At 70.6% G+C, this 55,277-nt stretch carries 58 protein-coding genes and 1 tRNA gene (2 of these 59 only partly in view); 15 read left to right on the forward strand and 44 right to left on the reverse strand.

Going from position 1 to position 55,277, the window contains the following annotated elements; genetic code table 11:
• The 13 genes from tuf to FY549_RS01240 all read right to left on the reverse strand — a co-directional run.
• Nucleotides 1–157 carry the 5' end (the start) of an elongation factor Tu gene (gene tuf, locus FY549_RS01185; RefSeq protein WP_062632876.1) on the reverse strand. The gene continues 1,037 nt to the left of window position 1, outside the view, so the window shows 157 of its 1,194 coding nt (coding positions 1–157); it begins with the start codon at nt 155–157; its stop codon lies beyond the left edge, outside the window.
• Between the two features lie 164 nt (nt 158–321).
• Nucleotides 322–2,436 (reverse strand): elongation factor G, encoded by a 2,115-nt coding sequence (fusA, locus tag FY549_RS01190; RefSeq protein ID WP_149083459.1) that lies wholly within the window; start codon nt 2,434–2,436, stop codon nt 322–324.
• A 93-nt stretch (nt 2,437–2,529) separates the two neighbouring features.
• On the reverse strand, nt 2,530–3,000 hold the full coding sequence (rpsG, locus tag FY549_RS01195) for a 30S ribosomal protein S7 (RefSeq protein ID WP_017201608.1): 471 nt from the start codon (nt 2,998–3,000) through the stop codon (nt 2,530–2,532).
• Nucleotides 3,001–3,005: 5 nt separating this feature from the next.
• A complete protein-coding gene (gene rpsL, locus FY549_RS01200; RefSeq protein WP_013584051.1) occupies nt 3,006–3,374 on the reverse strand; it encodes a 30S ribosomal protein S12 in 369 nt (122 codons plus the stop codon).
• Nucleotides 3,375–3,599: 225 nt separating this feature from the next.
• On the reverse strand, nt 3,600–4,247 hold the full coding sequence (locus FY549_RS01205) for a spermidine/putrescine ABC transporter substrate-binding protein (protein WP_187614894.1): 648 nt from the start codon (nt 4,245–4,247) through the stop codon (nt 3,600–3,602).
• Nucleotides 4,248–4,296: 49 nt separating this feature from the next.
• Nucleotides 4,297–4,725, reverse strand: a complete 429-nt coding sequence (locus FY549_RS01210; RefSeq protein ID WP_259614187.1) for a hypothetical protein — start codon at nt 4,723–4,725, stop codon at nt 4,297–4,299.
• A 71-nt stretch (nt 4,726–4,796) separates the two neighbouring features.
• The gene (locus FY549_RS01215) at nt 4,797–5,903 is read right to left on the reverse strand and encodes an ABC transporter (RefSeq protein WP_149083461.1); all 1,107 of its coding nucleotides are present in this window, start codon (nt 5,901–5,903) and stop codon (nt 4,797–4,799) included.
• Nucleotides 5,904–6,016: 113 nt separating this feature from the next.
• Nucleotides 6,017–6,169 carry a hypothetical protein gene (locus FY549_RS16395; protein WP_187614895.1) on the reverse strand — a complete coding sequence of 51 codons (153 nt, stop codon included), beginning with the start codon at nt 6,167–6,169 and terminating at the stop codon, nt 6,017–6,019.
• Between the two features lie 79 nt (nt 6,170–6,248).
• On the reverse strand, nt 6,249–6,896 hold the full coding sequence (locus tag FY549_RS01220) for an HAAS signaling domain-containing protein (RefSeq protein WP_149083462.1): 648 nt from the start codon (nt 6,894–6,896) through the stop codon (nt 6,249–6,251).
• A 2-nt stretch (nt 6,897–6,898) separates the two neighbouring features.
• Nucleotides 6,899–7,225, reverse strand: coding sequence for a PadR family transcriptional regulator (locus tag FY549_RS01225; RefSeq protein ID WP_149083463.1), 327 nt, complete (start codon nt 7,223–7,225; stop codon nt 6,899–6,901).
• Nucleotides 7,226–7,272: 47 nt separating this feature from the next.
• On the reverse strand, nt 7,273–8,181 hold the full coding sequence (locus FY549_RS01230; protein WP_149083464.1) for a sugar ABC transporter permease: 909 nt from the start codon (nt 8,179–8,181) through the stop codon (nt 7,273–7,275).
• Between the two features lies 1 nt (nt 8,182).
• Nucleotides 8,183–9,787: an ABC transporter permease subunit gene (locus FY549_RS01235; RefSeq protein WP_149083465.1), complete on the reverse strand. Its 1,605-nt coding sequence runs from the start codon at nt 9,785–9,787 to the stop codon at nt 8,183–8,185.
• Between the two features lie 72 nt (nt 9,788–9,859).
• A complete protein-coding gene (locus tag FY549_RS01240) occupies nt 9,860–11,071 on the reverse strand; it encodes a maltose ABC transporter substrate-binding protein (protein ID WP_149083466.1) in 1,212 nt (403 codons plus the stop codon).
• A 390-nt stretch (nt 11,072–11,461) separates the two neighbouring features.
• On the opposite strand from FY549_RS01240, the gene FY549_RS01245 reads away from it, so the two are divergent.
• Both FY549_RS01245 and FY549_RS01250 read left to right on the forward strand, forming a co-directional pair.
• Complete coding sequence (locus FY549_RS01245; RefSeq protein ID WP_149083467.1) at nt 11,462–11,950, forward strand: YajQ family cyclic di-GMP-binding protein; 489 nt, start codon at nt 11,462–11,464, stop codon at nt 11,948–11,950.
• Between the two features lie 412 nt (nt 11,951–12,362).
• Entirely contained in the window at nt 12,363–12,995 is a 633-nt protein-coding gene (locus tag FY549_RS01250; protein WP_149083468.1) for a GntR family transcriptional regulator, read from the forward strand.
• Here FY549_RS01250 and FY549_RS01255 read toward each other — a convergent pair.
• From FY549_RS01255 to FY549_RS01280, 6 genes are all read right to left on the reverse strand, one after another.
• The gene (locus tag FY549_RS01255) at nt 12,986–13,996 is read right to left on the reverse strand and encodes an alpha/beta hydrolase (RefSeq protein ID WP_149083469.1); all 1,011 of its coding nucleotides are present in this window, start codon (nt 13,994–13,996) and stop codon (nt 12,986–12,988) included. The genes FY549_RS01250 and FY549_RS01255 overlap by 10 nt on opposite strands.
• A 37-nt stretch (nt 13,997–14,033) precedes the next feature.
• Nucleotides 14,034–15,068: a hypothetical protein gene (locus tag FY549_RS01260; protein ID WP_149083470.1), complete on the reverse strand. Its 1,035-nt coding sequence runs from the start codon at nt 15,066–15,068 to the stop codon at nt 14,034–14,036.
• 62 nt (nt 15,069–15,130) lie between these two features.
• Nucleotides 15,131–16,504: an FAD-dependent oxidoreductase gene (locus FY549_RS01265; RefSeq protein WP_149083471.1), complete on the reverse strand. Its 1,374-nt coding sequence runs from the start codon at nt 16,502–16,504 to the stop codon at nt 15,131–15,133.
• A 58-nt stretch (nt 16,505–16,562) separates the two neighbouring features.
• Nucleotides 16,563–17,624 (reverse strand): polyprenyl synthetase family protein, encoded by a 1,062-nt coding sequence (locus FY549_RS01270; RefSeq protein ID WP_149083472.1) that lies wholly within the window; start codon nt 17,622–17,624, stop codon nt 16,563–16,565.
• 43 nt (nt 17,625–17,667) lie between these two features.
• Nucleotides 17,668–18,387, reverse strand: coding sequence for a class I SAM-dependent methyltransferase (locus FY549_RS01275; protein ID WP_149083473.1), 720 nt, complete (start codon nt 18,385–18,387; stop codon nt 17,668–17,670).
• Nucleotides 18,384–18,947: a DUF402 domain-containing protein gene (locus FY549_RS01280; RefSeq protein WP_149083474.1), complete on the reverse strand. Its 564-nt coding sequence runs from the start codon at nt 18,945–18,947 to the stop codon at nt 18,384–18,386. The genes FY549_RS01275 and FY549_RS01280 overlap by 4 nt, the downstream gene beginning before the upstream one ends.
• Nucleotides 18,948–18,982: 35 nt before the next feature.
• Between FY549_RS01280 and FY549_RS01285 the strand changes: the two genes are divergently transcribed.
• On the forward strand, nt 18,983–20,236 hold the full coding sequence (locus FY549_RS01285) for an isochorismate synthase MenF (protein ID WP_149083475.1): 1,254 nt from the start codon (nt 18,983–18,985) through the stop codon (nt 20,234–20,236).
• Nucleotides 20,237–20,245: 9 nt separating this feature from the next.
• Here the strand turns inward: FY549_RS01285 and FY549_RS01290 are convergent, their stop codons facing one another.
• From FY549_RS01290 to FY549_RS01305, 4 genes are all read right to left on the reverse strand, one after another.
• Nucleotides 20,246–21,088 (reverse strand): polyphosphate kinase 2 family protein, encoded by an 843-nt coding sequence (locus FY549_RS01290; RefSeq protein ID WP_149083476.1) that lies wholly within the window; start codon nt 21,086–21,088, stop codon nt 20,246–20,248.
• A gap of 16 nt (nt 21,089–21,104) precedes the next feature.
• Nucleotides 21,105–22,754, reverse strand: coding sequence for a 2-succinyl-5-enolpyruvyl-6-hydroxy-3-cyclohexene-1-carboxylic-acid synthase (gene menD / locus FY549_RS01295; RefSeq protein WP_149085936.1), 1,650 nt, complete (start codon nt 22,752–22,754; stop codon nt 21,105–21,107).
• Nucleotides 22,755–22,768: 14 nt separating this feature from the next.
• The gene (locus FY549_RS01300; protein WP_149083477.1) at nt 22,769–23,119 is read right to left on the reverse strand and encodes a PLD nuclease N-terminal domain-containing protein; all 351 of its coding nucleotides are present in this window, start codon (nt 23,117–23,119) and stop codon (nt 22,769–22,771) included.
• Nucleotides 23,120–23,310: 191 nt separating this feature from the next.
• A complete protein-coding gene (locus FY549_RS01305) occupies nt 23,311–23,595 on the reverse strand; it encodes a hypothetical protein (protein WP_149083478.1) in 285 nt (94 codons plus the stop codon).
• Between the two features lie 87 nt (nt 23,596–23,682).
• Here FY549_RS01305 and FY549_RS01310 point away from each other — a divergent pair, with 87 nt between their 5' ends.
• Nucleotides 23,683–24,336: a DsbA family protein gene (locus FY549_RS01310; protein WP_149083479.1), complete on the forward strand. Its 654-nt coding sequence runs from the start codon at nt 23,683–23,685 to the stop codon at nt 24,334–24,336.
• 49 nt (nt 24,337–24,385) lie between these two features.
• A complete protein-coding gene (locus FY549_RS01315; protein ID WP_149083480.1) occupies nt 24,386–26,458 on the forward strand; it encodes a bifunctional lysylphosphatidylglycerol flippase/synthetase MprF in 2,073 nt (690 codons plus the stop codon).
• An 11-nt stretch (nt 26,459–26,469) separates the two neighbouring features.
• Here FY549_RS01315 and FY549_RS01320 read toward each other — a convergent pair whose 3' ends face one another.
• Nucleotides 26,470–27,741, reverse strand: coding sequence for an MFS transporter (locus tag FY549_RS01320; RefSeq protein ID WP_200839005.1), 1,272 nt, complete (start codon nt 27,739–27,741; stop codon nt 26,470–26,472).
• A 70-nt stretch (nt 27,742–27,811) separates the two neighbouring features.
• On the opposite strand from FY549_RS01320, the gene FY549_RS01325 reads away from it, so the two are divergent.
• Nucleotides 27,812–28,477 (forward strand): TetR/AcrR family transcriptional regulator, encoded by a 666-nt coding sequence (locus FY549_RS01325; protein ID WP_149083481.1) that lies wholly within the window; start codon nt 27,812–27,814, stop codon nt 28,475–28,477.
• Here FY549_RS01325 and arfB read toward each other — a convergent pair.
• Together arfB and FY549_RS01335 are read right to left on the reverse strand one after the other, a co-directional pair.
• Nucleotides 28,443–28,883 (reverse strand): alternative ribosome rescue aminoacyl-tRNA hydrolase ArfB, encoded by a 441-nt coding sequence (gene arfB / locus FY549_RS01330; protein WP_149083482.1) that lies wholly within the window; start codon nt 28,881–28,883, stop codon nt 28,443–28,445. The genes FY549_RS01325 and arfB overlap by 35 nt on opposite strands.
• Nucleotides 28,884–28,921: 38 nt before the next feature.
• Nucleotides 28,922–28,997 (reverse strand) — tRNA-Met (locus tag FY549_RS01335).
• 220 nt (nt 28,998–29,217) lie between these two features.
• Here FY549_RS01335 and FY549_RS01340 point away from each other — a divergent pair.
• On the forward strand, nt 29,218–30,045 hold the full coding sequence (locus FY549_RS01340) for an SDR family oxidoreductase (RefSeq protein ID WP_149085938.1): 828 nt from the start codon (nt 29,218–29,220) through the stop codon (nt 30,043–30,045).
• A 16-nt stretch (nt 30,046–30,061) separates the two neighbouring features.
• Here the strand turns inward: FY549_RS01340 and FY549_RS01345 are convergent, their stop codons facing one another.
• The 5 genes from FY549_RS01345 to FY549_RS01365 form a co-directional block, all read right to left on the reverse strand.
• Nucleotides 30,062–31,462 carry a DUF6716 putative glycosyltransferase gene (locus FY549_RS01345; protein WP_149083483.1) on the reverse strand — a complete coding sequence of 467 codons (1,401 nt, stop codon included), beginning with the start codon at nt 31,460–31,462 and terminating at the stop codon, nt 30,062–30,064.
• Complete coding sequence (locus FY549_RS01350) at nt 31,459–32,331, reverse strand: N-acetylneuraminate synthase family protein (RefSeq protein ID WP_149083484.1); 873 nt, start codon at nt 32,329–32,331, stop codon at nt 31,459–31,461. Before FY549_RS01350 ends, FY549_RS01345 begins: the two co-directional genes overlap by 4 nt.
• A 92-nt stretch (nt 32,332–32,423) precedes the next feature.
• Nucleotides 32,424–33,581 carry an acylneuraminate cytidylyltransferase gene (locus FY549_RS01355; RefSeq protein WP_149083485.1) on the reverse strand — a complete coding sequence of 386 codons (1,158 nt, stop codon included), beginning with the start codon at nt 33,579–33,581 and terminating at the stop codon, nt 32,424–32,426.
• Between the two features lie 14 nt (nt 33,582–33,595).
• A complete protein-coding gene (locus FY549_RS01360; RefSeq protein WP_149083486.1) occupies nt 33,596–34,957 on the reverse strand; it encodes a polysialyltransferase family glycosyltransferase in 1,362 nt (453 codons plus the stop codon).
• On the reverse strand, nt 34,954–35,934 hold the full coding sequence (locus FY549_RS01365) for a glycosyltransferase family 2 protein (protein WP_187614896.1): 981 nt from the start codon (nt 35,932–35,934) through the stop codon (nt 34,954–34,956). The genes FY549_RS01360 and FY549_RS01365 overlap by 4 nt, the downstream gene beginning before the upstream one ends.
• A gap of 369 nt (nt 35,935–36,303) precedes the next feature.
• Here FY549_RS01365 and FY549_RS01370 point away from each other — a divergent pair, with 369 nt between their 5' ends.
• Both FY549_RS01370 and FY549_RS01375 read left to right on the forward strand, forming a co-directional pair.
• Nucleotides 36,304–37,239, forward strand: a complete 936-nt coding sequence (locus tag FY549_RS01370; RefSeq protein ID WP_149083488.1) for a hypothetical protein — start codon at nt 36,304–36,306, stop codon at nt 37,237–37,239.
• 9 nt (nt 37,240–37,248) lie between these two features.
• On the forward strand, nt 37,249–37,539 hold the full coding sequence (locus tag FY549_RS01375) for a DUF4229 domain-containing protein (protein ID WP_149083489.1): 291 nt from the start codon (nt 37,249–37,251) through the stop codon (nt 37,537–37,539).
• Between the two features lie 322 nt (nt 37,540–37,861).
• Here the strand turns inward: FY549_RS01375 and FY549_RS01380 are convergent, their stop codons facing one another.
• Genes FY549_RS01380 through FY549_RS01390 form a run of 3 tightly spaced genes read right to left on the reverse strand, consistent with a single transcriptional unit; the run spans nt 37,862 to nt 39,531 of the window.
• Nucleotides 37,862–38,830 carry a 1,4-dihydroxy-2-naphthoate polyprenyltransferase gene (locus tag FY549_RS01380; protein WP_149083490.1) on the reverse strand — a complete coding sequence of 323 codons (969 nt, stop codon included), beginning with the start codon at nt 38,828–38,830 and terminating at the stop codon, nt 37,862–37,864.
• A 36-nt stretch (nt 38,831–38,866) separates the two neighbouring features.
• The gene (locus FY549_RS01385; protein WP_149083491.1) at nt 38,867–39,157 is read right to left on the reverse strand and encodes a DUF4287 domain-containing protein; all 291 of its coding nucleotides are present in this window, start codon (nt 39,155–39,157) and stop codon (nt 38,867–38,869) included.
• Between the two features lie 14 nt (nt 39,158–39,171).
• On the reverse strand, nt 39,172–39,531 hold the full coding sequence (locus FY549_RS01390) for a cupin domain-containing protein (protein WP_149083492.1): 360 nt from the start codon (nt 39,529–39,531) through the stop codon (nt 39,172–39,174).
• A 46-nt stretch (nt 39,532–39,577) separates the two neighbouring features.
• On the opposite strand from FY549_RS01390, the gene FY549_RS01395 reads away from it, so the two are divergent.
• Entirely contained in the window at nt 39,578–40,603 is a 1,026-nt protein-coding gene (locus FY549_RS01395) for an ArsR/SmtB family transcription factor (RefSeq protein WP_149083493.1), read from the forward strand.
• 9 nt (nt 40,604–40,612) lie between these two features.
• Here FY549_RS01395 and FY549_RS01400 read toward each other — a convergent pair whose 3' ends face one another.
• Nucleotides 40,613–41,071, reverse strand: coding sequence for an Lrp/AsnC family transcriptional regulator (locus tag FY549_RS01400; protein ID WP_149083494.1), 459 nt, complete (start codon nt 41,069–41,071; stop codon nt 40,613–40,615).
• A 72-nt stretch (nt 41,072–41,143) separates the two neighbouring features.
• Here FY549_RS01400 and FY549_RS01405 point away from each other — a divergent pair, with 72 nt between their 5' ends.
• Together FY549_RS01405 and FY549_RS01410 are read left to right on the forward strand one after the other, a co-directional pair.
• Nucleotides 41,144–42,595, forward strand: coding sequence for a DUF6421 family protein (locus FY549_RS01405; protein ID WP_149083495.1), 1,452 nt, complete (start codon nt 41,144–41,146; stop codon nt 42,593–42,595).
• 103 nt (nt 42,596–42,698) lie between these two features.
• Nucleotides 42,699–43,358 (forward strand): SDR family NAD(P)-dependent oxidoreductase, encoded by a 660-nt coding sequence (locus FY549_RS01410; protein WP_149083496.1) that lies wholly within the window; start codon nt 42,699–42,701, stop codon nt 43,356–43,358.
• Between the two features lie 16 nt (nt 43,359–43,374).
• Here the strand turns inward: FY549_RS01410 and FY549_RS01415 are convergent, their stop codons facing one another.
• A complete protein-coding gene (locus tag FY549_RS01415) occupies nt 43,375–44,817 on the reverse strand; it encodes an MFS transporter (protein ID WP_149083497.1) in 1,443 nt (480 codons plus the stop codon).
• Nucleotides 44,818–44,877: 60 nt separating this feature from the next.
• On the opposite strand from FY549_RS01415, the gene FY549_RS01420 reads away from it, so the two are divergent.
• Complete coding sequence (locus FY549_RS01420; RefSeq protein WP_149083498.1) at nt 44,878–45,945, forward strand: threonine aldolase family protein; 1,068 nt, start codon at nt 44,878–44,880, stop codon at nt 45,943–45,945.
• A 130-nt stretch (nt 45,946–46,075) separates the two neighbouring features.
• On the opposite strand, the gene FY549_RS01425 is transcribed toward FY549_RS01420, so the two are convergent.
• The 7 genes from FY549_RS01425 to FY549_RS01455 all read right to left on the reverse strand — a co-directional run bounded on the left by FY549_RS01425 (nt 46,076) and on the right by FY549_RS01455 (nt 53,494).
• The gene (locus FY549_RS01425) at nt 46,076–46,798 is read right to left on the reverse strand and encodes a FadR/GntR family transcriptional regulator (RefSeq protein WP_149083499.1); all 723 of its coding nucleotides are present in this window, start codon (nt 46,796–46,798) and stop codon (nt 46,076–46,078) included.
• A 14-nt stretch (nt 46,799–46,812) separates the two neighbouring features.
• Nucleotides 46,813–48,255: an aldehyde dehydrogenase family protein gene (locus tag FY549_RS01430; protein ID WP_149083500.1), complete on the reverse strand. Its 1,443-nt coding sequence runs from the start codon at nt 48,253–48,255 to the stop codon at nt 46,813–46,815.
• A 1-nt stretch (nt 48,256) separates the two neighbouring features.
• On the reverse strand, nt 48,257–49,630 hold the full coding sequence (locus FY549_RS01435) for a glutamine synthetase family protein (protein WP_187614897.1): 1,374 nt from the start codon (nt 49,628–49,630) through the stop codon (nt 48,257–48,259).
• On the reverse strand, nt 49,627–50,391 hold the full coding sequence (locus tag FY549_RS01440) for an SDR family NAD(P)-dependent oxidoreductase (protein ID WP_149083502.1): 765 nt from the start codon (nt 50,389–50,391) through the stop codon (nt 49,627–49,629). The genes FY549_RS01435 and FY549_RS01440 overlap by 4 nt, the downstream gene beginning before the upstream one ends.
• A 34-nt stretch (nt 50,392–50,425) precedes the next feature.
• A complete protein-coding gene (locus tag FY549_RS01445) occupies nt 50,426–51,208 on the reverse strand; it encodes a gamma-glutamyl-gamma-aminobutyrate hydrolase family protein (protein WP_149083503.1) in 783 nt (260 codons plus the stop codon).
• 14 nt (nt 51,209–51,222) lie between these two features.
• Nucleotides 51,223–52,707, reverse strand: coding sequence for an APC family permease (locus FY549_RS01450; protein ID WP_149083504.1), 1,485 nt, complete (start codon nt 52,705–52,707; stop codon nt 51,223–51,225).
• A 181-nt stretch (nt 52,708–52,888) separates the two neighbouring features.
• Nucleotides 52,889–53,494 (reverse strand): DUF4916 domain-containing protein, encoded by a 606-nt coding sequence (locus FY549_RS01455; protein ID WP_101848384.1) that lies wholly within the window; start codon nt 53,492–53,494, stop codon nt 52,889–52,891.
• Nucleotides 53,495–53,560: 66 nt separating this feature from the next.
• Here FY549_RS01455 and FY549_RS01460 point away from each other — a divergent pair, with 66 nt between their 5' ends.
• Nucleotides 53,561–54,241, forward strand: coding sequence for an alpha/beta hydrolase (locus FY549_RS01460; protein ID WP_149083505.1), 681 nt, complete (start codon nt 53,561–53,563; stop codon nt 54,239–54,241).
• On the opposite strand, the gene FY549_RS01465 is transcribed toward FY549_RS01460, so the two are convergent.
• Nucleotides 54,214–54,489 (reverse strand): hypothetical protein, encoded by a 276-nt coding sequence (locus tag FY549_RS01465; RefSeq protein ID WP_149083506.1) that lies wholly within the window; start codon nt 54,487–54,489, stop codon nt 54,214–54,216. The genes FY549_RS01460 and FY549_RS01465 overlap by 28 nt on opposite strands.
• A 284-nt stretch (nt 54,490–54,773) precedes the next feature.
• Between FY549_RS01465 and FY549_RS01470 the strand changes: the two genes are divergently transcribed.
• Nucleotides 54,774–55,277: the 5' portion of an ABC-F family ATP-binding cassette domain-containing protein gene (locus FY549_RS01470; protein ID WP_149083507.1), read on the forward strand. 1,179 nt of this gene lie beyond the right edge of the window; the window shows 504 of its 1,683 coding nt (coding positions 1–504); the start codon lies at nt 54,774–54,776; its stop codon lies off the right edge, out of view.

The raw sequence follows: 55,277 nt of genomic DNA on the forward strand, positions 1-55,277 counted from the left end.
TGGAAGCGAAGTCACGCTGCACGTTCGTGTCGGACGGGTACTTGTCAGCAAGCACCTTCGAGATCGCTGCGGAGAGCGTGGTCTTGCCGTGGTCGACGTGACCGATCGTTCCGATGTTGACGTGCGGCTTGGTCCGCTCGAACTTGGCCTTAGCCACTGGGTCCTCCTCAGGACGTCGTTGTAGAGGTGCCGGGCACTGGTTTGCGACCGGTTCTCTACTGGTTAGGTTCTCAGTTTAGTAGAGAGGGAATGTGAAGTTGTAGGTGACCTGGGAACCCCGGGTGCCTCGACAGGCTCAGCACCCCGGGGTTCCCAGAAGTGTTACTCGCCCTTGGCCTTCTGGACGATCTCGTCGGCCACCGCGCGCGGGACCTCGGCGTAGCTGTCGAACTCCATCGAGTAGACGGCACGGCCGGAGGTCTTCGAGCGCAGGTCGCCGATGTAGCCGAACATCTCGGACAGCGGCACCGCGGCACGGACCACCTTGACGCCGGCGGCGTCCTCCATCGACTGGATCTGGCCACGACGCGAGTTCAGGTCGCCGATGACGTCACCCATGTACTCCTCCGGAGTACGGACCTCGACGGCCATCAGCGGCTCGAGCAGCACGGGGTTGGCGCGGCGAGCGGCCTCCTTGAAGCCCATGGAGCCCGCGATCTTGAACGCCATCTCCGAGGAGTCGACGTCGTGCGCCGCACCGTCGACGATGGTCGCCTTGACGCCCACCATCGGGTAGCCCGCGAGGACGCCGACATTCATCGCGTCCTGGAAACCGGCATCGATCGATCCGATGTACTCGCGCGGGATACGGCCACCGGTGACCGCGTTCACGAACTCGTACGTCTTCTCGCCGTCGAGCTCGAGCGGCTCGATGTTGAACTGGATCTTGGCGAACTGGCCCGACCCACCGGTCTGCTTCTTGTGCGTGTAGTCGTGCTTCTCGACGGCCTTGCGGATCGTCTCGCGGTACGCCACCTGCGGCTTGCCGACGTTCGCCTCGACGCGGAACTCGCGCTTCATGCGGTCCACGAGGATGTCGAGGTGCAGCTCGCCCATGCCCTTGATGGTCGTCTGACCGGTCTCGGGGTTGAGCTCGGTGCGGAAGGTCGGGTCCTCCTCAGCGAGCTTCTGGATCGCGAGACCCAGCTTCTCCTGGTCGGCCTTGGTCTTCGGCTCGATGGCGACCTCGATCACCGGCTCCGGGAACGTCATCGACTCGAGGACGACCGGCTGCGCGATGTCGGCGAGGGTGTCACCGGTGGTGGTGTCCTTCAGACCGATGACCGCATAGATGTTGCCGGCGGTCAGCTTGTCGACCGGGTTCTCCTTGTTGGCGTGCATCTGGAAGATCTTCCCGATGCGCTCCTTCTTGCCCTTGGTCGAGTTGATGACCTGGGCACCCGACTCGAGCTCGCCCGAGTAGACGCGCACGTACGTCAGACGACCGAAGAACGGGTGCACGGCGACCTTGAAGGCCAGAGCCGCGAACGGGTCCTTCGCGTCGGGGTGACGCTCGATGATCTTCTCCTCGTCCTTCGGGTCGTGCGCCTCGATGGCGGGCACGTCCAGCGGGGACGGCAGGTAGTCGACGACGGCGTCCAGCATGGGCTGCACGCCACGGTTCTTGAACGCGGAGCCACAGAGGACCGGGTAGATCTCGCTGGCGACGACCATCTTGCGGATGGCGCCCTTGATCTCCGCGACGGTGAGCTCCTCGCCGCCGAAGAACTTCTCGAGAAGCTCCTCGTCCGACTCGGCGACCGTCTCGAGCAGCTGCTGGCGGTAGTCCTCGGCCTTGTCCTTGAGGTCGGCCGGGATCTCCTGCACCTCGTAGGAGGCACCCATGGTCACGTCACCCTTGGCATCGCCGGGCCACACCAGAGCGCGCATCTCGACGAGGTCGATGACGCCGACGAAGTCGTTCTCGGCACCGATCGGGAGCTGCAGCACCAGCGGCTTGGCGCCGAGGCGGTTGATGATCGTGTCGACCGTGAAGTAGAAGTCCGCGCCGAGCTTGTCCATCTTGTTGACGAAGCAGATGCGGGGAACGTTGTACTTGTCGGCCTGACGCCACACGGTCTCGGACTGGGGCTCGACGCCCTCCTTGCCGTCGAACACGGCGACCGCGCCGTCGAGGACGCGGAGCGAGCGCTCCACCTCGACCGTGAAGTCGACGTGACCGGGGGTGTCGATGATGTTGATCTGGTTCTTGTTCCAGAAGCAGGTCACGGCGGCAGACGTGATCGTGATGCCGCGCTCCTTCTCCTGCTCCATCCAGTCGGTGGTCGAGGCGCCGTCGTGCGTCTCGCCGAGCTTGTGGTTGACGCCCGTGTAGAACAGGATGCGCTCGGTCGTCGTGGTCTTGCCGGCATCGATGTGCGCCATGATGCCGATGTTGCGGACCTTGCTCAGGTCCGTGAGCACGTCTTGTGCCACAGGAGTGTCCTTATCTTTTGGAGCAGTCGTACTGCGAAGAGGGGGTGCGACGGGCCCAGGAACGCGGAGCGGTCCCTGAGCCCGTCGAAGGGGTTACCAGCGGTAGTGAGCGAACGCGCGGTTCGACTCGGCCATCTTGTGGGTGTCCTCACGGCGCTTGACCGCGGCACCGAGGCCGTTCGACGCGTCCAGGATCTCGTTCTGGAGACGCTCGGTCATCGTCTTCTCACGACGACCCTTCGCGTAGCTCACGAGCCAGCGCAGCGCGAGCGTGTTCGCGCGGTGCGGCTTGACCTCGACCGGAACCTGGTAGGTCGAGCCACCGACGCGGCGGCTGCGGACCTCGAGCGTGGGGCGCACGTTGTCGAGCGCCTTCTTCAGGGTGGCGACGGCGTCCTGGCCGTTCTTCGCCTCGACGCCGCGGAGGGCGCCGTAGACGATCGACTCGGCCAGCGACTTCTTGCCGTCGACGAGGATCTTGTTCACCAGCGAGGTGACGATCGGAGCGCCGTAGACCGGGTCGTTGACGACGGGGCGCTTGGGGGCGGGACCCTTACGAGGCATCTAACTCAACCCTTCTTCGCGCCGTAGCGGGAACGAGCCTGCTTACGGTTCTTGACGGCCTGGGTGTCCAGGGCGCCACGGACGATCTTGTAACGCACACCGGGGAGGTCCTTAACACGACCGCCGCGGACGAGCACGAGGGAGTGCTCCTGCAGGTTGTGGCCCTCACCGGGGATGTACGCGGTGACCTCGGTCCCGTTGCGGAGCTTCACACGAGCGACCTTGCGCATCGCCGAGTTCGGCTTCTTCGGGGTGGTGGTGTAGACGCGGGTGCAGACCCCGGCCTGCTGCGGGTTCGACTTGAGCGCGGGCGCCTTGGTCTTCGAGACCTTGGGCGAGCGACCCTTGCGAACCAACTGCTGAATGGTTGGCACGTTCTCTCCTCATAGTGCTGCACGGTGACAGCGTGATGGGTTTCACATCATGACCCACCGGCACGCCGGAACCGACGAGCTTTTGGTGTGGTGGGTATGCCGTGGGGGCGGACCGGCGAGGTGCCGACGCCCAGCGCACACGTCAGGACGTGCACACACCTGATCAAGTGTAATGCCGCGTAACCTGACGGTCAAATGTCGGCCACGCCGTCGAACCGCGCGGCGTCAGGGGATGTCGGGGTCGAACGGAGAGTCCAGCGACTCCGTGAGTTCGGCGAGGAGGGCTTCGATCTGGGGCTCGACGTGCCGGGACACCGCAGCCTGGATCGCGATGCGGTGCCGCAGCAGCATCCCGCAGATCTCCCGCCCCACGAGGTTCGCGTACTCGTCCGCGAGGGCCACCTCCTGCCGCAGCGCCGTCTTGGCCTCCTCGGACAGCGGCGGCAGGGGCGGGAGCTCGGCCGCCGAGTCGTCGGCGAGGCCGGCGATCGTGAAGAGGAACGGCGCGCCGGGCACGGGCTCCGGGTCCAGCGGCATGCCCTCGAACTCGGGATCGAGGTCCTCCGTCGGACGGTAGCTGCGCGCGCGGTTGCGAGCCGCCTGCTGATCGAGCTCACGCTGGAGCGTCGGCAGGTTCCGTGCCGTGTACTCGGCGACGGCGTGGTCGACGATGGTCTTGATCCGCGTCGAGAGACCGTGCTGCACGCCGTGCGGTGTGGTGCCGGCGATCCCGGCCGCCGCGAGGATGGGCGAGCCGAGACAGCGGCGGCAGGGCGCGGTCCGGCCACGGTGGGTCGCCGGCTCCCAGCGCGGCACCCAGCGCAGCCAGGCCTCGACGGCCTGGTCGACCTGCGTCTCCAACGAGCGCTCCACCCCACCAGCGTACGGCGCGGCGCCGCTCACGGAGCGGATTTCCCGGGTGTCACTCCCCGTCGTCACGCTCCCAGGGCCAACGCGGCCGTGCGGATCGCGTCCTGCGGAGCGCGATACCGCCCCATGCCGCCACCGCCGCAGCGGCCAGGAGCACGAGGCTCGCTCCGCCGCGGACGAGGTCTCCGGCGACGGCCGTGGCCACGACCAGGTCGCCCGTCGCCGTGAGCGTTGCGATCCAGACGATGACCAGGTGCACGAGAGCCGTGAGCAGCGCGATCACCGGCGCGGAGCCGAAGGAGGCGTGGCCACGTCGTACCGTCGCCCACAGGACGAGGGCGAACACGACGACGGCCGCGGCCATGCCGGACACACCGGGCACCTGCCCCAGGCCCGGCACGCCGATGATGTCGCGGTCGGTGGCGACACTCAGCGCCCCGAGACCGAAGACGGCGAGGGCGAAGAAGCCGATGGTGGCCATCACCGCAGCGAGGACAGCCGAAACCCCCGCGGACTCGGGCCCGCGGGGGTTCGGCGTGGTGGTGTTCGTGATTACCTCGAAAGCGTGGGACCGGCCTCGAGGGTGCGCTCGTACTCGCGCTGCGCCTCCTCGTTCAGCTCAGTCTTGCGGGCACCGCTGCGGGCCACCCAGGCGCCGAACCAGATCGTGAGCTCGCGGGCGAAGACGAAGGCGGCGATGGCCAGCGGTGCCAGGAGCTGCTCCCCCGCGAGTTCGAGGCCCTGGGATGCGGTGAGCTTCCAGAACGGCGCCTCGAAGAGCTGTCCCAGGATGTGCCCGGCGTACGCGATCAAGCCCACGATGATGCCGAAGACCACCCACAGCCCCCATCGGCCGCGGTTGATGATCGCGCCGAGGAGCCAGAAGCCGAGGAAGAACACGACAACCGGAGTCCAGAAACCCCAGGTGAGCAGCGGGGCGACAAGCGCCTCGCCGATGTTCTCCCCGTTGACGTCGCCGGCGAGGGCACCGAGGCCGAGCGTGGTGGCGAGATAGAGCAGGGCGAACGCGACGGTCGCGAGCAGACCGATCGCTCCGGCCGTGCCACGGTTTCCGCGTTCGCGGGGCGGCTCCGGCGCCTGGACGAAGATGGGCTGCGGCTGCTGCGGGGCGGCCGAACCGTTCGCGAGCGGCTCGGACGGCACGATGCGGGTCTCGGTGTCGTCGGCGTGCGAGGCGTACGCCGCACCCGCCATGGCCGACTCCTCGTGTGCGGGGGTGGTCGGCGTCGCGTACAGCGACGTCTCCGGCGTCGCGTACAGCGACGTCTCGGGGGTCGCATCGCGACGGTCGGCGTCGCGGAGATCGGCGTCTCGGCGGTCGGCGGTGAACCGGTCGTTCTCGGTACGCGAAGGCGTCGGGACCGTGGACCCGAAGGTGCCGGGGTGCTCCCGCTCGGCGGCCTCGAAGGCGGCGAGGTCGGGATCGACGGCGGGCTCCTGACGCGTGACGGCCGGATCTGCGGCGGCCTCGCCGGACGGGGCGGCGTCGGTGTTCACGCCGTCCGCACGCGTGTCGTCGGCGTGGCCGGGGACATCTCCGCGGGCCGCCGCTGCGGCGTCGAGACCGGCGTTCGCGCTGTCGACGACGTCGTCGACGTCGTTCGGCTTCTCGGGCTGACGAGCCTCGGGATCACTCATGGGATGCGCCTCTCATCGGGGATGTGCAGTGCGAGGTTACCGCTGCGCGTCCCGGCGCTTCCGGAGGCGTGCCGACGTGTCGCCATTCGGGTGCGTCCCGACGCGCGCGCCCTTCACGGGAAGGCGTTGCGGAGGGCGTCGCCGGCGAACTGTGCCAGGACCGGCAGCATCGGCAGAGAGAGCCAGATGAGGGCACCGACGATCGCGGCGCACACGATGCCGGCGACCCAGCTCATCCCGAGGTTGCGTCCCCCCACCCGTGCCATGACTCCACCGTAGGACGGGGTCCCGCCGTGGGACGGGAGCAACGCCGTGCGACGATGCGGTCAGCGCGACGCGACGGCCTCAGCGGAGACCGCGCCCGCGCATCCGCCACAACAGCCACAGGCCGGAAGCCGGCACCAGGAGGAAGCCGAGGAGGATGAGGAGGTGCCATTCGCCGAAGCTCGGCAGGAGCGGGTTCGCGCCCGGAGGCACCTCGCCGCTCGTGGAGCTGCCGGAGGCCGACCCGGTCGTGAAGCCGGTCATGGTCGAGACGACGAGGAAGGACATCCCCGTGACGACGAAGGGCACGAGGATCGCGAGCGCCTTCTCCCAGGTCCGCCACAGCGCGCTGAGACTCACGAGCACCGCGCCCACGAACCAGCCGACGACCGGCACCACGATCCCGCCGAAGCTCAGGGTGAGCGCGGCCGCGATCGCGAAGCCCCGCGTCGCGGTCGTCGGCGTGCGCGGAGCCGAGGGCGCGGGGGCAGGCGCGGGGAACACGGCGGGCGGCGCCGTCGGCACCTCGTCTTCCGCCTCACGGGCGATCCCGCGGGGATCCCCCAGCCGGTCGATCCGCTCCGCGGTCGCCTCCGCATCGAGTCCGTCGAGCTCCTCCGCGATCCCACCGCGGATGTCGGAGGCGACGCCGTGCGGAAGCCCGCGCATCGCCTCGTCGAGCCGGGCCAGGTAGTCGTCTCGCAGTGCGGCTGCGGTCTTGTCGGTCATGGTCATCCTTCCCCCACCATGCCCGTGACGGCACGGGCGAACGGTGCCCACTGCGCCCGGAAGCGCGCGAGCTGGTCGACACCGGCGTCGGTCAGCCGGTAGTACTTCCGCACCGGCCCACTCTCCGACGGCCGGTCGAACGTCGTCACCCAGCCGTTGTCGCGCAGCCGCCCGAGCAGCGGGTAGAGCGTGCCGATGCTGGCGATCAGCCCGGCGTCGGTGAGTGCATCCGACAACTGCCAGCCGTACATCGGCTCGCGGGCGAGCAGGCCGAGCACGCAGTACTCGACCACGCCCTTGCGCATCTGAGCACCGACGTCCGCTGTCATGCGTCACAAGGTAGCATGTGAGGCACGCTAGTGCCAGAGCGGTGGGATCAGCCCTTGGTCGCCCCCGCCGTCAGTCCGCCCACGATGTACTTCTGGAGGAAGAGGAACAGCACCATGACCGGGATCGCCGCCATGACGGCGCCGGCAGAGAAGGCCGACCAGTCGGCGTACCGCGGGTTCGCCACGAGCTTGGTCAGACCGACGACGAGGGTCTGCTGATCCACGTCGACGAGCATGACGCTGGCGATCACGTACTCGTTCACCGTGCCGATGAAGGACAGCAGTCCCACGACGGCGAGGATCGGGGCCACCAAGCGCAGGATGATCGTGAAGAAGATCCGGGCGTGTCCGGCGCCGTCGATGCGGGCGGCCTCGTCGATCTCCTTCGGGATCGTGTTGAAGAACCCGTACATGAGGTACGTGTTCACGCCGAGCGCTCCCCCGAGGTAGACGAGGATCAGGCCGGTGTGCGTGTTGAGGCCGATCGCCGGGAACCAGTCCCCCAGCGTCGACATCAGCAGGAAGATCGCGACCACGGCGAGCAGCTGCGGGAACATCTGCACCACGACGATGGTGACGAGCCCCACGCGGCGGCCCGCGAAACGCATGCGGGAGAAGGCATAGGCGGCACAGGCTCCGATGAAGACGGTGACCGCACCCGTCACGACCGCGATGAGCAGCGTGTTCAGGAACCACGTCCCGTAGGGATTCTGCGGGTCGCTGAGAATGCGCACGTAGCTGTCGATCCCGATGGCCGAGAAGAGCTGGTTCGACCCGGTGAGGGTGCCCTGCGGGTTGAGGGAGGCCGACACGACGTACAGGAGCGGGAAGAGGGCGAACGCGCTCACGACGATTGCGACGAGGTGCCGCCAGCCGGTGTCGGCGAACCAGGCGCCGAAGGAGCGACGGGGCGGAGCCGTGCGGCGGGCGGGGGCGGTGCTGTGGACCGTGCTCATGTCAGTTCAGCTCCTCGAGGGCCTTGGTCTTGCGGAAGCTGATGATCGAGATCGTCGCGACCACGACGAAGATCAGGATCGTGAACGCGGAGGCGAGCCCGTAGTCGCGGGTCTGTCCGGTGAAGGCCACCTTGTAGACCATCGAGATGAGGATGTCGGTGTGGCCGACGGGGATCGACACGTCGCTGAAGCGCGGGCCGCCCTTGGTCAGCATGTAGATGAGGTTGAAGTTGTTGAAGTTGAACGCGAAGGACGAGATCAGCAGCGGCGCCACGGTCACCAGCAGCAGCGGCAGCTTGATCCGGCGGAAGATCTGCCAGGCGTTGGCGCCGTCCATGACGGCGGCCTCGTTCACGTCGTCCGGGATGCCCTGCAGCGCCCCCATGCACACGAGGAACATGTACGGGAAGCCGAGCCAGAGGTTCACGAGCAGCACCGACACCTTCGCCAGCACAGGGTCGGTGAGCCACGGGATCGCCGCACCGCCGAACAGCACCTGGTTGATGAACCCGAAGCTCTCGTTCATCATCCCCGCCCACACGAGCGCCGACAGGAACGCGGGGAAGGCGTACGGGAGGATGAGGATGATCCGGTAACCGTTGCGGAACCGCATCCGCGTGTTGTTGAACACGAGCGCCAGCAGCAGTCCGAGGAAAAACGTCGTCGCGACGGAGACGAGCGCGAAGACGAAGGTCCACACGGTGACGGAGATGAGCGGGCCGCGGATGGACTCGTCGGTCACGGCGCGGACGAAGTTGTCGAGACCGACCGTCGTCTGCCAGCCCGGCAGCAGCTGCTCGCCGTCCTCGGCGGTGAAGGCTCCGTCGCCGGTGTCGCTGTAGACCGTTCCGGTGGCGGTGTCCGTGATGGTGTCGGCATCGGCGTCGTACGCCAGCGTCGAGACGTAGAGGTAGCCATTCTGCCCGTCGGGGGCCCGGAGGCTGCCTTCATTCGGGTCGTCGCTGAAGGGGACGGAGAGCTGCTCCAGCTCTTCCGACAGGGTGAAGACCGTGGCGAGAGGCAGAGTGGTCCAGCCGTCCACCGCGACGGCCTTGCCGCCGTCGAACTCCGCGTCGACCTCGGCGAGCGGCTGCTCCGCCGTGCCGAGGAGCGCATCGCCGTCCTCGGGATCGGTGACGAGGAGCCCGTACGTACCGAACTGCTCGACCACCGTGACCGGGTAGGTCGGCGAGTCCTCGACGCGCTCCTGCGCGGAGGCGAGCAGGGACGAGATCGCCTGCTCCTTGCTCCCGTTGTGGCCCGTGCCGTAGTTCGTGAAGCCGATGTAGCCCGTGTAGAGGAGCGTGAAGACCTGGAAGAGGACGAGGAAGATGATCCCCGGCGTGAGGTACTTCGCGGCGATCCGCTTGCGGGAGAAGTAGATGTAGTTGACGACGACGGTCACGGCGGCGACGAGGCCGAGCACGAGCCATTCGCGCTGGGCGAGGAGCACGAACGCCGCGTACACCGCGATCGCGTCGACGATCGCGAGCAGCAGGATCTTCAGCAGCATCCACCCGATCGGCCGGGAGGCCGCCTCGGCGATCGTGGCCGCCTGTCGCTGGCGAGGCGTGGGGGGCGCGATGCGCTCTTCGGTGTCTGTCATGTCGTCCTCGTCATGGTCCTGCCGGGGGGGGCCAGGCGGCCCCCCCCGGCAGGGTCGTCATCTTGTCGGCCGTTACTTGATCGCGGCGGTCACGTCGTCGACGAGCTTCTGCCACGTCGCCTTCGGGTCCTGGCCGTTGATGATGGCCGCCTCGGCCACGCCCCAGAACTGCCAGACCGCACCCATCGCCGGGATGGCCGGCATGGGGACCGCGTCGGCGCCGACGGCCTGGAAGCCCGCGATGATCGGGTCGGACGCCGCGGTGTCGGCCGCAGCGGTCAGAGCCGGAAGGACGTTACCGGCCTTGAACAGCTCGAGCTGTACGTCCTCCGTGCCGAGGTAGTTGACGAGGAAGTCGTTCGCGGCGACCTTGTTCTTCGACTCGGCGCTCACGAAGAAGCCCTTGACGCCGGCGAACGGCGAGGCCGTCTCGCCCGTCGGGCTCGGGATCGGGTCGATCTCGACGTTGATGCCCGCGTCCGTGGCCGCGCCCACGTTCCACGGCCCGGTCAGCCAGAAGGCGGCGGTGCCGTCGAGGAACTGCTGCTTGGCGATCTCGCCGTCGATGTCGGTGTTCAGCGTGCCCGCCGTGCCCTGGGCGCCCAGCCAGTCGGCGAAGGCGAAGCCGCCCTGGCTGCCGAGCTGCAGGTCGGTCGGGTCGTAGCTGCCGCTGTCGTCGGTGCCGAAGACGGGAGCACCGAAGGCGGTCTGGAACGGGTACAGGTGGTACGGGTTGCCCTCGGCGCCCTGCTCGACGACGAACGTGCCCTTCGACACCATGTCGTCGAAGCTCGTCGCGGGCTCCGGGACGAGGTCGGCGTTGCGCAGGACGGCGATGTTCTCGACCGCGTACGGGAGCATGTAGACGGTGCCCTCGTAGGTCGCCGCCTGGAGCGCGACGGGGAGGTAGTCCTCTGCGCTGTCGCCGAGCTCGATCGGCGCGACGACGCCGTTGGTCGACAGCTCGCCGAGCCAATCGTGAGCGCCCATGACCACGTCCGGGCCCTTCCCGGTCGGCACCTGCTGGATGAAGTCGTCCTTCATGTCGTCGACCGACTTCCCCACGAGCTTGACCGTGACGCCGGTCTTCTCCTGGTACGCGTCCGCGGCGCCCTGCAGCGCATCGACGCGCTCGGCGTCGACCCAGACGGTCAGCGTGCCGCCGCTGTCTCCACCGGAGGAAGAGTCGTCGCCGCCCGATCCGGTCGAGCAGCCGGCGAGCGTCAGAGCCGAAACGATGGCGATGGCGCCCGCGGCGACCATGCCCCTCTTGTTCACCTTCATTGGTGTGTGCCTCTCTCAGAGCTGAGCGCCTGCAAGACTGCAAGCGCTTACAGTATGCATCGTTTCGAAAGGCGATCACAATCGAGAAGCGGCTTGATATCAACCTGTGACCGGCGCAGTTGCTCGGAGACGCCGTGGAAACGCTTCCATAAGAGCCCGTTTCCGGGCATCGCCACCCCGCTCCGCGCGGCCAGCACGGACCGTCGGATAGGTCGACGCTGCGGGAGGCGTCGTGGATCACCCGGTCGATCCACTCGCGGCGCACGAGTGTCGAGATCGCGTCGCGCGAGAACCAGCGGAGTTCGAGGACCTCATAGAGGTCCGGCGACGCTTCGCCGAGCAGTTCGCAGCCCACGGGACTTTCCGGACACGCGCGGATACAGTTGAGGCATGGCTGACAGTTCCTTTGACATCGTCTCGAAAGTGGATCGCCAGGAGGCCGAGAACGCCCTGAACCAGGCACGCAAAGAGGTGGAGCAGCGCTACGACTTCAAGGGGACCGGTGCTTCGATCGCCTGGAGCGGCGAGCAGATCCTCATCACCGCGAACACCGAGGAGCGCGCGAACGCCGTCCTCGACGTGTTCCAGTCCAAGCTCATCAAGCGCGGCATCTCGCTGAAGAGCCTCGACTCGGGCGAGCCCTTCGCCAGCGGCAAGGAGTTCCGCATCGTGTCGAGCCTGAAGGACGGCATCTCGTCGGAGAACGCGAAGAAGATCGGCAAGATCATCCGCGACGAGGGGCCCAAGGGCGTGAAGAGTCAGATCCAGGGCGACGAGCTGCGTGTGCAGTCCAAGAGCCGCGACGACCTCCAGGCCGTGATCGCGCTCCTCAAGGGCAGCGACCTCGACATCGATCTGCAGTTCATCAACTACCGCTGACGTCGCGCGCGTCGGCGAAAGGGCTCGGGACTTATCCCGGGCCCTTTCCTTTTCCCCGGTCAACGAATACCGAGATATCGGTGTTCTTCGCCGAGACTGGAAGCGGTCGCGACTCGTCGCGACTCCGACGCCATCCCCGCTCGACGCCCGATCGTCGCGGCGGATGCGCTTCGAGGATGCCGAGCCGGCTCTGGGGAGGGAACGGCGCCGGCCCCCGAGGCCCGCGTCGGCCCGGACCTGCCGTCGGCAGACGACGATCGGTCCGGGTTCAAGACACGCCTCCCCGCCCGCTGCGCGCCCCCCACGCGGATCGGCCCCCCGGAGGAGGCCTGACGGCAACGATGCGATCGTCTCCCCCTCCGTGCCCGGGAGGGGCGGGCGGTCGCACACAAGAGACGACCGGGGGCTGGCCATGGGGCACGTCGAGACCAAGAGCATCGGAGAGAGCAAGCAACTGCTGGCGGATGAGGTGTTCCACCACATCGCGCGGCTCATCACGGAAGGGGACTTCGCCGAGGGCGACCGCATCCGCGACGTGGACGTGGCGGATGAACTCCACGTCTCGCGGACGCCCGTCCGCGAGGCGCTGCAGCGCCTGGAACGCTTGGGGCTGGTGACGATGTACCCCAGCAGGTACACGGAGGTGACCGTTGTCACGCCACAGGTGGTGTCCGACTCCCTCGAGTTCGCCGGCTACCAGGGCGGTATCACGGCGCGGATGGCGGTCCCGCGACTGACCGCCGTCCAGCGCGAGCGGGTGCAGGAACTCGTCGCGCGGATGCAGGCCTCCCTCGGGGACGGCGCCGTCACCGCGCGCGAACGCTGGGCCGTCTTCGCGTACCTCGGCGAGCACTGTGGAAACCGCCAGCACCGGATGCTCATCCACGACGTCGCCGTCGCGGTGACACGGAATCTGCGCGGGTGGATGGTTCGTCCCGGCGATCGCGAGCGCATGCGGCAGGTCTACGCCGACTTCGCGGAGGCGGTTCGCCTCGGCGACGGCGATGAGGCGGAACGTCTCGCTCGCGCCATGTACTACGTCTGAGCCGCGCTCCAGCCGACGACCCAGCGGTGCAGGCGGCGATAGGCGTCCTCCCTGGCCCCATGTCGCGACAGGAAGACGTCGTGCAACGCGCCCTCGATCCGCTCGACCGTCACGGTGGAGCCCAGGCGCAGCGCGGCCCGGGCGATGTCGTCGACGACGAGGACCGAGTCGGCCGACGTCAGCTCCTCCGACCAGCGGGTCGGCGGCACGAACCGGGCTGACAGCAGCACGCAGACGGGCGCCTCGATGCCCAGTCCGGCGGCCACGGTCTTGTGTCCGGACAGGATCGCGTTGAGCCACCCGGCGTAGACGGCCATCGTCTGCACCGGACGCCACGCGGTGTTGACCTCCATCGGGTCGTCAGGGTCGGCCACCTCCTGCTGCGCGCGCGTGTAGTACCCGAGATCGACCTGCGGCGCGACGTCGAGTGGCCGGATGCGCGCCTGGAATTCGACCATCGGGGCGATGGCGGCGCGCACGGGCGCGAACTGGAACTCGAGCCAGGGACTGTTGAGGATCAGGGCATCGGCCGCACCCGGATGTCGTGCCGCCCACAGGCTCAGGGTCAAGCCGCCGGTCGAGTGCCCGAGCAGGATCAGGCGCCGACCGGCCTCCTCCCCGCCCTCTCCTCGCCCCATCGCGTCGAGGGCAGCCTCGATGTCCTCGTCGTAAGTGGACAGGTCGGTGACGTAACCGGGCGTCTGCCCCTCACGGAGGCTGCGGCCGTACTTGCGGAGGTCGAGAGCGAAGAACCGGGCGCCGCGAGCGGTCCAGAAGCGCGCGAGCCGCTTCTGGAAGAAGTAGTCCGACCAGCCGTGGACGTAGAGCACGTCCACGCCCTCCAGCAGCCGGCGCCGACGACGGGCCCGCTCCCACCACGGGGCGGAGTCCGGCAGCGCCCGGACGAGGGTCGCGACCACCGGACCCTGTTCGTCGCTGCCGAGGTCGAGCGTGAGCTGGGCGAACTCGTCACCGAGCACATCCGGGATCCACTCGGCCATGCGTCCTCCCCCTCGCGCCCAGGCTAGCCCACCGCGGTCACTCACCGCCGGGACGGGCGACAGTGAGGTCCTCCGCGACGGTGGCGCCGATCGACGCGAGGTCGTCGATACCGGAGCCCTCGAAGGTCGTGAGGCGCAGCCAGTCGCCACCGACCCGGAGGTCGAGCACCGTTCGGCCGAGCTCGTCGACCCCGGTAAGTGCGGCATCCGCGCCCTCGACCTTGACCTCGTCCTCCCCCTCGAGTTCCTCGAACGCCCAGGCACCGCCGGGCAGTGTCGTGAGGGTGATGTAGCCCTGCGCCGCGTACTCGTCCTCTTCCGAGGCGTAGTAGCAGTACCGGGAGCCGTTCCGCTCCTGGTAGACCTCGACCGGGATCGACCACCCTCCGAACGCATCGACGACGTGCACCTCCTCGGCGCCGACCTGCCCTGCGAGCTCGTTCGCCGTGAGGAAGCGCGTGCAGTCCACGCCCGCGACGGCGCTCTCCGGTACCTCCACCTCCCGCAGCGACGCCACGGCCGCGGCGCCGAGCCCGCGCAGGCCCTCCTCGAGCGTCGCGGTGTCGTCCGGCCCCTTCTCCGGGTCGACGACGGTCGCCGACACCAGCACGTCGCCGTCGACGAGCTGGAAGAAGCAGTACCCGCCGCTCTCGCAGCGGGCTTCCTCACCGGAGAACCCGCCCCGCGATTCCGCACCCGTGATGGTCTCCGCGGCACCGGGGAGGATCGTGACCTCCCAGTTGCGCTCCGTGGTTCCGGCGGAGCAGGCGATCCCGCCCGCTCGCTGGAACATGTGCTGCGCGGGTCCGGGGTACCAGCTCGGCGAGGACCACACGCCGAGAACCTCCGCCACATCGCCGTCGACCTCGCCGACGGCGCTCGTCATCGCCGCGGCGACGTCCGCGCAATCCACGTCGAACGCCGGAGTCGGAGCCGCCGCGGGTGCCGACGTCGGTGCCGGGGCGACCGCAGCCGTCGGCGTCCCGGTCGGCTGGACCTCCGGCTCGGGTGCGCAACCGGAGAGCAGAAGGACGGCAGCGGCGCCGAGGGCCACGAATGCACGGTGTCGCATGGCCTCAGCCTAGGGCCGGAGGAAGCGAGAGCCGCGGAGCACGCCGCGGCACCGGCTCGAGTTCACTCGCCGCGGGAGACCCGTACCATCTCTTCGCGCGGGACGACCTTCACACGCGCGCGCTCCTGCGGGGCGCCGAGGCCGATCTCGTGCTCGTCCAGACGGTGCCAGCCCTCGAGGTCCGTCCAGGCGACGCCGCGTTCGGCGAGCAGCGCCGGGATGGCGTCCTCCGACGGGTCCTCGGGGTGCCACCACGAGCCCTGGTCGTTGATGAGGTGACGGACGGTCTCCATGGCGTCGGACTTCGTGTGCCCGATGAGGCCGACCGGGCCGCGCTTGATCCAGCCGGTCGCGTACACGCCGGGGACGCGGTCGTTGGAGTCCTTCGCGAGCACCTGGCCCTCGTGGTTGGGGATGACGCCGTGCTTCTTGTCGAAGGGCACGCCGGGCAGCGGCGAGCCGAAGTAGCCGATCGCGCGGTACAGCGCCTGTACGGGTACCTCGCGCAGCTCCCCGGTGCCCACGGCGCCGCCCTGGCCGTCCGGCTGCGTGCGCTCGTAGACGAGAGCCGCGACGCGACCGTTCTCGTCCGTGCGAACCTCGACCGGCCGCGCCCAGAAGTGCAGGTGCAGGCGGCGCGAGGCCGTGCCGCCGGCGTTGTTGACCGAGTCGCGCTTGCGCCACGACTGCAGGATGCGGTCGATGACCATGACCTGCTTGTTGCTCGCCACCGCGTCCTTCGAGGCCTCGTCGTAGTCGAAGTCCTCGTCGTACACGACCATGTCCACGTCGCGCAGCTCGCCGAGCTCTCGCAGCTCCAGCGGCGTGAACTTGACCTGGGCGGGACCACGGCGGCCGAAGACGTGCACGTCCGTGACGGCGCTCGCCTTGAGACCCTCGTACACGTTCTCGGGGACCTCGGTGACGAGGAGGTCCTCCGCGTGCTTCGCGAGCATGCGGGAGACGTCGAGGGCGACGTTGCCGTTGCCCAGGACGGCGACCGATGCGGCGTCGAGCGGCCACTCGCGCGGCACGTCCGGGTGCCCGTCGAACCAGCTCACGTAGTCGGCGGCACCGTAGGAGCCCACCGCGTCGATGCCGGGGATGTCGAGCGTCGTGTCGCGGATCGCCCCGGTCGCGAAGATGACCGCGTTGTAGTGCTTCTTGAGGTCGTCGAGCGTGATGTCCTCGCCGAACCGGACGTTGCCGAAGAGGCGGATGTCGCCGCGGTCGAGCACGTCGCGGAGCGCCGTGATGATGCCCTTGATGCGGGGGTGATCGGGGGCGACGCCGTAGCGGACGAGGCCGTACGGGGCCGGCAGCTGCTCGAACAGGTCGATGGACACGTCGAACTTGCGCTCGGCCTTCAGGAGGATGTCCGCGGCGTAGATGCCGGCGGGGCCTGCACCGACGATGGCCAGTCTCAGCTTGGTCATGGAGGTCCTTTCGTGTGCCGTCGCGGCGGGCACCCGGGCGCGCGGCCCGTGGTCGGTGTCAGCTGGAGCGCTCGGCGAGGGTCTCGGCGAATCGGGTGAGCGCTTCGCGCACGGTGCCGCGCGGAAGGGCGGTGAGGGCGTCGATCGCCTCCTGCGTCCACGCGTGGGCGAGCTCGAGGGTCTTCTGGGTGACGGCGTGGTCGCGCAGCTCGTCCAGCGGTCCGTCGAGGATGGCGGGGTCTGCGCCGTCGGCGATGAGGGCCACACCGTCGTCGATACGGGCGGCGAGATCGGTCGCGGCGTCGTCGCCCTCCGCCTTGAGCAGGAGGTACGGCATGGTCGGGACACCGGCGCGCAGGTCGGTCCCCGGCACCTTGCCGGTCTCCTCGGGCTTGGCCGACAGGTCGATCACGTCGTCGAGGAGCTGGAACGCGACGCCGATCTTCTCGCCGTAGACGCGCAGCGGCTCTTCGTACTCCGCGGGGGCGTTCGAGAAGATCACGCCGCCCTGGGTCGCGGCCGCGATGAGGGAACCGGTCTTGTCGGCGAGGACCTGGATGTAGAAGGCGATCGGGTCGTCGTCCGGCTGCGGGCCGAGGGTCTCGTGCATCTGCCCGAGGACGAGGCGCTCGAACGTGTCGGCCTGGAGCCGGATCGCCCGCTCGCCGAGCCGCGACATGAGCTGGCTGGCGCGCGAGAAGAGGATGTCGCCCGTGAGGATGGCGATGTTGTTGCCCCACACCGTCTGGGCGGCGGGGACCCCGCGGCGGCGGTCGGCGCCGTCCATGACGTCGTCGTGGTAGAGCGAACCGAGGTGAGTGATCTCCAGCGCCTTCGCGACGTCGATCACCTCGCGGGTGTTGCCGTCGCCGAGCTGCGCCGCGAGCAGGGTCAGCACGGGCCGGATGCGCTTCCCACCGGCCTCGTAGAGGTAGCGGCTGGCGGCGTCCGCGAGCGGGTCGGCGACGCGGACGTCATCCGCCAGCCCGGTCTCGACCAGCTCCAGTCCGTCCTCGATGGTGCGGGCGATGCGACGCGCGGCGGGACCGACGAAGACGCGATCGCTGAAGCCGAGACGGCTCGCCAGTCGCGAACCCGGGGCGCTGGGGCTCGAAGTCACGCTCCCAGCCTACCTGCGCCGGGTGACGCCGTTCGCGCAGGTGTCACGCGGGCTTGCGAGCCCGGTGCAGGGCCACGATGCCGAAAGTGAGGTTGCGGTAGGCGACGTCCCGCCAGCCGGCCTCCCGGATCCAGGCCGAGAGGCGCTTCTGGTCCGGCCAGTCGCGGATCGACTCGTTCAGGTAGTCGTACGCGTCGCCGTTCGTGCCGGCGACGCGAGCCACGCGCGGCAGCACCTGGGCGTTGTAGAACCGGTAGGCGCCGCGGAAGAGCTTCGCGGGTGGAGTGGAGAACTCGTTGATGACGAGGCGGCCGCCCGGCTTGGTCACCCGGTAGAGCTCGCGCAGCGCCTTCTTCGGGTCGTTCACGTTGCGCAGCGCGTAAGACATCGTCACTGCGTCGAACTCCCCGTCCGCGAACGGGAGGGCCGTGGCGTCGGCCTGCACGAAGGACAGGTTCCGCATCGCACCGTGGCGGCGCTGCCCTTCGGCGAGCATGCCGGGCGAGAAGTCGGCCGCGACGACCTGGGCGCCGCTGCGGGCGAGAGAGGCCGAGGAGGACGCCGTGCCTGCGCCGAGATCGAGGATGCGCTCCCCCGGTTTCGGCGCGACGGCGCGCGTGGTCGCCGCCCGCCACAGCGCGTCGTTGCCGAAGGTCATCGCCGTGTTCGTGCGGTCGTACCCGGCGGCGACCTGGTCGAACATGCCGCTGACGCGGGCGGGGTCCTTGCCGAGATCGGCGCGGTTCTTGTCGTTCGCGGTCACGCGTCCAGTCTAGGCGCGAGCTCCAGGGCCTCCAGCCGGTCGAGCCACGGATCGGCGGTGGCATCGTCGAACGGCGCGGTCCGTGCCCGCACGCGGGTCTCGAGGTCGAGCGCCAGCTCCTCCAGGTGTCGCATGACGGCGGCCGGGTAGCCGTAGCGGGCGCTGTGCTCAGCCCACTCGTCGCGGTCGTCGACCCAGGTGCCGCGCTCGCCCTCGACCCGCACGACGTCGAGATCCATGTCGATGCCGGTCGCGAGCAGCGGGTCCTCGGACCATCGCACGTCCCACCCGAGATCGATGTAGACGCGCATGCCGCGGGGGTGCCGCCGGTTGACGGTGAGCGCGAAGTCGGCGCTCGGCGGGACGAGGGTGACGTTCGGTGTGGCCGCGTGGAACTCCGCCCCGGGGCGTGCGCTGTGCCACCCGGCGGGCTGTCCGACCCAGTCCCCCCAGCGGTCGGCGCCGAGGTACACGCATTCGTGACGCCAGTGCGGCGATCCGTCCCACTTGCGCCACTGGAAGATCATCTCGGCACCGGCTGCGGGACGCGCATCGCTCATCCGCCCACCCTACGTCCGCGGAATAGGCTGGAGGCGTGCAGCACACCCACCTGGTCGTGGAGACCCGAGAGATCGACCCGGTCGAGGACCTCCTCTCTTTCGCCGACCCCGCCCGCCCCCTCGCCTGGTTCCGCCGCGGCGACGGCATCGTGGCGGTGGGTGAGCCGGTCGCCGAGCTCCGCCCGCCGGCCGAACAGGGCCGCACCCGCCACGAGGCCCTCGCGAGACTCTGGCAGGGCGTCACCGCCGAGGCGGAGGTCTCCGACCCGCTGCGACTCCCCGGGACCGGACTCGTCGCGTTCGGGGCCTTCACGTTCGACGAGGCGTCGCGCGCTGACAGCGTGCTCACCGTCCCATCGCGGATCCTCGGCCGACTCGGCGACCGCTTCTGGGAGACGCACATCCGTCTCGCCGCCGACGACCGCATCGCTGCCCCCGTCGAGCCCCGGGAGTACGGGCCGCACTGGGCGGGCACCGTCGGCCCCGGGGCGCAGAGCCCGCAGGGGTATCAGGACGCCGTGCGGGGAGCGCTCGCCCGGATCGCGGAGGGCGGGCTCAGCAAGGTGGTCCTCGCCCGCGATCTCCAGGGGACCGTCCCGGCCGGCTCCGACCTGCGGCGCCTCGTCCGGGCCCTCGCGACCGGGTACCCGGACACCTGGGTCTTCGCTGTCGACGGGCTCATCGGCGCGAGCCCGGAGACCCTCGTCACCGTGCAGGAACGCACCGTCACCGCGCGCGTCCTCGCGGGCACCATCGGGCGCGGGGCCGACGCCGACGCCGACACCGTCGCATCGGCGCACCTCGCGTCGAGCACGAAGGATCTCGACGAGCATCAGTACGCGGTGCAGAGCGTGCTCGCGTCCCTGCGTCCGTACACCCGGGCCCTGGCGGCGAGCGAGCAGCCCTTCCTGCTCAAGCTGCCGAACCTCTTCCATCTGGCGACCGATGTGGAGGGTGAGCTCAACCACGGCAGATCGGCCCTCGACCTCGTTCGCGCCCTGCATCCGACCGCGGCCGTCGCCGGCACCCCGACTCCCGCCGCCATCGCCGCCATCCGCGACCTCGAGCCGTTCGACCGCGGGCGCTATGCCGGACCGGTCGGCTGGGTGGACGCGGACGGCAACGGCGAGTGGGCCATCGCCCTGCGGTGCGCGCAGTTCACCGAGACCGACGATGCGATCGCGGTCACCGCCTACGCCGGAGCGGGGATCGTCGCCGGCTCGGACCCGGAGAGCGAGCTCCTCGAGACGAGGGTGAAGTTCCGTCCGCTGGTCGACGCGCTCGCCTGAGCGCCCCACTCAGCTCGCAGCGAGACGCTTCTTCTCGGCCTCGACGTCGAAATCCGCGACCGGCCACTGCGGATCGATGTCCTCGAGCGCCGCGAGCAGCAGCTCCTGCACGGCCAGCCGGGCATACCACTTCGCGTTCGCCGGCACGACGTACCACGGCGCGGCCTCGGTCGACGTGCGGTCGAAGACGGTCTGGTACGCCTCCATGTACTGCGGCCACAGCATCCGCTCGTCCACGTCGCCCGGGTTGTACTTCCAGTGCTTGTCCGGCCGCTCCAGGCGCTCCATGAGCCGTGCCTTCTGCTCCTCCGGCGAGATGTGCAGCATGACCTTCACGATGCGGACACCGGATGCCGCCACCCTCTCCTCGAACCCGTTGATGGCGTCGTAGCGCCGCTCGATCTCCGCGGGATCCGCGAACGCGCGTACCCGCCCGATGAGCACGTCCTCGTAGTGCGAGCGATCGAAGACGCCGATGAATCCGGGGGCGGGCAGGCGCTTCTCGACGCGCCAGAGGAAGTCGTGCTGGCGCTCCTCCTCCGTGGGCGCCTTGAACGCGGCCAGTGCCACACCCTGCGGATCGACCCCGCCGACCACGTGCCGGACGATCCCTCCCTTGCCCGCGGAGTCCATCGCCTGCAGGACGAGGAGCACGGCGTCCTGCGCCGTGCCCGCGCGGCTCTCGGCGAACAGCCTTTCCTGCAGATCGTTCAAGCGGTCGAGACCTGCGGCGAGGTCGGCGACGCCGTGGGACTTGCCGTGGTCGTAGCCGGGCTTGCTGTCGGGGTCGACGTCGGCGAGACGGAAGCCGGGCCGCACCCGCAGGTTCTCCGTCCAGGTGTGCGCGTTCATACGCACATGATGCCAGTCACCGCGGCAGCGGCACCTCGATGATCTGGCGACCACCGCGAGGCGTCGTCAGCGCCTGGTCGAGCGCGGTCCGTGTCGTGACCCGCTGATACTCCCAGCCGTAGGCCAGGGCGAGGTGCTCCAGGCGCACCCCGTGCGGAGTGTAGAACATGCGGTCCAGGTGCGCGGAGGGGGCGGAGCCCGCCACCTCGAGGCCGTCGAAGATGGTGCCGCCGCCGTCGTTGCCGACGATGACCTGAAGGCGCGGCTCCGACTCATCCGTCGGGAACAGCAGCGCACCGACGTCGTGGAGGAAGGCGAGGTCACCCAACAGCACGCGGGTGACACCGGGCGCGCCGGAAGCCTGGCTCGCGACGGCGACCCCCGTTGCGGTGGCGATCGTGCCGTCGATCCCGGCGAGTCCGCGGTTGGAATGCACGGGGACCTTCTTGCCGCCGAGGACCTCATCGGCGACGCGGACGAGGCGCGACGAGCCGAACACGAGGCGGTCGTGCGGCCAGGTGGCCCGCCACACCGCGTCCACGAGGCGCTCCCGGTCGAGGGGGCGACGGACGGCGTCGAGCTCCGCGCGCACGGCGTCGCGGCGGGCGGCGAAGTCCGTGGAGGCGAGTCCTTCCGTGTCGGGAGCGTTCTCGCTGAGGTCGACGACCTCCTCGGCCGACGCGCGCATCCATGCCCCGAGCCATTCCCGATCCGCCGCGCCCGGAGACACCGCGACGGCGGCGACCGCGCGCGTGCGGTGGTTGAGGTTCAGCTCCTCACCGCCCTTGCGCACCGCGATCACCTCCACGTCCGCGCGGGACAGGAGGCGTGCGGCCTCGCGGCTGAGCGTGGGGTGTCCCAGCACGACCAACCGCTCGATGCGCCCGCCGAGCTCGTCGCGGGAGAGGAGCCGGCGGTACCCGTGCACCGCGTGTCGTCCGAATCGCGCGCCGCTGACGATCTCCGCGATGAGCGGCCACCCGCCCGCGTGCGCGATCTCCTCGGCATCCGCACCGGCATCAGCGCCCGCGAGGACCACCGTCCGCGGGCCGCGCTCCAGCAGCACGGCTTCCGGCACCGCGGTGCGCGGCGCCTCTCCCGGCGTGAGGGCGAGCGGGGGCATCGCTCCCGACAGCGGCTCCCGGGAGGGGAGGTTCAGGTGCACGGGGCCGGCGACGCCGGGCAGCCCGGACGGGGCATCCGCCGTCCCCAGCGCGACGGCGACCACGCGCGCGGCGAGGCCGTCCCAGTCGCCGTCTCCGGGGACGGGCGCGTCGATCTGCGCGCGAACCCAGGGATGGAAGAGCCCCTCCTGGACGGTGGCCTGGTTCGCCCCGACCCCGCGGAGCTCGGGCGGTCGATCCGCGGTGAGCAGCACCAGCGGCACCCCGGAGTGGAAGGCCTCCATCGTCGCGGGCAGGAGGTTCGCCACGGCCGTTCCGCTCGTGCAGACGACCGCGACGGGAACCCGCGTCTCGCGAGCGATGCCGAGGGCGGTGAACCCGGCGACGCGCTCGTCGATCCGGACGTGCACGCGCAGGGCTCCCTCGTCCGCGAAGGTCGCCGCGGCGAGCGCGAGGGCCTGCGAGCGAGACCCAGGGGAGAGGACGACGTCGCGGACGCCGTGGGCGACGAGGTCGGCGAGCAGGGAGGCGGCGGCCTCCATCGCGGGAGAGGACGTCACGGACGCGGATCCGCGGCGGGCGGCTCGTCGGTCTCCTCGTCGAGCCGCGCGAGCTCCTCCTCGAGCCGACGGATCCGGGCGTCCTGCTCCGCCTTGCTGATGCTGCGGAGGAACGCGGGGTCGTCGTCCGGGGCGACGGTGCGCGGCACGCCCTGATCGTTCCCCCGGCGACGGCCGATGACGAACCAGAGGATGCCGCCGATGACGGGGATGAGGATGACGATGGCGACCCATGCGGCCTTGCGCACGCCACGGTGCCGCGTCGCCGGCTGCACGGCGCAGTCCACGATGCTGTACACCCAGAACACGGCGGCGAGGAAGCCGCCGATGATCAGTAGTCTCGCCACCCCTCCAGTCTAGGCACGTCGCGGCCGACGCGGCCCGGGAGCGGCAAAGGCCCCGTTGCTAGACTGCGCGGGACATGCCGCCCCTCGCCCCCGTCCCGACGCCACGAGCGCGCGCCGAGCGGATCCTGCGGAGCCGGATCATGATCGCCGTCGGCCTCGCACTGCTCCTCGTGGTCGGCGCCTGGTCGGGGTCACACGGTTCGGCGGATGCGCATGCGGCCCCGTGCCTCGCTTCCGGCGTCTCGCAGCCCGCCGACGCCGCGGCTGCCGCGGGGCCCGTCGGCGAGACCGCTGCGGCGGAGCTGGCCGCCGACACCGCGGGATGCGTCATGGCGGCCCTCTGCTGCGTCGCCCTCGTCCTCCTCTTCCGGCAGCTGCGCACCCGGAGCGGTTTCCGTCTTCGCGGCCTCCGCCCCCCGGGCGATCGCCCCCGTCCGCGCCGGCCCCCGCCCGTTCCTTCCCGCGGTGTCGCTCATCCGTCTCTCGATCTCCCGCACCTGATCCGACGCCGGCCCCGGCCGCTTCCGCGGCACCCCCGTCGTATCCCCGTGTTTGGAGACCCCATGAAGACCCCCGTCAAAGCGACCCTCATCGCCCTCGCCGTCGCCGTCGTGCTGATCGTCGTCGGCATCGTCTACGCCCTCAGCCAGCAACCCGCGCAGCCCGACCCCGAAGCCGGTGAGAAGCTCCCCACGGCCCGCACCGACTCGCATGTCCTCGACGAGGGTGGCCCCGACGCCGTCACCGTCGTCGAGTTCCTCGACTTCGAGTGCGAGGCCTGCGGCGCGTTCTACCCGATCGTGGAGGAGCTGCGCGCGACCTACGAGGGCGACATCCGCTACGTCACCCGGTACTTCCCGCTTCCGGGTCACGTGAACTCGACGCAGGCTGCCCTGGCCGCCGAAGCCGCCGCGCAGCAGGGCCGCTACGAGGACATGTTCCACCGCCTGTTCGAGACGCAGTCGCAGTGGGGCGAGCAGTCCGCCGAGACGCCCGAAGTGTTCCGCGCGTTCGCGGACGAACTCGGCCTGGACATGGCCGCGTACGATGCCGCCGTCGCGGATCCGGCGACCCTCGCCCGTGTGCAACAGGACAAGCGCGACGGGGAGCGGCTGGGCGTGAGCAGCACCCCGACGTTCTTCGTCGACGGCGAGAAGGTCGAGCTGGTCGAGTGGAACGATCTGGAAGAGGCGATCGCGGAGGCCGTCGCCCGGTGACCACACCGGTGGGGTCGCTCCGCAGCGGCCCCACCTCTACGCTGAGCGCATGACCACGGAGCGCCCCTCGCCGACCCGCCTGGTGCTCGCGGCGCTCCGCACCACACCGGCCACCCTCACGCTGATCGGGACGATCCTCGTGGTCGGCATCGTCGGTCAGGGCCTCTGGCGCCCGTTCGAGGACTCGGCCCTCTTCCCGGCCGTCGCCTACGGTCTGCCCAATCTCGCGGAGGGGCGGTGGTGGACGCCCGTCACGGGCACCTTCTTCGTCAACGAGCCATGGGTGTACCTCTTCACCATCGCCGGGTTCTGGGGCATGGGCTTCCTGGAGCACCGCCGCGGGACCCGTGTCGCGATCGCCTACTTCACGGTCGGACAGCTCTTCGCGATTTTCGCCACCGCCCTGTTCCTGCTGCTGGTGTCACAGCTTCCGTGGGCCTGGGCACAGGCCCAGGCGCAGGCCCTCGACGTCGGGGCGTCCGGCGGAACCATGGCCTGCATCGCCGCCGCCGTCGGGCTGTTCCGCCCGCCGTGGCGCGTGCGCGCCTGGCTCGTGCTGCTCGGATTCGTGTTCGTGGCGATGATGTTCTGGGGCAAGCTCGCCGATCTGGAGCACTTGTTCGCGGTCTTGCTCATCCTCTTCGTCGACCGGAGCCTCCGGGTGCGACACACGACCGTGCGGGAGCAGCGGCTGATCGCCGTGATGGCGGTGCTCACACTCGTGACCATCGAGGTCATCACGGTCCTCGTGCCGACGGACGGCCCGTTCGGCCCCACGGATCCGGCGTCCGGCGGATTCATCGACACGGCGATCGACGTCGCGGTGATCCTATTCATCGCGAACGGGCTGCGGCGCGGTCGCCGATGGGCATGGGTGGTCGCCGTCATCCTCGGTCCCCTCAACGTGCTCGCCGCCACCCTGGTCCTGGTCCTCATCATCCTCACGAGCGAAGCCCAGCTCGAGACGGTGATCGACGCGGAGACCGAGCTCACGCTCGCCACGGGCGTGCTCTGGGCGCTGGTGCTGGTGTACCTCGTTGCGGTGCGCCGCGCCTTCCGTGCCCGGCGTTCGACGAGGCTCGGCCGACAGCCGGCGCCGACGGTCGACGAACTCCGCCGGGAGCTGCGCGCACATGGTGGGGGCACCCTCTCCTGGATGACGACGTGGGAGGGAAACGGCTACGCCCGCGTGGACGGCGGGATCGTCGCCTACCAACGCCGGAACGGCGTCGCGCTGGCCCTCGCCGACCCGATCGGTCCGGCGGAGTCTCGTGCGGCGGCCGTGCGGGACTTCATCCGAACAGCGGAGGACGCCGGCCTCGTGCCGTGCTTCTTCAGCGCGGACGAGGCGACGAGGGCGGCGGTGCCCGAGACCTGGCGCAGCCTCGTCGTGGCCGATGACACGATCGTCGACCTCCCCGGCCTCACCTTCACCGGCAAGCGCTGGGGCCCGGTGCGGACGTCGCTCAACCGCGCGGGACGGGAGGACATGACCTTCCGCCTGACCCACCTGTCGGCCGAGACGTGGGCCGTGCAACAGCAGCTCCGCGCGATCTCCGAAGCGTGGGTCGGCGACAAGGACCTCCCGGAGATGCGGTTCACGCTCGGGACCCTGGAGGAGGCGGAGGACCCCGAGGTCCGGCTCGCCCTGGCGATCGCTCCGAACGGCGACGTCGACGGCTTCCTGTCCTGGCTGCCCGTGTACGGGGAGGGCGGGGTGGTCCGCGGCTGGACGCTCGACCTCATGCGGCGCCGCGAGGGCGGCTTCGGGCCGGTGATGGAGTACCTGATCGGCTCCTCCGCGAAACGATTCTCCGAGGAGGGCGCGGAGTTCATGTCGCTCTCGGGGGCGCCCCTCGCGCATGACTACCCGCCGGACGCGGGGGTCATCGCCGCGCTGAGCGACCGGCTGGCCGGCGCGCTGGAGCCGGTCTACGGCTTCCGGTCGCTACACCGCTTCAAGGAGAAGTTCCACCCTCGCTACGAGACCATGTACCTCCTCTTCCGCGACGAGAGCGACCTCACCCGGATCGGCGGTGCGCTCACCCGAGCCTTCCTCCCCGACGCCACGCTGCGGCAGTTCGCGGGCGCCGGGATGGAGCTCGTCCGCGGCGAGCGCTGAGACTCGACAGGTCAGCCCGGCGTCTCGACGAACGCGCCGGGTACCGCCGCGGCGGGACGCTTCGCCGTGTTCGCGATGTGCGCCCTGGCGACCACGATCGCCGCGACGACCATGATGCCGACGCCGAGCCAGTAGGGGGCGGCGTGGCTGACGGCGGTATACAGGACGGCAGCGATCACCGGTGCGACCGTGCTCATCGCGGCGTTGAGGGACTGCGTGGCACCTCCGAGCCACCCCTGCTCGTCATCGCCGACGGCATTGGACATCGCTCCGTCCATCGCGGCCTGGGCAGCACCCTGACCGGCGGCGAGCAGGAGCGCCCCGAGGATGAAGAGCCACGGCTGGGCGAGCAGCGACGCCACCACGGCGAGTCCGGCGAGTCCGATCGCCTGCGCGACGACCGCACTCACGATCACGCCGCGCTCCCCCAGCCGCGGCAGAAGGAAGCCGAGCAGCACGCCCTGGATGAGGATGTCGATGATGCCGACGCCGGCCGTGAGCAGGCCGATCTGCGTCGGCCCCCACTGGATGGCGTCCAGGGCGAGCACGCTGAAGTTGTTAACGAAGAACCCGAACGGCAGCGCGAGCAGTCCGAACGCGATCATGAGCCCCCGCAGCTCGGGACGACGGAACGCGGTCCGGAACACCCCGAACGGCTGGATGTCCCGCAGGGCGATGCGGGTGATGCGGTTCTCCGGTCGCAGGCTCTCAGGTAGCAGGAAGATGCTGAGGATCGCGATCGTGAGGCCGACGGCTGCCGTGAGGAAGACGGGGAGGCGCAGATCGATCGCGGCGAGGAGGCCGCCGATCGCCGGGCCGATCATGGTGCCGATGCCGGTGAGCGCACCCAGGAGACCGAAGCGCTGGGCTCGCTTCTCGGGCGGTGTGATGTCGGCGAGGTAGGCGAACAGCGCCGGGAGGTCTCCCGCCGTCAGCCCCTGGATGACGCGGGCGAGCACGAGGACCCAGATCGCCCCGCTCAGCCCGAACAGCGCCATGGAGAGGGCGGCACCGAACGCCGCGACGATGATGACGGGCCGCCGTCCGAACCGGTCGGAGAGCCGCCCGAGGAGCGGCGCGGCGAGGAAGGCGCACAGGCCGTTGACCGCTTCCAGGACGCCCACCCACAGGGCGAGGTCGCGCTCGTGCGTGACGTACTGCAGCACGACGAACGGCAACACGGGGAGAACGACGGTCATGCCGATGACCGTGAGCATCGTCAGCACGACGAGCATGATCCAGGCGCGGCCGGCGCCGCGGACGGGACGGTGGAGTGAAGTCATACCGAAAGTGTAGCGATACCAGTTTTGGTGTCAATACACGTTTGCGTCGAGTGCGCGCTAGGCTGGCGGCATGACGACGCCCCCACCGCTGGGCCGCCGCGAGCGCAAGAAGGCCGCGACCCGCAAGAACATCTCCGACGTGGCCACGCGGATGTTCCTGGAGCGCGGATTCGACAACGTCAGCATCCGCGAGGTCGCCGACGCCGCCGACGTCTCCCCCACGACGGTCTTCGCCCATTTCCCGCAGAAGGAGGCGCTCGTCTTCGACGAGGACGACGAGCAGCGCGACCGCCTCGTCTCGGCTGTGCGCGACCGCCCGGCCGGCGTGACGATCAACCGGGCCATCCACGACTTCTATGCCACCGAGATCGGCGCCAACCTCGACGAGCACGGCGACGACGTCGCCCGTGTCTTCCTGCGCTTCCTGACCGAGACGCCGGCGCTCCGCGACTACGCCTCGAAGATGTGGCTGCGCCACGAGGACGCGCTCGCGGACGCCATCGCCGACGAGCTCGGTATCCCCGCCCCGACGCCCGAGATCCGCGTGTACGCGCGATTCGTCCTCCAGATGCAGATCCTCGTCACCGAGAGTGACGACCAGCAAGGCGTGCTGGATGCCGGATCGGCGCTCCTCGAACACGGCTGGGCTCCGATCGAGGAGCGGCTCACCGGTCCCCGAGGCGACGGGGCGCCCTCCGACGTCAGTCCTCGCGCGGGCGCCGACGCAGGGTCTTGACGTCCGTGCGGCGATGCTTCGCCGTCAGCCGCCGCTCCTTCGACCCTCGACTGGGCTTCGTCGCCCGACGGGCTGGCGCCGGCGGACGCACCGCCTCGGCGACGAGGGCGGCGAGCCGTTCCCGGGCGGCCTCCCGATTGCGCAGCTGTGCGCGGTGCTCGGACGCGGCGACCGTCAGCACGCCGTCGACCAGCCGGCCACCGAGCCGCTCGCGGAGCCGGTCACGCTGCGTCGGCGACAAGGCCGCGGAGTTCGCGGCGTCCCACACCAGCTCCACCCGGGAGTCCGTGGTGTTCACGCCCTGCCCTCCCGGCCCCGACGATCGCGAGAACCGCCACGACAGCTCGGCCTCCGGGATCGTCAGCCCTGCGGAGACCCGGAGTCCGGGGCGAGGGGCGGAAGGCATACGTCCATCATCCGGGATGAGCGGGCGAGGAGGCCGAATGGACGCGACGGCGGGAGTCGAACCCGCAACGCCTCCGGATATGAGCCGGGGCCCGGGACCGCCCGGATCGCCGCGATGGGGATGACGCTACCCGGCCGTGATCGTCCCCGCCAGGACGGTTCCGCGGGGTGACACTGTGCGTCGCCGCATGACGGGAACCGCTAGCGCCGGGGCGCCGTGTCGTCAACCGGTTCGACCTCCCGGAAGGGTCGCCGTACCGTCGCTCGCACCGATGACGCCCGACCAGGAGGCCGACATGTCCGAATCCCAGCACAACGACAAGACCCCGACGCCGATGGCGGAGGCCGGTGAGCCGCAGGCCCGGCTGGAGGCCGAGGCCCGGCGAGCCATCGTGACCGGGGCGGACTCCGGGATCGGCCGGGCGACCGCCGTGGCCCTCGCCGCCGCAGGCATCGACGTCGGCATCACGTGGCACCGTGATGAGGCCGGCGCCCAGCAGACCGCGGACGAGGTGCGCAGTCATGGTGCCCGCGCGGTCGTCGCGCAACTCGACGTGTCCGACATCCCGGCCTGCGGCGACGTGATCGACGGTCTGATCGCCGAGCTCGGCGGCGTCGACGTGTTCGTCAACAACGCCGGGGCCGGACTGCAGACCCCGTTCCTCGATGTCACTCTCGACGAGTGGAACCGGGTGCTCGACACCGACCTCACGGGCGCCTTCGTCTGTCTCCAGCGAGCGGCCCGCTCGATGGTGACCGCAGGGCACGGGGGACGACTCATCGCCGTGACGAGCGTGCACGAGCACCAGCCGATGGTGGGGGCCAGCGCCTACGACACCGCCAAGCACGGCCTCGGCGGCCTCATGAAGAACCTCGCCCTCGAGCTGGGCCGGTACGGCATCAGTGCGGTGAGCGTCGCTCCGGGCGAGATCGCGACCCCGATGACGGGACAGACCGATACGGACCCGCATGCCGAGGACCGTCCGGGAATCCCGCTCGGACGCCCCGGCGACGCCCGCGAGGTCGCCGCTCTGATCGCCTTCCTGGCATCGCCCGAGGCCGCCTACATCTCCGGAGCGTCGGTCGTGATCGACGGCGGGATGCTGCAGATGGGCCCGCAGGCGGGTGCGGCGATCCAGAGCCACGACTGGCGCACGGTCTGACCGGCGCTCCCCCGCTTCACCGGCGGATCGAGTCCCGGAACGGGTTCGGTTCCAGCGTGTAGTCCGTCGTCGGATCGGCCCACGTGTTCGGGCCGGTCCGGCGGCGTTCTGCGCGCAGGGCCGAGAGCGCGCGCGTGGCTGGGACACCGGCGGCGAGCGCGAGGCGCCCGGTCAGCGTTCGGTCCGCGCGGCCGAGCACGCTCGCGCGGTGCCAGGCCTCGTGCCACGCCCCACCGCGAGCCGCCGGCACCTTCCGGTGCGGGAGGGCTCCGGCCCGGCGGAGCGCCACGAGCTCCTGTACGCGATCCCACCAGTCCGACTCCGCCTCGGGGTGGAAGTAGTTGTCCCGTAACCACGCCGGGTGCGGGTGACGGAACCGCGCGGAGACGACCTCACCGGCACCGCCGAGCAGACCGCTGCCGACGAACACCGTGTTGAGCAGGCTCTTGTGCACGCCGAAGCGGTCGAGCGCGATCACGGGCACCCCGTGCGCCAGCGCCTCGATGGCGGCGGTCGAGCTCACCGTCACCAGCCCGGCCGCCGTCTCGAGCGCGGTCGCCATGGGAGCGTGCGAGAAGACGAGGTTCGCAGGACGCCCGCCCGCGAGGAGGCGGGTGTACGGGTCACGGTCGAGGTGGGTCTCGGCCTCCCCCGTGCGGGATCGCAGCTTCACCACGACGCGGCGGGCCGGGTCGGCCTCCGCGGTGCGCACGAGCATCGCGGCGATCTCCGCCCTGTGCTCCGGGCGCCGGGGAACGAGGGCCTGGGCGGCGAAGACGATGTCGGTCGCGCCGGGACGACGGACCGCCGCCGCGCCGCCCGGGCGGTCGGCCAGGGCGAGCACGCCGGCACGGCCGGAGTGCACCGCTGCCTCTGCGGGCTCCCGGCGGCGGCTGCCGACCCACCGCTCCGGGCCCCGCGCGAAGGGGAGGGTCGCGAGAGCGAGCGGTATCGGCACGCCGATGCGCTCCCCGAGTTCCGAGAAGGCCCGGCGCTCCCGATGGGAGTGCAGGACCAGCAGATCGGTGTGACGCCGGTAGTCGAGTGCCCCGCGCTGGGCGGGGATCGCCATGCCGGGGAGCCCGGAGACGGTGACGGGGCGGTGCGGCAGCGCGTCGACGACCCGACCCAGCAGTCGGACGAACGGCCCGCGGCCCGCGAGCAGCACGACGTCGGGACGCCGGGTCTCCAGCCACTCGGCCACGCGGTCGACGTCGAGCCGCGTGACGTCGTCGACACCGAACCCGGTACCCGCCAGCGCCGCGCGCTCCTGGGACGCGCTCACGGTCAGGGGCGTGCGCACCAGGAGGAGGTGCGGACGCAGACCCGGCACGGACCCGAGCAGGGAGGCCGCCCACTTCACGAAGGAGTCGGCGTCCGCGATCGCGACGACCCGCATCCCGGCACCGTCGGTCATGCCGGCACGCGGCGGAGCTTGGCCATCGGTGCCCGTTCGCTGTCGAACACGCGCTTGACGCCGTCGCCCACCGCGCTCTCGATCACCCGGATGTCGCGGACGAGGTGCTCCAGACCACCGGGCTCCAGCGACGCGGCGTGGTCGGAGCCCCACATCGTCCGGTCCAGGGTGATGTGGCGCTCCACGGCGACAGCCCCCATCGCGACCGCGGCGAGGGAGATCTGCAGCCCCCGCTCGTGCCCCGAGTATCCGACCGGAATGCCGGGGTAGCGGTCGCGCAGGGTTGCGATCACTCGCAGGTTCGCCTCCTCGGGCTCCAGCGGATACGTCGAGGTCGCATGCATCAGGACGACCCGGTCCGTTCCGAGCGTGTCGAGCGCGCGGTCGATCTGCTCCATGGTCGACATTCCCGTGGAGAGGATCACCGGCTTCCCGGTCTCGCGCAGCGCCAGGAGCAGTTCCGTGTCGGTCAGGCTCGCCGAGGCGACCTTGTGCGCCACGACGTTGAGGTCTTCGAGGAACGCGACGCTCGGCACGTCCCACGGCGACGCGAACCAGTCCAGGCCCTGCATCGTCGCGTGGTCACCGATCTCGACGTACTCGTCACGGCCGAACTCCACGCGACGCCGGTAGTCGAGATAGCTCATCGTCCCCCACGGCGTCTCCCGCGGCACATCGCGCATGTGCTCGGGCGTGGAGATCTCGGGCGTGCGCTTCTGGAACTTCACCGCGTCGGCACCGGCCCGGGCGGCGACATCGATGAGGCGCTTGGCGATCTCGACGTCGCCGTTGTGGTTGAGGCCGATCTCCGCGATGACGTACGCCGGACGGCCGCCGCCGATCACTCGTGATCCGATGCTGACAGTCATGATTCCTCCGGTCGTCGAACGGTCTTCCACTCGTCCTTCCTGACTACGGGCCGAGGGTGAACACCGGCCGACCGGGCGGTTACGAGGGTCCGTCAGCTCGACAACACCCGCTCGACGAGTTCCCGAACGGCGCCCTCGCCACCGCGCCGCCGCAACACGACCCTCGCCTCTGCACGCACGAGCGGGTGTGCGTTCGCGACGGACACCGGCCAGCCCACGATCCGCATCGCCGGCAGATCGTTGACGTCGTTGCCGAGGTAGGCGATGTCGGCGAGAGGCACGTCCTGCGTCCTTGCCCACTGCCGCAGCGCGGACTCCTTGTCGTCGATCCCGTGCAGCACGGGAACGCGGAGCTTGTCGGCCCGGGCGCGCACGACCGCGTTCACCTCGGTGGAGAGGATGAGCAGCGGCACTCCGGCCCGCCGCAGCAGCGAGACGCCCATGCCGTCCTCCCGACTGACCCGCACCCGCTCTCCGCCCTCGGCGTCGATGATCGCCGTGTCGTCCGTGTGCACGCCGTCGAAGTCGGTGACCACGGCGCGGACGGGAATGCGCTCCGGTCGGTCGTGCAGAGCGGCCAGGGCGCGCGCGGCCTCGAGCTGCGCGGCGTCGTCGATCTCGATCGCGGTGTCCTCCGGCACGGGGGCGATCCGGATCCGGCCGAAGAACCGGTGGCGGTGGGTGCGGAAGCCCTCGGTCCGCATCACGTAGAACGCCCCGGTCTCCAGGTGGTGCGGCTCCCGGTCCTGCCGCCTCGGCCGGTGCTCGGCCTCGTGATTGATCGCCTCGGCCGAGCCGTCCGCGCGGCGACGCCAGAGGAAGCCGTAGGTCTCGACCGCGGAGAACACACAGTCGGCGCGTCCCTCTGCCACCTCGGTCACGGCGTCGGACAGCGCCGCGCTCGGGAGGAAAGGCGACGTGGCCTGCAGGAAGGCGACGACCTCGAACCTCTCGCCGTCCCGCTCGAGCTCGTCCAGGGCGTGCAGGATCGCCGCCTCCGACGCCGCGGTGTCGTCGGAGAGCTCCGCGGGACGCCGGATCACCCGCGCCCCCGCCGCCTCCGCGACCGCCGCGATCTCGTCGTCGTCGGTCGACACGACCACGAGGTCGATGCGTGCCGCCGCGTGCGCCGCGCGCACGGCTCTGGCTACGAGGGGGACACCGCCCACGCGCTCGAGGTTCTTCCGCGGGATCTGCTTCGATCCGCCCCGCGCCGGGATGATCGCCACCGACCGCGTGCGCTCTGCCATGTCGTGTCTCCTCGTCATCGTCCTCGGATCTCCCGCCACGCGCGGCCGACGCGCCGGCGGGCCCCCACGGCGGTGAGCCGCCACTCCTCGATCCGCCCGACCCCTCCTCGCGGGGTCAGCAGGCTCCGTGGTCCGGTGGGGGCGCCCGCCCCGGGCAGTCCGAGAGCGGTCACCCGAGCCGGGGCGAAGTATCGGCGGCGCTCCTCGTCGTCGAGGCCACCGAGCAGCTCCTCCGCCCGCGCGCGGAGGTGCCCGGCGATGTCCGGCTGCATGGTGTAGCCCACCGCATCCACGAGGAGCTGCAGCCGATCCGGCTCGGCGTACGGCGAGTGCGGCCGGGTGAGCGCGTCGACGATCGTCAGCGGGATGCGGTTGCTGTTCTCCACCGGGGCGAGCGTGCGGAGCAACTCTGCCGTGCCCGCGGCCCCGATGGGACGCCCGAACAGGGTACGCACGGTGGGCAGGGCGGTGGAGAACGTCGCCACCACGGCTCGGGCGTCGAGCCGCTCTGCGAGCAGTTCGGCGGGAAGACGGCCGCGCTCCTCCACGAACGACAGTCCGCGGCGCTCCGCGTGGGCGCGCACCGCGCCGGCGAGTTGGGGCGGTGCGGCCGGGTGAGGTTTGAACACGATCCGCTCCGGGCGCTCGGCGGCGGCCCGGTCGACGAGACGCTGCTGGAGGCCGATCTCGTCCGCCGCGGTCATGAGGCCGAGCGCCGAGAGATACTGCCCGAGCACCAGCACGGTCGCTGGTCCCGCGGGGGTTCCCCGCTCGGCCTCGTCCGTCTCCCCCAGTGCTGCCGCGAAGGGGCCGGGAGGTACCGGCACGAGCGTGGCGTGCGGGGCCGCGACGAGCGGGTGGACGCCCGGCACGACGTCGGCGTATACGACCCTGTCGATCCGCGCCGTGACGGTGTGCGGCAGCCGCACCCGCATCGGCGCGTACGTCATCAGTCCGTCGCCGATGATCGTCACCCTCGCCTCCGGGAACAGGGAGAGGAGCGTGCGGGCGGGCGCGACCTGGGGGCTCTGCACGAGGAGCTCCACGTCCCGCGGATCGAGGTTCCACGCCCGCGCGAACAGCCGTCCCAGCAGGGGGAGGTCCGCATCGGACGGCTCCCAGCCGCTCGGATGCACGGGACCGAGCACATCCACCAGCGGCTCGACGCGATCGAACCTGTCGCGCAGGGAACGCAGGGCGGGGTCTGCATCGATGCCGAGGACCGTCTCCGGGATCCGGGACGAGGTGACCGGCACGAGCACGTGCTCGACGGTCGAGCGACGCCCGTCCGTTGGTGGGTCGAGGAGGCCCGCATCGAGAGCCGCGACCGCCGTCGCGAGCCCGTATCCGCTGTGCAGCACGAAGAGCCGGCTCACGCGGCATGCCCCGTCCGCCGCAGGCTGCGGGCGAGGACCCGGCGGCGCGGGCCGTCGAGGCGCGTGAGCACTGCCGAGGCCTCCGCGGATGGGAGCGCGCGTAGCAGCCCGTGGATCCGGGCGCGCATCTCGCGGCGCAGGACCGGGGGCATCCGCCGGGAGCGCACGAGATGATGCGCACTGAGCGCGAGCGCCGTCCACACGGCCTTCGGGAGGAACCGCTCAGCATCGCGATCGTCGCGGACGAGGTCGACCACCTGCGTCATCGCCGTGGCGAAGTCGAGCTGCCGCCGATCATGGACCTGGGTGAGCGAGGTGTCGACGCCCCGCCGGTAGAGCAGCGCCGGAGCGTCGACAACCGCGAACGACGCCGCGTCCAGGTGCAGTCGCCAGATCCACGGTCGGTCCTCGGCGGTGAAGAGCCCGGGCGGAAACGCGGCGAGCCCGCGGTCGAGGACGTCACGGTGCAACAGCCCCGCCCAGGCGTAGGGGTAGTCCACCATCGTCGGCTCGTCGGCGGGGAGGATCGCCTCTCGCGGTGACGCGACCCTTTCCCGCCACGGGTACGGCGCACGGACGAGGGCGCGCCGCATCCCGGTGACGGTGACATGATCCGTCCGCACGAAATCGCACCGGAGCTCCCGGAGCCGCGCAGCGAGGACCGCGAGGCGTTGCGGCTGCATCCAGTCGTCACCGTCGACGAAGCAGAACGCCTCGCCCTCGACGTGCGCGAGGCCCTGGTTGCGTGCCGTCGCGAGCCCGCGGGGCTCGGGGTTCCGCAGCACCTCCGCATGGCGGAAGCGGGCGGCATAGTGGGTCATGACCGCACCGGTGTCGTCGACCGAGCCGTCATCGATGGCCACGAGCTTGAGCGCCGCACGGTCGTCGAACTGCCGGGTGAGGGTCTCCAGCGTGGTGCCGATGAAGGGGCCGGCGTCCTTCGCGGGCAGGATGACGGTGACGAGGGGCGTGCGCACAGAGCTCCCGGGGTGGGCGGTGTGCTCGCCATCGTGGCAGGCCCCGGTGGCCGGCCGGAGACCGTGCGGTGAACGCCCGGTGACCGTTCCACGGGGGCGCTGAGGTGTGGCCCGCACCCGAACGAGCCACACCCCCAGTGCGTTGCACTGCCGGATGCGAACATCCGGTGAACCGTCACCCTGAGGCGACGGCCACCCCGCGGAAGTACTGGCCCCCACCAGCGACCCACGAGGTGTCGTCGAGCGCGACTCCATGAAGCTCGTCACTCAACACGTAACACGATACAACCGTCCTTTCGATCTCGCGAATCGGCCTAGGCCAATCCGTGGAAATTCGCGCCGCCCGCGCGCATCAGCGACGATGGGGGGATGCGCTGGCCGTGGAGGACGATGGGGGGTCTCATCCACCGGCGCCGGCGAGCCGGCGGGATCGACCTGTACTGGGCCACCGCGCGCGCGTGGACGCAGCGCTGGTATCCGCAGGGCATCGACATCGGGGAGCGACGTGGACGGCGCGCCGTCGCGGTGAGCTGGTTCCGCCAGGACCGGTCGGGGCGCCACCTCGCGTCGCGGGTGACACTCGTGGACCGGGAGCGCGGCCGCCGCTTCGACATCGTGCTGGCGGTCGCCGACGAGACCGGCGCTCTTCAGCCGGCGCCGATCCACGCCGGCGGGCTCGCCTGGATCGGCGATCGCCTGTTCGCCGCAGCGACGGGGCAGGGCATCTGGGAGTTCGACCTCGGGGCCCTCCGGCGGCTGCGCGGGGTCGACGCGCAGCGGGTGCTGGGCGGACGACGCCGTCGTGACCGGCGTGCGATCGTCGTCGCGACGCGCACCCGCCAGCACACCGTCGCCCTTCGCTGCTCGTTCCTCAGCCGGGTGTTCGACGCCGCGGGGAACCCGCTGCCCCGGGTCCTCATCGGCGAGTATCGGGGGCACGACTCCGGGCTCGTCGGCGAGTTCACCGTCCCGGAGGGGCCCGACGGCGACTTCGTCGAGGTCGAGCGTTTCACACCCGGGATCCGACACATGCAGGGGGCCGTGCGGTGGGGCGACCGCTATCTCGTGTCGCAGTCCGACCACCTCCGCCCCGGCGTGCTCTGGAGCGGGGCACGGGACGCGCTCGTCCGACACCCCGTCGCCCTGCCGATCGGCTGCGAGGACCTGGCTCTCGATCCGGACGGGGAGCTGCTGTGGACCCTGGGCGAGCACCCGTGGCGACGCGTCGTGCGCGGCATTCCGTTCGCGGCCCTCGGCCTCCGGCGCGACCGGACTCCCGGCGGGAGCACGGCCCCGCGAACGTAGACTGAGGGGGTGAAGAAGCCCGCCCCTCTCCTCGTCTACACCGTGCTGCGCCTCCTGGCGTTCCTCGTCCCGCTCGGCATCCTGTGGTTCTTCTTCCCGATCTTCCGTGAGTTCTGGTGGCTCGCCGCGATCTTCGCCGCCCTCATCGGCGCGAGCATCTCGATGCTCTTCCTCCGAACGCCGCTCTCCGACGCTTCCGCGCGCCTGCACGAGCGCCGACAGGGCAAGGTGTCCGGCCGGCAGGCCGACGCCGACGCCGAGGACGAGCTGGTCGAGCGCGCCCCCGACGACCGCCCCTGATCGCTGCCCCCGCGCACGACTTCGGAGGTCCGTCGCGGCACGCCGTCGGCACGCCCTGCACCACGGCCTGTCGTCCGCCGTCTCCGAAGTTGCGCTCGACACGGGAGACCAGGGGTGGCCGACACATTGTTGGCCTCCGTCTTGAAACTCTCGGCCAAGACATAGGTTCCCCCGCCATTCCGGTCCGCCTGCGACGCGACCCGGGGCACAACTTCGGAGATGCCGGACGACACGCCGGGGACGAGGGTGTCGCGGCGGAGTGTCGGTCCTGATCTCCGGAGTTGTGCGCGGCGCGACGAGACGGCGGGAGACGGACCAGCGGTCAGCCGGCGAAGGCCCAGAAGAGGGCTCCGGCGTACAGCAGCGAGGTCAAGGAGGTCAAGGCGAGCGCGATGACGAGCTCCTTCGGCTGACGGTACGTCCAGACGATGACGATCGCGGGAAGGCCGGCAAGGAGCGCGAGCAGCGAGATCCAGGCGATCGGGAACAGCAGCGCGAGGAACACGGCGATCCCGAACGGCACGAGCACGAAGAGGGTGAAGAGCACCTGGGTGGCGCGACGTCCGATGAGCACCGTCAGAGTGCGCTTGCCGACCGCGCGGTCCTGGTCGATGTCACGGAGGTTGTTGGCGAGGAGGACCGCGCAGGCGAACAACCCGGCGGCGACCGCGCCGAGCCAGGCCTGCTGCGGGAGCTGGAAGACCTGCACCCAGGTGGTGCCGAGAGTGGCGACCAGCCCGAAGAACACGAAGACGAACACCTCGCCGAGGCCGTAGTAGCCGTACGGCCTCTTGCCGCCCGTGTAGAACCAGGCGGCGACGATGCAGGCGGCCCCCACGGCGAGCATCCACCACTGGCCGGTGCGCACGACGATCGCGATCCCCACCGCCGCGGCGACCGCGAAGAACACGAGGCCGATGATGAGCACCGTGCGCGGCTTCACCCGTCCGGACGCGGTGAGCCGGGCGGGACCCACCCGATGCGCGTCCGTGCCGCGGATACCGTCGCTGTAATCGTTCGTGAAGTTCACGCCGATCTGCAGCAGGACGGCGACAGCCAGACAGGCGAGCGCGATCACCCAGTGGAACTCCGGGCCCGTGCTGCGCGCGGCTCCGGTGCCGATGACGACAGGAGCGACCGCGAGAGGCAGCGTGCGCAGGCGGGCGGCGCCGATCCAGTCGGCGGCAGTCACCGGAGCGGCTTCCACGACGGGCCGCTTGGCCGGGTTGCCGCTGGTGCGCGGCGGAGTGCGCCGACCGCTCTTCTTCTTGCGCTGGGAGGAAGCTGCCACCCACGGAATCCTAGTCGTCGCGGCGATGCGCCGAGATCAGCGGTGGGGGTTGCTGTCCCTGCCGTCGAGCCAGAGGGTGTCGGAGACGTCGCCATGCGCACCCGCCTTGCCGACGTGCTTGTCGCTGATCTTGGGCCCCTTGAGGATGACGTGCACCATCGCCTGCGCGTGGCCGTGACCGAGGCCGTACTCCTGCTTCAGCCAGTTCAGGACCACGGTGGACTTCGTGTTCTCGTCGAACCCATGCTCGCGCGCGAGGTCGATGAACTGCCGCGGCGTGAGGCCCGTCTGAGCCTCGACCTTGTCGAGGTACGCCTGGAAGGACATGGTCTTCTCCGCTCTCAGTGCTCGTCGAGGAATGTCTGGATGATCGTGGCGGACGCGTGGATGCAGAGGATCCGGAGGAGCCCCTCGCCCGCGTTCGTGAAGCCGTGGGGCGTGAAGGCGGGCGCCGTGGCGGTGTCGCCGGCTCGTGCGACGAGCTCGTCATCGCCGATCCGCATGCGCACGGTGCCTTCGAGCACGACCCAGGTCTCAGAGTAGGGGTGCCAGTGCAGCCCCGGCCCCTCGCCCGGGTGGTTCTCGACGAAGAAGTACGACACGGCGGCCCCGTGGTCGGCACCGACGAACCGACGGCTGTTCCCGGAACCGATGCGGATCGCGCCTCCCGGGACGAGGGCGGAAGCTGCGGAGTTGTTCATGCCCCCAGTCTCGACAGCACGGGGCTCGTCCTCCTAGAGTTTCGACGTGGATCGAAACACTCCGCCCGTCGAAGGCGTCGACGATCCGGATCACCGCGTCGAGTTCCACCTCAGCGCCGGCGACATCCAGGCCGTGCGGTTCGGCATCTCTCCCGGCCACGAGCTCGCGCACGCGGTCCGCGTCCTGCTCCGCCCCGCCGCCCATCCCCTGCAGTGGGGGTGGCTCCGCACGGCACGAGAGGGACTGCCGCGCGCGGCGTTCGCGCTCCTCGCGACGGTGATCGGCGACGACGGCTACCTCCCGGATTTCCTCACGAGCACGCCACGCGGTGACCTCACCCCCGAGGCCGAGCTCGCCGCACTGCGGGAGACCGCGCTCGATCCGCTTGTGGTCGACCTCGGCAAGCGGATCCACCGGTCGACCGGCGTTCAGCGGCGCACTCTTCGCGACCTGCTCGAGCGTCCACGGCGGACGCGCGCGATGATCGCCGACGCCTGGTCAGAGGTGTGGGACGCCGCGATGGCGCCCGCCTGGCCGCAGTTGGAGCGTCTCCTCCGAGCGGACATCGCGGTCCGCGCCCGGGCCATCGCGACGATGGGCATCGCGGGGATGGCGGACGAGCTGCACCCCCAGGTGTCCTGGGGCGCCGGCGCCGTCCAGGTCTCGCTCCGCCGGCACAGCGAGCACGTCGACTGCCGGGGAAGCGGGCTCGTGCTGGTGCCCTCCGTCTTGTCGTCGTGGGGGTGCATGGTCCTCACCGAGCCGCCCGCCCAACCGACCCTGTTCTACCCGGCGCGAGGTGTGACTGCGGGGTGGGCTCGCGAGGCCACCGAGACGGTCGCGGCACTGAGTGCCCTGCTCGGCCCCGCGCGCGCCGGGATCCTCCTCACGGCAGGGGCCCCGCGCACGACCTCGGAGGTCGCGGCGGAATCCGGCCTCGCGGTATCGACCGCCTCGCACCACCTGACCGTGCTGCGGGAGGCGGGGCTGGTCGCGAGAGAGCGCGACGGCTCCCGGATGCAGCACCTGCGCACACCGCTCGGGGAGGCCCTCGTCGGGGCGATGCTCTGAGGCGCCCGCTCAGTCGGTGGTCGCGACGGGAATGATGGGGCGGTGTTCGTAGTAGGTCTGCAGGACCACGGTCGTCCGGGTGCTCACGTTCGCCGCGAGACGGACATCGCGGACGAGCTGCTCCAGGTCGCGCGGGGTGGGGACGCGGACGAAGAGCATGTAGCTCGCGTCACCGGCGATGGAGTGGCAGGCCTCGATCGCGTCCAGGTGCTCGAGGAGCTCGGGGGCGTTGTCGGGCTGCGCGGGGTCGAGGGGTGTGATCTCGATGAAGGCGGACAGCGGAGTCCCCACCTGCTCGGGGTCGAGAAGGGCCCGATAGCCGGCGATGACGCCGCGTGTCTCCAGCCGCCGCAGCCGGGACTGCACGGCCGAGACGGACAGCCCGACGGCCTCGGAGAGCTGCGACAGGGTCGCCCTCCCGTCACGGGAGATGGCTGCCAGGATCGCGCGGTCGACAGAATCATCCATGGCTGTAAGATTATCGTCAGGATTCCGTTATCACCGGAATCTTTCCGCTTTTCACTGCGATCGGAGGTTCCGATGTCCCTCGTTTCCGCCAACAGTTCCGCTGTCCAGGCCGTCGTCGGCGAACCCGAGGTCGTCGAGGACGCGTCCATCGCGGAAAGCTCCGCCGCGTGGGCGCAGCTCAAGCGGGCCGCGATCGCCCTCCGCGAGATGCAGATCAAGGACGGCTCGATCCCTGACGCGTCCACCAGCTCGGAGACCCGAGAGAAGGCGACCGCGCTCGTCGGCGAGATCACCGCCGCGATCAGGGCGCTCGCCCCGGCGTTCCCCCACGATGCCGAGTACCTGACCGCGTCGGTCGCCGACTTCGAACGCTGGGTGTCGGAGGACTTCGGCGTGCCGGACTTCCTCGACTCGCTCGTCGCGTTCCAGCCGCAGCAGCACCGCATCGACGGCATCCGGCACCTCGTGGTCTTCCCGATGTACACGCAGAACGGCTCGAGCGACCGCCTGGTCGAGGCCCTCATCGTCGAGACGATCTGGCCGGAGTTCATCGCGGCGCTCGAGGCGGGCGACTACGGCAACAAGCTCTTCGTCTCGCTGCGACTCGTCGACTTCACCCCGGGCTACGACACGAACTCCGCCGTGCTCTTCCCGGAGACCGTCGCAATGCGCGAGATCCCGACCTTCACGTGGGGTGCGATCTTCCAGGACCGGGAGGCCGCCCGCTATCGCCGCGTGGTCCGCGCAGCCTCGGAGATCACCAACCTCGACCTCCCCGAGCGCGCTGCCGCGATGCTGGAGGACCAGGAGGTCGCCGAGAAGACCTTCGTGATGTGGGACATCATCCACGACCGCACCCACATGCGCGGAGACCTGCCCTTCGACCCGTTCATGATCAAGCAGCGGATGCCGTTCTTCCTCTACTCGCTGGAGGAGATGCGCTGCGACATGACGGCCTTCCGCGAGTCGGTCAAGATCGAGCGCGCGCTGGACGCCCGGATCGCCGCGGGCGAGGAGCTGACGGAGACGGAGCGGGAGATGCACGAGTACGCGCATCTCGTGCAGTACGCCGTGATCTTCGACCGCATCTTCCGCTTCGCCATCACCGGCACGCGCGTTCGCAACTACGACGCGGTGGGCGGCCAGCTGCTCTTCGCGTGGCTGCACCAGCGCGGTGTACTGCACTGGACCGACACGGCCCTCGCCTTCGACTGGGAGAACGTGCCGGACGCCGTCGTGGCCCTCGGTGACGCGATCGACGACCTGTACTGGCACTCCATCGACCGCCCCAAGGTCGCGCACTGGCTCGCCGCGTATGACCTGGTCCGCGGCACGCTGACACCGCACCCCGCGTCGCAGTGGGCCCGCGGCCTGTCGGACGAGATCCTCGCCGGAGCTCCGAAGGGCTACACCGACGCGGTCCTGGACGACGAGTTCCCGCTGTCGATGTTCTTCGAGACGCTCGACAAGAAGATGAAGCCGGTCATCGAGTCGACGGTCGGCATTCGCGGTACGGACGACTGATCCGCACCGCTGGCGCTGTGACGCTGGGGCGCACCACCTCTGCGGCCGGAGACCCGGATCCCGGGTCCGGCCGCAGAGGCATCTCCGACCGAGAGGACACCGCATGACCACTCCGACGAGCCGAGGGGCCCGCGACCGGGTGGTCGTGCTGGCGGGGGCGACGAGCACGGCCGGGCTGGTGGCGACGAGGGCGCTGCGCGACGCCGGGGCGCGGGTGATCGCCACCGGGCGCTCGGCCGAACGGCTCCGTCCGCTGGCCGAGGCGGGTGCGGCGATCGAGGTCGCCGATGCGACGTCGCTCGACGATATGACGGCGCTCGCCCGACGGTGTGGCGCGGTCGATGCCGTGGTGCCTCTCGTCGGCGGCTGGCGAGGAGGCGGCGGGCTCGCGGGCCAGAGCGACGACGACTTCGCCGCGCTGCTCCCGGCGCTCGAGGCCGTGCGGGCGACGAGTCGGGCCTTCGACGGCGCCCTGCGCCGCTCGTCGGCAGGCCGGTTCGCGATCGTCTCCTCCACCGCGGTCGCCCGCCCCCTCGCCGGCGGCGCGAACTATGCGGCGGTCAAAGCGGCGAGCGAGGCCTGGACGCGCGCGGTCGCGCAGGGCTACGCCAAGGCGGCACGTGAGTCCGAGGAGCCGTTGCGTGCAGCCGCGGTCGTGTTCCGGGCGAGGGCGCTCGATCCCGAAGCGCTCGCCACCCGTCTCCTCGGGCTCTGGGACACCGACGCCGCCGACCTCAACGACCGCATCCTCGACATCGACTGAACACGGCTCCCCCGCATCAGCGGGACTCGGGTGGGATGCCCGGGACCACCGGCGGAGCGTCGCGGTGCGCGCTCGGGCCGTTCCCGTCGTCGGACTCGCCCTGGTCGCTGTCGGGGGCCGCATCCGTCGACTCTTCGGGAGCCTGATCCGGCGAGGTCGCGTAGAGCTCGGTGAGGGTGCGGTACGACCGCGTGAAGAATGCGAGGATCGCCGCGACCACCATGATCAGACCGGCGAAGAGACAGATCAAGGCGATCCCTCGTGCCTCGCCCTCACCCAGGAGCCAGCCCCACTGCCGCTGTCCCTGCGGGCTGTCCATATAGGGGATCACGAGGAACTCGGCGATCGGGGCGATGAGGAAGGCGGTGATCGGGGCCGCCGCCGCCTCCATCGCGGCTGCCGTGCCGAACACCCGCCCCTGACGGGCGAACGGCACGACCTTCTGGATCACGGTCTGCTCGGCGGCCTCCACCGGCGGGACCAACGCCATGTACACCCACATGCCCAGCACGTACAGCGGCCACCACTCGCGCAGCATGAAGATCGCGCCGAGGAGCCCCATCGCGATCACGATGAGAAGCATCGTGCGCACGGGCTTCCTGCCGAGGCCGAACTTGGCCACCAGTCCCCCGCCGATCAGGAAACCGGTCGAGGCGAAGGCCAGGGCGAACCCCCACATCTGCGCGTCGAACAGGGTGAGACCGTACGGATCCATGAGCGCCAGGTAGACGCCGCCGATGAGATTGTTGAACGTCGAGAAGACGATGAGCGCGAACAGTCCGGGGGCTTGACGGATGGCCCGGACGCTGCCGCGGAAGTCGACGGCGCTCTTCGACTCCGGGTCGACCTCGGGCTCGGACTCCGGGATCCGGATGAACAGCAGGTGCGCGAAGGTGAGGGCCATCGCCACGATCGCGATCCCGAGCGTCCACCCCATGCCGAGGAAACCGATCGAGAGGCCGGAGAACACGCTCGTGACGAGGAACGCGATCCCCTGCACCGTGCCGACGAGGCCGTTCGCGTTGGCGCGCTTCTCCTCGGGCACCAGCAACGTGACCGTCGTCGACAGCGCGATGTTGCGGAGCTGCTCGATCACGCCGCCGAACAGGATGACACCGGAGAAGAGCCAGAACCACGGCCCGCCGAGGTCGAGCAGGGAGGCCTCCGGCTGCCAGAGGTACAGCACGCCCGCGATCAGGAAGGCCACCGCCGAGATGACGCTCGACAGCAGCATGACGCGGTGCTTGCGGTGCCGGTCGACGATGGTGCCGAACATCATCGCGAAGAACGCGACGAACAGCATGTAGGCACCGCCGATGATGCCCGTGGCCAGCACGGACCGGGTCTCGATGTAGACCCAGAACGTGAGGGCGAACCAGAGGAAGCTCGTCGTCACGTTGGCGATCAGCGTGTTGACGAGCACGTTCGCGAAAGCGGTCTTGGCCGCGCTGCGCTCCATGGGTTCGAGGGTAGAGCGGGCCTCGGACATTCGGTAGGGGAAGGCGATTAGGCTTGTCCGGTGAGCATCCCGCACGACCCCGCGATCCGGGGCTTCGCCAGTGACAACTACTCCGGCATCCACCCCGAGGTTCTCGCGGCTCTCGCCGCCGCGAATGGGGGTCATCAGGTGGCCTATGGCGAGGACGCGTACACCGCCCGCCTCCAGGAGGTGTTCCAGGCCCACTTCGGGGAGACCGCCGCCGCGTTCCCGGTCTTCAACGGCACCGGGGCGAACGTCACCGGCCTGCAGTCGATGCTGCCGCGCTGGGGTGCGGTCATCGCCGCCTCGACCGCCCACATCAACGTCGACGAGGGCGGAGCGCCCGAGAAGATCGGCGGCTTCAAGCTCCTCACCGTCCCCACCGACGACGGCAAGCTCACCCCCGACCTCATCGACCGCGAGGCTTGGGGCTGGGGCGACGAGCACCGGGCGCAGCCCCTCGTCGTCTCCATCACCCAGTCCACCGAGCTCGGCACGCTGTACACCGCGGAGGAGATCCGCACGATCGCCGATCACTGCCACGCGCGTGGCATGAAGCTGCATGTGGACGGGGCTCGCCTGTCGAACGCGGCCGCCGCCCTCGACCTGCCTCTGCGCGCGTTCACCACCGACGCCGGGGTCGACGTGCTGACCTTCGGCGGCACCAAGAACGGTGCCATGCTCGGCGAGGCCATCGTCGTGCTCAACCCGGATGCCGCCGCCGGCCTCAACTACGCGCGCAAGTTCAACATGCAGCTCTCGTCGAAGATGCGCTTCGTCTCGGCGCAGCTCATCGCGCTGCTCGACGGCGACCTCTGGTTGCGCAACGCCCGCCACGCCAACGCCATGGCGGCCCGCCTCCGCGCGCGGATCGAGGCCGGTCTCGCGGACGGGTCGATCGCGGGGGTGGAGTTCACGCAGCCGACGCAGGCGAACGGCGTGTTCGCGACGCTTCCCGAGGGCGTCGCCGACCAGCTTCGCGACGTGTTCCGCTTCTACGACTGGGACGCGTCCCGGCGCGAGGTGCGCTGGATGTGCGGCTTCGACACCGAGGAGTCCGACGTCGACGCCTTCGTCGACGCCCTCGCCCGCCTCACCCGCCCCTGACCCTCCCTCCTCCCCTCCCCCATTCGCGAGACCCCGGGTTCGCGTCGAAGCCAGGGCTCCGCGCGCGGCGACGCCGGGGTCCGGGCGGGAAACCGGGGTCTCGGCGAGGGGCGGGAGCGGGAGGGGCGGGTCAGGACTCGACGACGCGCCGGAACTCCTCGCGCGTCGTGCGCAGGTGCGCCCGCATCGCGGCGTCGGCGGCGGCCGCATCGCCCCGGCGCACCGCCTCGAGGATCTCCTCGTGCGCGTGCCAGCTCGACTCCTTGACGAAATCGAAGCTCATCAGGTCGACGGGCTCGAACATCCGCACCCGTGCCTCCTCCACCGCCTCACGGACGAAGGAGTTGCCGGACGCCTCAGCGAGCGCGAGATGGAAGTCGGTGTCGGCGATGCGCGACTCCGCCTTGGTCTCTGCCGCCGCCAGATCTCTTTGAGCGCGCGCCATGGTGTCGAGATGGCGCGTCGTGCGGCGGGTCGCGGCGAGCGCCGCTCCCCCGGACTCCACGATCTCCCGGAACTCGGTGAGGTCGCCGATCTCGGTGGATCGCTGCCGCACCTCCTCGCGGATCAGCCGAGGATCGAGGGCGGCGTCCTGCACGACGGCCCCGCCCGACGCGCCTCGGGTGATCGCGATCTGACCGCTGCCCTCAAGGATGCGCAGCGCCTGCCGCAGGGTCTCGCGCGACACCCCCAGCTGCTCGGCCAGGCGGCGCTCCGGAGGCAACCGATCGCCGGGCCGGATGCGGCCGAGCGCCATCTCCCGACGGAGGTAGCCGGCCACGGCCTGGTACCCGGAGACGGGCTGGAGCGCGGCACGCGAGAAATCGTGCGGCGCGTCATCACGCTCGCCCATCCATGCTCCTCCGGTCAGAGGGGAAGACCGGGGCGATCCCGCCCCACCACTTGCTTCCCCACGAAGAAGTCAAGCACATCGTCGTCGCCGTGCCCGCCCAGTCCGCTCGCGCCGAAGAAGCTCTGCGCGGACTCCGGCGACATGTCGAGCACGCTCGTGCCGTTGATCTTGACCTCCCCGGCGAGCAGCCGCGCGCCGAGGGCGGCCGCCCTCTCCTCGTCGGCACCGAACACGTAGCCCGCGAGTCCCACCTGACCGGTGTTCGCGATCCGCACGGCCTCCTCCTCGTCGTCGTATCCGCCGACCAGGAGCATCGGACCGAACACCTCGTCGGCGAGACCGGCGCCGTCGAGGACCGCCACGGTAGGTGCGAAGAACCAGCCGGTCTCAGGAACCTGCGAGACGCGGAGCAGCTCGGCCCCGGCGGTCGCGAGGCGTTCCCGCTGCTCCTCCAGCTCGGCACGCCGGGCGGCGAACGCCACGGGTCCCACCTCGGTCGTGTCGTCCAGACTGGATCCGAGCGTGCGGCGGGCGAACTCGGCGATCAGCAGATGCGCGAGGTCCGCACGACGCCCACGGTCGACGAGCACCCGGCGCGGCGCCTCGCACCACTGGCCGGACAGTTTCAGCACTCCGTCGGCGAGCGCCCTCGCGGCCTGCTCGAGATCGGCGTCCGGGAGCACGACGGCGGCGTTGTTCGATCCGAGCTCCAGCTGCAGCCGCGCGAACCGCGGCGCGGCTGTCGCGGCGATCGCCCGGCCCGTCGGCGTGGAGCCGGTCATCGAGATCGCCGCGATGCGTTCGTCAGCGACGAGGGCCCGGCCCACGCCCCCACTGCCCTGCACGAGGTTCACCACCCCGTCCGGGATCCCCACCTCGCGCGCGCCCTCCAGGAGCAGCTGCGCACTCCAGGGGGAGAACGACGACGGCTTGAGCACCACCGTGGCGCCCGCGGCGAGCGCGAACGCGGTCTTCTTCACGGCCATCGCGCTCGGCGCATTCCACGGCAGGATGAGGGCCGTCGGGCCCCAAGGCACGCGGTGCAGGTGCACCCCGCCCTGATCAGCCGGGAGCGCCCGCACGTCGCCCACCGCCACCGCCCGGCGGCCGGCGTCGCGGAGGGTGGCCCCGTTCGCCCCGCCGAACAACCGGGTGACCGCGATCGGCACGCCGCTGTTGAGAGCGTCGAGCCGCGCGACCTCCTCGGCGCGGTCGTCCAGCCAGGCGGCGAGGGCGTCGAGGGCCGCAGCGCGGTCCTCCGGCGGGAGTCCACGCCACCGCGCGTCGTCATGCGCCTCCTGGGCGGCGGAGACCGCGCGGTCGACCTGGTCGAGGCTGCTGGACGCGGACGGCTGCAGCGCCTCGCCGGTGTTGGGATCGTGCAGCCAGGTGCCGTCGGCGGCGGGGCTCGCCTCGGCGACGCCGCCGATCCAGGTGCGCAGGGCGGGGAAGGTCATGTCAGATCCGATCGAAGTAGCGGTGCAGGTCCCAGTCGGTCACACGGGACAGGAACGTGGTCCACTCGTGCTCCAGCAGGATGCGCTGATGCGCGATGAGCTCGGGCTCCAGCAGCTCCTGCACGAGCGGGCTCCGGGCGAACAGCGCCGCCGCCTGGTACGGGTCGGCTGGCATCGCCCCGTCCCCCGGGAGGTCGTAGGCGCTGCCGCGGACGGGCTCGCCGAGCACCCGCTCCTTCTCGATCCCGTCGCGAGCGGAGGCGAGCACACCGGTCAGCGCGAAGTACGGGTTGGTGTCGGCGCCGGGCAGCCGGAACTCGAAGCGCAGCGCCGCCGCGGAGTGCCCGACCACCCGCACGGTCGTCGTGCGGTTGTCGAAGCCCCACGTGCGGCCGCTGCCCGCCACGTCCGTCGAGTTGCTGCGGCGGTAGGAGTTGACGGTCGGGGCGTACCAGGCCATCAGGGCCGGCGCGTGCTCCAGCGCCCCGGCGATCGCGGCGCGCATCCGCCCGCTCAGGCGGTCCCCGGCCTGCTCGTCCCAGAACAGCGCGGTGCCTTCGTCGTCGATGAACGAGACGTGGATGTGGCACGACGAGCCCGGCTGATCGTTGAGGGGTCGTGCCATGAAGGTCGCCGACATCCCTGCCCGCGCCGCGGTGTCCCGCACCGCGAGCTTGTACAGCGCGTGCCGGTCGGCCATCTCCAGCGGGTCACCGTACTCGAACGTCATCTCCCACTGTCCGAGGCCCCACTCGCTCTGAGCGGCCTCGACGAGGATCCCGCTCGCGCGCAGATCGGAGCGGAGCTTCTGGAAGAACGGCTCGTACAGGTTGCCCTCGTGGATCATGAAGTCCGACGGGGTGAGGGTCGTCGGGTCGAGGTCGCGGAATCCGGAGCGGCGCAGCTCCCGCGGGTCGTTGCGGAAGAGGTAGAACTCCAGCTCCGTGCCGGCGAGCGGAGTGAGCCCGAGGCCGCGGAGCCGCGCGAGCTCCTGCTTCAGGATCACCCGCGGCGACAGCGGCATCGGCTCGTGCGTGTGCACGTCGACGGGGTCTGCGAGACAGATCGCGACGCCGTCGAGCCAGGCCGCGGGGCGCAGCGTGTCCAGGTCGGGGATGAGTGTCACGTCGGGCACGCCGTTGTGCATGCCGCACAGCGCGAACCGGTTCTGATCGATGAGTTCGAGCCCCTGATCGATGTCCCAGGCCCACGCGCAGGTGCAGATGTCCACGCCGTTCGCGACGACACGGCCGAAGCCCTCGACGGGGATGCGCCGACCGACCAGCCGCCCCTGCAGGTCGGGCGTGGCCACGATCACGGTCCGGATCCCCGCGGCCTCCAGTTCGTCCGGCGCGAGGCGCACGTCGTCGATCATCGCGTCAGCCACCCTCCGTCGACGGGGAGCTGGATGCCGTCGATCCAAGACGCCTCGTCACTCAGCAGCCAGGAGACGGCCGCCGCGATGTCGGCCGGAAGGCCCACGCGCGGCACCAGCAGCCGCTGCTTCATGAACTCCAGGGCCTCCGCGCTGGTGACGCTCTCATAGTCGAAGAAGTCGGTCGCGATCGGGCCGGGGGCGACGCAGTTGACGCGGATGTTCTTCGCCGCGAGCTCGACCGCGAGTGCCTTGGTGAGCATCGGGACGCCGCCCTTGCTCGCGTTGTAGTGCGGCTGCGCGGTGCCGGTGCTGGTGACGACGACCAGTGCCTCGACCGTGGAGAGGTTGACGATGGCGCCGCCACCCGACTCCGCGATAAGGGGGGCGACCTCCTGCGCGACGAGGAACTGCCCCTTGAGGTTGATGTCGAAGACGAAGTTCCACGCCTCCTCGGTCAGCGTCTCGAACGAGTGCTCGGTCACCACACCGGCATTGTTCACCAGCAGGTGCAAGGCTCCCCACGCCTCCCGCGCGGTCGCGACGGCGGCACGGATCTGCTCCCGCGAGCGCACGTCGACGACGGCGGACAACGCGGTGCCCCCGGCCTCCTCGATGAGCCGGACGGTCTCGGCCGCCCCCTCCGCCGAGACGTCGGTGACGAGGACGCGGGCGCCCTCGCTCGCCAGACGGAGGGCCGTCTCCCGGCCGATCCCGGAGCCTGCACCGGTGATGAAGGCGTTCTTCCCTGTGTGTCGCATGTCGTTCTCCTTGTCGTCCGTCAGGGGTGGGCGCTCAGACGGCGCCCTGCGAGATGGCGGTGTCCGCGGGTGCGGGATCCGCGGTGCGGGCGGCGGCCCGGCCGACCAGCCAGTCGAAGACCGGATCGCCCCCGAACGTCTCGGGGTGCCACTGCACGCCGACGGCCGGAAGGCCTTCCAGCTCGATCGCCTCGACCACGCCGTCCGAGGCCCATCCGGTCACGACGACACCGTCGCCCGGCACGTCGACGGCCTGATGGTGGAACGAGTTCACACGGGTGCTCTCGCCGTAGAGGCCGTTGACCACGCTGCCGGCGGCCGTACGCACCTCGTGCACACGGTGCGCCCGCGGGTAGGCGTAGGACCCGTGGGACTCGCCCTCGCCGGCCGCGAGGTGCTGGTGCAGCGTCCCGCCGCGGACCACGTTGAGCAGCTGGGCGCCCCGGCAGACCCCGAGCAGCGGGACCGCGCGGGCCAGAGCCGCGAGGATGAGGCCCGACTCGAACTCGTCGCGCGCCGGATCGACGAGCGGCGTGAACGGCCCAGGAGTCTGCCCGTAGCGGCGCGGGTCCACGTCGTCTCCCCCGACGATGACGACGCCGTCGAGACGGTCCACGAGCTCGGCGGGGGCAGCATCCATGGGCAGGTGCACGGGCAGGCCGCCGGCCCGCAGCACCGAGGTCGCGTACTCGCTGAGGTACGCCTCCAACGGGGCGTCGGCGAAGCCGGAGGGGGCTCCGATCGCGGCGCCGCTCGTGCGTCGTCCGGAGATGCCGATGAGGGGGCGGGGTGGGGCGGAGAGGCTGATGATGTCCATCCTTCGTCTCGGGGTCAGGCGTTCTCGTCGAAGCGACGCATGATCTGCGCGTAGGCCTCGGGGGTCTTCGCACGCATCACGGCGGCCTGGACCAGCCCGATGACCGGGGCGATCACGACGACGGCGACGAGCGTGATGCTGATCGGCCCCCAGGCGGGGTTGCCGTCGGCGTCGACGTCGCTCACCAGGAGCGGGAAGTTCGCCGCGATGAGCAGGGCCGACACCGCGAGTCCGACGAAGCCGAGACCGGGCGCGATGACGGTGTGCCACGGGCTGCGGAGCTCCCGGGTGCGGGCGAAGTAGACGATCACCGCGAGGCACGTCACCGCCATGAGGATGACGATCGCGAGCGTGCCGATCCCCGCGAACCAGGAGAAGATGTTCTCCGGCGCGAAGCCGAGGACGGCGAGCAGGGCGATCGCCAGTCCCGACGTCGACACCTGCACGAGCGAGGCGACGTGCGGCGATCCGTGCCGGGTGTGCACGGTGCCGAGCCGGTCGGGGAGCACGCGGGCGTTGGCCATCGCGTGGTGGTAGCGGGTGAGCACGTTGTGCAGCGAGAGGACCGCGGCGAACATGCTGCCGAGGAACAGCAGGGCGACCGCGATCGAACCGACCGGTCCGAGGTACTGCTCGGTGACCCGGGCGATGAGCGTGGTCGGGTCGGCCGCGGCCTCCTCGATGATCGCCTCCTCCCCCACCCCGACGACGACCGTCCAGGCCGCGAAGGCGTAGAACACGCCGATCACGATGGCGGACGCATACGTGGCCCGCGGGATCGTCCGCTCCGGCTGTCGCACCTCGTCGCGGTACACGACGGTCGACTCGAACCCGATGAAGCTCGCGATCGCGAACATCAGCCCGAGCGCGGGGGCCCCGGAGAGCACGTTCTGCAGGAGGAACGAACCGAAGGTCACGCCCTCGGCTCCCCCGGTCACGAGGATCACCACCCCGAGGAGCAGGACGATGCCGATCTCGGCCAGCAGCACCACGACGAGGACGCGCGAGCTGAGTTCGATCTGCCGGTAGCCGAGCGCCCCGACGAGGGCCACGGAGGCGAGGGTCAGCAGCCACCATGGGATCTCCGGCCCGCCGAGGAGCACGACGCTGGAGCTGATGGTCGCGCCGAGGTAGGAGAACACCGCGATCTGCACCGTCGTGTAGCAGACGAGGGCGAGGTAGGCCGTCGCCAGGCCCGGCGTGCGGCCGAGCCCGTGAGTCGCGAAGACGAAGAACGACCCGGCGCGCGGGAGGTACCGGCTCATGGCGGTGAGCCCCACGGAGAACAGCAGCAGGATCACCGTGGCCACGAGGAACATGACCGGGAATCCGATGCCGTTGCCCACGAGGAAACCGATCGGCACCAGACCGCCGACCACCGTGAGCGGCGCGGCGGCCGCGATCACCATGAAGGTGACGGCGACAGCGCCGAGGTTGCCGCGGAGCGTGCGCTCGCGGTGCTGTCCTGCGGACGGCGACGTCGTTGTCGAAGCATCCATGTCGAAGCATCCTTTGCCGATTGGACTAATGGTCTAAGTTCTAGCCCATTAGTCCTGACCCGCACAAGGGGTTCTCCCGATCACGTCTGCGAGACCCCGACACGTCGCCCACACCCCGACTCGCCTGCGCGCGCAAACGAGTCGGGGTCTCGGCGGGACCCCGGGGGCTCGGGGAGCGACGTCAGCGGAGGAGGCCGAGGCTGGCGAGCGCGTGCCGGATGAGGGTGCCGCGGCCGCCCTCCATCTCGGCGGCGACGGCATCGGAGGCAGCGGCCTCCGGCGAGAACCAGGTCACCTCGAGGGCGTCCTGACGCGGCTCGCACGTCCCGGTCACGGGCACCACGAAGGCGAGGGACACCGCATGCTGCCGGTCGTCGTGATAGGCGCTCACGCCGGGGATCGGGAAGTACTCGGCCACCGTGAACGGCAGCGGCTGCGGCGGCAGGAGCGGAAAGGCCATGGGACCGAGGTCGTTCTCGACGTGGCGGAACAGCGCGTCGCGGATCGTCTCCCCGAAGCGCACGCGGCCGGACACGATCGTGCGGGTGATCTCGCCGAGCGGGGTGGACCGCAGCAGCACGCCGATCTCGGTGACCTGACCGGAGCCGTCCGTTCGCACCGGGATCGCCTCGACGTAGAGCATCGGCAGGTGACGCCGCGCCTCCTCCAGCTCGACGTCGCTCAGCCAACCGGGGTTCGCGTCGGGCACGGGCGGGTTCGCGTCACGGAACGAACCGAGGCCCTCGTCGTCGGGCTCCGGCTCCGGATCGGGTGTGCGCACCGCCATGCCTCCTTTCTACCAGCCGTCCGTGCCGATGGGCAGCACCGCCGCGAGGCCTGGAAGGATGACGGTGTGACCGAGAACCTGACGATCGACGCCGCCGCCACGCGCTGGTCCCGTGCCGCGGACACCGGGCTCCCGCTGCTCGTGCTGCTGCACGGCTACGGCGCGGACGAGCACGACCTCTTCGGCCTCGTCCCCTACCTGCCGTCCGGGATAACGGTGGCCTCCGTCGCCGCGCCCCTCGCGCCCCCGTGGCCGACGCCCGGCCGCTCGTGGTACCCGATCGAAGGGCTCGACGGCCGCAGCTCCGACTCCGTCACCCGTGCGGCGGAGGCGTTCCTGCGCTGGCTCGACGAGGCGGCGGCCGAGGCTCCGTCCGTGGCGCTGCTCGGGTTCTCCCAAGGCGCCGCGGTGTCGTTGCAGGCCCTCCGGCTCGCTCCCGAGCGGTTCGGCGCGGTCGTGGCGCTGAGTGGGTACGCCGCCCCGGACGCCCTTCCCGGCGATGCACACCTCGCGGAGGTCAGCCCACCGGTCTTCTGGGGCCGCGGCACCCACGACGACGTCATCCCCGCACCGCTGATCGCGCACACCGCGCAGTGGCTCCCCGCGCACACGACGCTCTCCGGTCGGGTCTACAGCGGCCTGACCCACAGCATCTCCGAGGAGGAGCTCGGCGACGTGCACCGCTTCCTCATGACCTGGGTCGAGGGGGTCGGCCGGGATCAGGCCGACGGCTCTCGCCCGTCCTGAGCGCCACCGTCGGAATCCGGGTCGACGGCGCCATCGGCGTCCTCCGATCCGTCCGCGGTGCCGCCCCCGGAGCCGCGGAAGGCCACGGACAGCGGGATGCCGATGGAGATCCCGATGGCCAGACCGAGGACCCAGTTGTTCAGTGCCATCCCCGTCGAGACGCCGATGGCCACGCCGAGCGCGAGACCGATGCCGAGGCCCGTCCGCGCGCGCATCTCGTCGGGACTGGGGGTGCCGTCGTCTGCCATGCCTCCACGGTAGGAGCCGCCGAGCGGCCTCGCATCCCCCGCGCGACGGACTCGCGACACGCCCGGGAGTTGCGTGACGCGACACGCCCGGGTATCGTCGTGGCGTCCTGTCCGCCGTGTCTGGAAGTCCTTTGATCTGAATCGTCGCCTCCGCGCCCCTCTTCTCGCGCGCTGACCCGACGATCGCCGACTCCCCGGCAGACGCTCTCCTCTGTTCCCCGTGACTCCACGGCCCAGCAGGGACTCGGTGTCAGTGCACCCTCGCACTCGACAGGAGACACCCCATGTCACAGCCCTCTTCTTCGCACGCCTCGGTCGTCCTCGACCGGCTCTCCTTCACCTGGCCCGACGGCACGGTCGCCCTCGACGGCGTCTCCGGAGCCTTCGGCTCGGGCCGAACGGGCCTGGTCGGCCGCAACGGCGCCGGCAAGTCGACGCTGCTCCGGCTCATCGCCGGAGAGCTCCACCCCGCCTCCGGGACCCTCGGCACCTCCGGCGAGGTGGCCTACCTGCCCCAGCAGCTCACGCTCGACGTGGACCGCCGGGTGGCCGACCTCCTCGGCGTGGCCGCCGCCCTCGACGCCGTGCGCGCCATCACCGCCGGCGACGTTGACCCCGCGCACTTCGACGCCGTCGGTGACGACTGGGACATCGAAGCCCGCGCGGAGGCCTCCCTGGCCGAGGCCGGGCTCGCCCCCGAGTTCCTCGACCGGACGGTCGGCGAGCTGTCGGGCGGGGAGGCGGTGCTCGTCGCGATCGCCGGGATCCGCCTGCGTCGGGCCCCGATC

It is taken from the genome of Microbacterium sp. 1S1, assembly GCF_008271365.1.
Classification (GTDB): Bacteria; Actinomycetota; Actinomycetes; order Actinomycetales; family Microbacteriaceae; genus Microbacterium.

Coding starts and splice junctions, on each gene's coding strand:
- rpsG (WP_017201608.1), bottom strand. CDS start 3,000: ATGCCTCGTAAGGGTCCCGCCCCCAAGCGCCCCGTCGTCAACGACCCG.
- FY549_RS01210 (WP_259614187.1), bottom strand. CDS start 4,725: ATGGCCACCATCGGCTTCTTCGCCCTCGCCGTCTTCGGTCTCGGGGCG.
- FY549_RS01215 (WP_149083461.1), bottom strand. CDS start 5,903: ATGAGTGATCCCGAGGCTCGTCAGCCCGAGAAGCCGAACGACGTCGAC.
- FY549_RS16395 (WP_187614895.1), bottom strand. CDS start 6,169: ATGGCACGGGTGGGGGGACGCAACCTCGGGATGAGCTGGGTCGCCGGC.
- FY549_RS01220 (WP_149083462.1), bottom strand. CDS start 6,896: ATGACCGACAAGACCGCAGCCGCACTGCGAGACGACTACCTGGCCCGG.
- FY549_RS01225 (WP_149083463.1), bottom strand. CDS start 7,225: ATGACAGCGGACGTCGGTGCTCAGATGCGCAAGGGCGTGGTCGAGTAC.
- FY549_RS01230 (WP_149083464.1), bottom strand. CDS start 8,181: ATGAGCACGGTCCACAGCACCGCCCCCGCCCGCCGCACGGCTCCGCCC.
- FY549_RS01235 (WP_149083465.1), bottom strand. CDS start 9,787: ATGACAGACACCGAAGAGCGCATCGCGCCCCCCACGCCTCGCCAGCGA.
- FY549_RS01240 (WP_149083466.1), bottom strand. CDS start 11,071: ATGAAGGTGAACAAGAGGGGCATGGTCGCCGCGGGCGCCATCGCCATC.
- FY549_RS01245 (WP_149083467.1), top strand. CDS start 11,462: ATGGCTGACAGTTCCTTTGACATCGTCTCGAAAGTGGATCGCCAGGAG.
- FY549_RS01250 (WP_149083468.1), top strand. CDS start 12,363: ATGGGGCACGTCGAGACCAAGAGCATCGGAGAGAGCAAGCAACTGCTG.
- FY549_RS01255 (WP_149083469.1), bottom strand. CDS start 13,996: ATGGCCGAGTGGATCCCGGATGTGCTCGGTGACGAGTTCGCCCAGCTC.
- FY549_RS01260 (WP_149083470.1), bottom strand. CDS start 15,068: ATGCGACACCGTGCATTCGTGGCCCTCGGCGCCGCTGCCGTCCTTCTG.
- FY549_RS01265 (WP_149083471.1), bottom strand. CDS start 16,504: ATGACCAAGCTGAGACTGGCCATCGTCGGTGCAGGCCCCGCCGGCATC.
- FY549_RS01280 (WP_149083474.1), bottom strand. CDS start 18,947: ATGAGCGATGCGCGTCCCGCAGCCGGTGCCGAGATGATCTTCCAGTGG.
- FY549_RS01290 (WP_149083476.1), bottom strand. CDS start 21,088: ATGAACGCGCACACCTGGACGGAGAACCTGCGGGTGCGGCCCGGCTTC.
- menD (WP_149085936.1), bottom strand. CDS start 22,754: ATGGAGGCCGCCGCCTCCCTGCTCGCCGACCTCGTCGCCCACGGCGTC.
- FY549_RS01305 (WP_149083478.1), bottom strand. CDS start 23,595: ATGAGCGACACCGCGGGAAGGAACGGGCGGGGGCCGGCGCGGACGGGG.
- FY549_RS01310 (WP_149083479.1), top strand. CDS start 23,683: ATGAAGACCCCCGTCAAAGCGACCCTCATCGCCCTCGCCGTCGCCGTC.
- FY549_RS01315 (WP_149083480.1), top strand. CDS start 24,386: ATGACCACGGAGCGCCCCTCGCCGACCCGCCTGGTGCTCGCGGCGCTC.
- FY549_RS01320 (WP_200839005.1), bottom strand. CDS start 27,741: ATGACTTCACTCCACCGTCCCGTCCGCGGCGCCGGCCGCGCCTGGATC.
- FY549_RS01325 (WP_149083481.1), top strand. CDS start 27,812: ATGACGACGCCCCCACCGCTGGGCCGCCGCGAGCGCAAGAAGGCCGCG.
- arfB (WP_149083482.1), bottom strand. CDS start 28,883: ATGCCTTCCGCCCCTCGCCCCGGACTCCGGGTCTCCGCAGGGCTGACG.
- FY549_RS01340 (WP_149085938.1), top strand. CDS start 29,218: ATGGCGGAGGCCGGTGAGCCGCAGGCCCGGCTGGAGGCCGAGGCCCGG.
- FY549_RS01345 (WP_149083483.1), bottom strand. CDS start 31,462: ATGACCGACGGTGCCGGGATGCGGGTCGTCGCGATCGCGGACGCCGAC.
- FY549_RS01350 (WP_149083484.1), bottom strand. CDS start 32,331: ATGACTGTCAGCATCGGATCACGAGTGATCGGCGGCGGCCGTCCGGCG.
- FY549_RS01355 (WP_149083485.1), bottom strand. CDS start 33,581: ATGGCAGAGCGCACGCGGTCGGTGGCGATCATCCCGGCGCGGGGCGGA.
- FY549_RS01370 (WP_149083488.1), top strand. CDS start 36,304: ATGCGCTGGCCGTGGAGGACGATGGGGGGTCTCATCCACCGGCGCCGG.
- FY549_RS01385 (WP_149083491.1), bottom strand. CDS start 39,157: ATGTCCTTCCAGGCGTACCTCGACAAGGTCGAGGCTCAGACGGGCCTC.
- FY549_RS01390 (WP_149083492.1), bottom strand. CDS start 39,531: ATGAACAACTCCGCAGCTTCCGCCCTCGTCCCGGGAGGCGCGATCCGC.
- FY549_RS01400 (WP_149083494.1), bottom strand. CDS start 41,071: ATGGATGATTCTGTCGACCGCGCGATCCTGGCAGCCATCTCCCGTGAC.
- FY549_RS01405 (WP_149083495.1), top strand. CDS start 41,144: ATGTCCCTCGTTTCCGCCAACAGTTCCGCTGTCCAGGCCGTCGTCGGC.
- FY549_RS01410 (WP_149083496.1), top strand. CDS start 42,699: ATGACCACTCCGACGAGCCGAGGGGCCCGCGACCGGGTGGTCGTGCTG.
- FY549_RS01415 (WP_149083497.1), bottom strand. CDS start 44,817: ATGGAGCGCAGCGCGGCCAAGACCGCTTTCGCGAACGTGCTCGTCAAC.
- FY549_RS01425 (WP_149083499.1), bottom strand. CDS start 46,798: ATGGGCGAGCGTGATGACGCGCCGCACGATTTCTCGCGTGCCGCGCTC.
- FY549_RS01430 (WP_149083500.1), bottom strand. CDS start 48,255: ATGACCTTCCCCGCCCTGCGCACCTGGATCGGCGGCGTCGCCGAGGCG.
- FY549_RS01435 (WP_187614897.1), bottom strand. CDS start 49,630: ATGATCGACGACGTGCGCCTCGCGCCGGACGAACTGGAGGCCGCGGGG.
- FY549_RS01440 (WP_149083502.1), bottom strand. CDS start 50,391: ATGCGACACACAGGGAAGAACGCCTTCATCACCGGTGCAGGCTCCGGG.
- FY549_RS01445 (WP_149083503.1), bottom strand. CDS start 51,208: ATGGACATCATCAGCCTCTCCGCCCCACCCCGCCCCCTCATCGGCATC.
- FY549_RS01450 (WP_149083504.1), bottom strand. CDS start 52,707: ATGGATGCTTCGACAACGACGTCGCCGTCCGCAGGACAGCACCGCGAG.
- FY549_RS01455 (WP_101848384.1), bottom strand. CDS start 53,494: ATGGCGGTGCGCACACCCGATCCGGAGCCGGAGCCCGACGACGAGGGC.
- FY549_RS01465 (WP_149083506.1), bottom strand. CDS start 54,489: ATGGCAGACGACGGCACCCCCAGTCCCGACGAGATGCGCGCGCGGACG.